The sequence below is a fragment of the Sphaerisporangium perillae genome (assembly GCF_023276435.1).
In the GTDB taxonomy this organism is placed as follows: domain Bacteria; phylum Actinomycetota; class Actinomycetes; order Streptosporangiales; family Streptosporangiaceae; genus Sphaerisporangium; species Sphaerisporangium perillae.
The window spans coordinates 214,200-271,331 of the sequence record NZ_JALLPO010000004.1 but is presented as its reverse complement, the minus strand read 5'-3'; the positions used below and the strand labels follow the sequence as shown (position 1 = coordinate 271,331).

The window sequence follows — 57,132 nt, the reverse complement described above, 5'->3', positions numbered from 1 at the left end:
AGCTTGTAGCGGGTGGCGGTGTTGGCGTCGCTCTGCCACACCCACGCCTCGCCCTTGCCGGTGGAGATGAGGTCGGTCTCGCTCATCGGGCCGGGCAGCGCGAGCCGCAGCCGGTCGTCGCCCCCGTACCAGACCTTCAGCGTGTGGGACCCCGACAGCAGGGACATCGGCGAGCTGCTGGACCCTCCGGGGATCGGCAGCGAGGGCAGGCCGAGGGACGCGGTCTCCACGACGGTGCCCGACATGGCGGGCGGCTGACTCTGGCGCGCGGTCTTGGCGACCTCCGCGAGCAGTTGCTCGGCGGTGCGGTCGGGCAGGGTGGGGTCACCCTGTACGGCGGCGATCACCGGTCCGGTGCCGACCGCGGCACCCACCACGGCGATGGCGGCCACCGGGACTCCCCACCTCACGGCGCGTGATCTTCTCGACTGGGACGGCATGTCACTCCTCAACGGTATGTCGTGCGATCCGATACCGGCAGACTGCCGCCCGGCCCCTGTGCCGAAGCTGAGACGAGCTGAGAGGGTTCTCAGCGGGCCTCCCTCTAGCAGGTGTCCTCGCAGCTCGCGGAGGCGTTGGCCCGGCCCCGGCCTCTCAGCGGGGTCTCAGCCGGGAAGGGCCAAGATGGGGGGACACATCGTTTGAAGGGGTTGACGTATGCGCGTGCTCGTCGTGGAGGACGAGAGGCGGATGGCCGCCGCGCTTCGGCGCGGCCTGCAGGCCGAGGGCTTCGCGGTCGACCTGGCCCATGACGGGGAGGAGGGCCTGCATCTGGCGCGCGAGGGCGACTACGACGTGGTCGTGCTCGACATCATGCTGCCCAGGCTCTCCGGCTACAACGTGTGCAAGCGGCTGCGCGCCGAGGAGAACTGGGTGCCGATCCTGATGCTGTCGGCCAAGGACGGCGAGTACGACCTGGCCGACGGCCTCGATCTGGGCGCCGACGACTACCTGACCAAGCCGTTCTCCTACGTGGTGCTGGTGGCCCGCCTGCGCGCCCTGATGCGGCGCGGCGCCCGGCGCCGCCCGGCGGTGCTGCGGTCGGGCGATCTCACCCTCGACCCGGCGGGGCGCGCGGTCGCGCGCGGCGGCACGCCGATCGACCTGACGCCGCGCGAGTTCGGGCTGCTGGAGTACCTGCTGCGCCGGCCCGGCGAGGTCGTGTCGAAGTCGGAGATCCTCGAGCATGTCTGGGACACCTACGACACCGACCCCAACGTGGTCGAGGTCTACGTCGGCTATCTGCGCAGGAAGATCGACGTCCCGTTCGGGCGCAACGCCCTGCAGACCGTGCGCGGGGCGGGCTACCGGCTGATGGGCGATGGCGGCTGACCCGCCCGGCGCCGCCCGCCCGCAGCACCAGGGGACGACCGGCGCGGGCCGCACGGACGAGCGCGAGACCATCGGCGCGGGCCACATGGGCGAGCGGGAGACCATCGGCGCGGCGGCGAGGGCGCCGGTGGCGTGGTGGCGGCGCAGGAGCCTGCGCTTCCGGCTGACCGCCTCCGCCTCGGCCGCCCTGGCCGTGGCGCTCGGAGCCGCGGCCTGGCTGCTGGTCGGCGTGCTCGGCCAGGCGCTCGTCGACTCCACCGACAAGATCGCCTACCAGCGGGCCAGGGACGTGGTCGCGCTCGCCGACGACGGCCGGCTGTACGATCCCGTCGCCGTCTCCGACGGCACCATCATCCAGGTGCTCGACGCGCGCGGGCGCATCACCCACGTGACCTTGGGCACCGACCGGCTGGTGCCGCTGGTGAGCGCCCGCGAGCGGGGCTCGGCCCCCAGCGACGGCCGGGGACGTTTCGTGGACGGCGACCCGTACGGGATCCCGGGCCCGCTGCGCGTGGTGATCCTGCGCGCCGACCACGGCAGGACGGTGATCGCCGCGCGGTCCTTCAAGGACGTCGCCGACAGCCTCACCACGACCGTTCACATGCTGGTCGTCGGCACGCCGATGCTGCTCGTGCTCCTCGGCGCCGCGAGCTGGGTGATCATCGGCCGGACGCTGCGGCCGATCACGGCGCTGCGCCGCGGGGCGGCCGAGATCAGCGGCACCGCCCGGGCCCACCGGCTTCCCGTGCCCGAGGCGCGCGACGAGGTGCAGGAGCTGGCGACCACGCTGAACGACATGCTCGCCCGGCTGGAGGCGGCCGAGGCCTCGCAGCGCGCCCTCGTCTCCGACGCGGCCCACGAGCTGCGCAGCCCGCTCGCCAGCATCCGCCTCCAGCTGGAGGTCGCGCTCGGCCACCCGGAGGGGCAGGAGTGGCGCGAGACCGCCGAGGACGTCCTGGAGGACACCCTGCGCCTGAGCAGGCTGGCCGAGGGGATGCTGACCCTGGCACGCCTGGACGAGCACCGCCGCCCGGTCCGGTGGCTGCCCGTGGACCTCGCAGAGCTGATCGGCGCGACGGCGGACCGCTACGACCAGGCCGTGGTGAAGGTCACCGGGGTCGAGCCGGCGGTCGTCGACGGTGACGCCCTGGATCTCGGGCGGGTGCTGGTCAACCTGCTGGACAACGCCGTACGGCACGCCGGCTCGCGGGTCGGCGTCGAGCTGCGGGCGGCGCGGGGGGAGGCGGTGGTCACGGTGACCGACGACGGCCCGGGCATCCCCGAGGCCGACAGGGAGCGGGTGTTCAACCGGTTCACCCGGCTCGACAGCGCCCGCAGCCGCGACGACGGCGGGGCCGGGCTGGGCCTGGCCATCGTCCGCGAGACCGTGCGGGCGCACGGCGGCTCGGTCCATCTGGAGGACGCCGATCCGGGCGTGCGGGCGGTCGTCCGGCTGCCCCTGAGCCGTTCCGTTCCATGACGCGCAACGATCGAGGCGGGCTACCTGGACCCGGAGGTGGACTGGAGCTCGGTATATGGACGATCATCTGGATGGTCCAGGGCATCACCACCGCCGGAACGGTGATGGGCCACATTCCCGGGCCTCCCGACACCGCCCTTCGCGAGCGCTTCGAAAGGCATCTCCATCTGGTGGTCGATCGCATGTTCCGCCTGCCCGGAACCTCGTGATAGCGTCCCTCGCCGATCACGCGCGATGCCGCACCATCTGGCGAGGGAGAACCACGTGCTTCCCGAGAACGGCCGATCCGCCGAGGAGCTCCTCGCGGAGATCTCCGTACTGAAGCGGCACGACCTGCAGGTCCGCGGCGGCAAGGTCACCGCCTACGTCTACGACACCGGCCGGCCCGAGGTGCACGACGCGGCGGCCCGCGCCTACTTCGAGATGCTGGAGGTCAACACCCTCGACCCCACGGCGTTCCCGAGCGCCGTCGCGATGGAGCGGCAGGTCGTCGGGGCGGTGGCGGAGCTGCTCGGCGGCGGGCCGGGCACCCCGGGCATCTTCACCAGCGGAGGCACCGAGTCGATCATGCTGGCGGTGAAGGCCGCCAGGGACGCCCGCCCCGTCGCCGGACGACCGCGCATCGTGGTGCCGGTCACCGCCCATCCGGCGTTCCACAAGGCGGCCCACTACCTCGGCGTCGAGGTCGCGCCCGTCCCTGTCGACCCGGTGACCTTCCGCGCCCTCCCCGCGGCCGTGGCCGGGGCGATCACGCCCGACACCGTGCTGGTGGTGGCCTCGGCGCCGTCCTACCCGCAGGGCGTCGTCGACCCCGTCACCGAGATCGCGGCGCTCGCCGCCGCGCGCGGGGTGCTGTGCCATGTGGACGCCTGCGTCGGCGGCTGGCTGCTGCCCTGGCTGGCCCGGGCGGGGGCGCCGGTGCCGCCGTTCGACCTGTCGGTGCCGGGCGTGACGTCGATCTCCTGCGATCTGCACAAGTTCGGCTACGCTCCGAAGGGCGCCTCGGTCGTGCTGTTCTCCGACCCCGCGCTGCGCCGCGCCGCGTACTTCGCCTCGGCCGCCTGGCCCGGCTACACGGTGATCAACGCCACCGTGCAGAGCTCGAAGTCGGCCGGCCCGCTCGGCGGCGCGTGGGCGACCCTCAACGCGCTGGGCGGCGAGGGCTACCTCGATCTCGCCCGCGACACGCTCACCGCCACGCGCAGGCTCATCGACGGCATCGGCGCGATCCCCGGGCTGCGGGTGCTCGGCGAGCCCGAGTCGTCGCTGGTGGCGTTCGCCGGTGACGACGTCGACGTGTTCGTGCTGTCGGACGAGGCGCGCAAGCTCGGCTGGTTCCTGCAGCCCCAGCTGTCCTACGCGGGAATCCCCGCCAACCTGCACGTCACGGTCACCGGGGTCACGCTCGCGGGCGTCGAGGCGATGCTCGAGGTGATCGCCGCCTCGGCGGCGGCCGCCAGGCTCAGGGGCCCGGCGCGGGTGCCCGAGGGGCTGGCCGAGCTACTGGCCACCCTCGACCTGGACGCGCTGGACGACGCGACGTTCACCGAGCTGGCCGCCTCGGTCGGCGTGGACCTCGGCGGGGAGGGCCAGCCGGAGATGGCCGTGGTCAACGCGGTGCTGGACGCCCTGCCCGCGAAGACCCGCGAGGCGATATTGATCAGGTTCCTGTCCGTCATCTACGGCTGACGGCGCAGGCGCTCCACGGTGGCGAGGGCGGCCCGGGCCGAGGCGGCGTCGTGCACGCGGAACACCCGCGCCCCCTGCCAGGCGGAGACGGCCAGCGTGGCGATCGTGCCCGCGTGGCGCTCCTCGACGGGAAGCCCGCCGAGCGCCTCCCCCACGAAGTCCTTGTTGGAGACGGCGACGAGCACCGGCCAGCCCGTGCCGACCAGCTCGGTGAGCCTGCGGCTGATCTCCAGGGAGTGCCAGGTGTTCTTGCCGAAGTCGTGGGCCGGGTCGATGAGGATGGCGTCCTCGCGCACGCCGGCCCGCACGGCGCGCTCGGCGAGGGCGACGGTGTGGGAGACGACGTCGGCCACCACGTCGTCGTAGGCGATGCGGTGGGGGCGGGTCCTCGGGGTGACGCCGCCGGCGTGGGCGCACACCAGCCCGATGCCGTACTTGGCGGCGACCTCGGCGAGGCCCGGATCGGGGCCGCCCCAGGTGTCGTTGAGCAGGTCGGCCCCGGACTGGGCGACCACCTCGCCGACCTCGGCGCGCCAGGTGTCCACGCTGATCACCAGGTCGGGATGGGCGCGGCGCACGGCCGCGACCAGGTCGGCGACCCTGCGGATCTCCTCGGCGGCGTCCACGTCGTCGCCCGGGCCCGCCTTCACCCCGCCGATGTCGACGATGTCGGCGCCCGCCTGGACCGCCGCGTCGACGGCGGCGAGGGCCGCGTCGAACCCGAAAGTCCTGCCCCGGTCGTAGAAGGAGTCGGGGGTGCGGTTCACGACGGCCATGACGGCGAATTCGCCCGGCCGGAACTCACGGTCGCGCAGGCGCAGAGTAGGCATCGCCGCAAGCGTACGCCAGGTCGCCACCGAGCGCGCTCGCGCCACGGGCAGGCGTCCCGGCCGCTCGGGAACGCTCCAAAACGGCTCAGATCGCTGACGCGCTCTCCGCGATGGTCAGGAAATCCTGCGCCATTCCCGGAAGGCGCCGGCGAGCGTGCACCAGCGCGATGATGCGCCGCAACGGCGGGTCGAGGGAGCGCACCACGAGCCCGGCCCGGACGGCCTGCTCGGCCATGCCGCGGTAGCCCAGCAGGGACGCCGAGGCGGAGCGGACGGTGGCGGGCCAGCCACCGCGCTCGTCGGTCTCGGCGGCCACGACCGGCCGTACGCCGTGGGCGGCGAACAGCTGCTCGAACTCCCTGCGCCGCCCGCTGCCCGGCGGCGGGAGGACGATCCTCATGCCGTTCAGGCGGCTCATCGCGACCGAGCCGGGCAGGTCCAGGCCGGGCGGGGAGATCAGCACGATCTCCTGCCGTTCCAGCGGGTGGCTCACCAGGTCGGCCGGCACGGGCAGGTCGGTGAGCCCGAGGTCGGCGCGCTGCTCCCTGACGGCGTTCACGACGCCGTCACGCCCGTCGCACCGGACGATCTGGACCCGTACCCGCGGATGCTCCGAGACGTAGCTCGGAAGCAGCCGCCCGGCCAGCGCGGGTTCCAGGGTCGGGGGCGTGGCGATGCGCAGCTCGCTCGTCCCCGAATGCGTGTGGGTGGCCAGCGCCTCGATCTCGTGCACGGCGTCGAGCGCCTCCTTCGCGAGCTTCACGACGCGGCGGCCCTGTGCCGTCACGACGACCCCTCGCCCGGAGCGCGCGAAAAGCGTCATGCCCAGTTCACGTTCCAAGTCGCGAATCGCGCGGGAAAGCGCGGGTTGCGCGATGTAAAGCGATCGGGCCGCGTCGGTCATGGTGCGGTGCTCCGCAGTGGCGACCACATAACGCAGCTGCTGCAGATTCATGGAATCGAAGCTAGGGCAGAGGGGTGCGGCGATTCCGGAACATCGCAGAGATCACCTTGGATGATTTCAGAATGTAACCAGATACCGCTACATGCGTGACTATTGGGAAATGAGTAGAGTTCTGTCCAAAATGGTCCAGAATGTGGATCTTGTGACAGGGGAGAACGCTCGGCCTAATGCGGCCGGGAAAGGGGGCGCGCGAAATGGCGGGTAACGGACAGCACCCACTTCCACCACCATCCGGCGGACGCCATCCCTATCCGCCGCCCCAGGACCCGGCATGGACCGGACGTCCCGGCGGGCCGGCGGCCCCTCCTTCCGGCCCGCCGCAGCCGCCACGCGACCCGCGGCAGCCACCGCCCGGGTACCCGCCGCAGGGCCGGCCGCCCCAGGGACAGCCGGGACCCGCCCAGCCGCCCCCGCCCCAGTCGCCCTACCGGCAGCCGTACCCGCCGCAGGGGCCGGGAGGGCCGCAGCCCCCGCAGGGGCCGCCGCACCAGGCTCCCCCGCCGGGAGGGGGGCGGCCCTACCCGCCGGGGACCGCGCCGTACCCGCCGGGCGGCGGGCAGCCGTATCCCCCCGGAGGCGGCCAGGCTCCGTACCCGCCCCCGGGCGGCCCTGGGCCGTACCCGCGCGGCGGCCAGGCGCCCTACCCGGCGCAGCTTCCCGCCCCGGGCTGGGCCCCTCCCCCTGGCCCGCCCGGCGGCCCGTACGGGCCGCGCGGCCCGATGCCGCCGCACTGGCGCCCGCCGCGGCGCAAGTCCAGCGCGGGGGGCGTCATCGGCGGCCTATTCGGCGTGATCGCCGCCGTGTTCGTGCTGCTGGTGATCGGCTCCGCGCTGTTCAAGAGCACCCGTCACCCCGACCCGACCTCTCCGGTGGCGATCCCGACCTTCGTGGCGCCGACCTTCAAGCCGTACACCCCGAAGCCGTTCCCGACGTCCTCCTCCAAGGCGACGCCCACCCGCGACACCTCCGACTCCACGTCGGAGACGAGCACCGCCAAGAGCCTGCCCAAGCTGAACACCAGCCTGACCGGGAACACGGTCTACCGGGTGGGCACCCTGCCGCGGACCAACTGCCGCGCCGCCCCGACCAATGTCTTCAACAACGCCCAGCTGAGGTCACTGATCCTGAAGACGGGGCAGTGCATGAACCGGACGTGGTCCGCCGCGCTGGGCCGCGTCGGCATCGCCTTCGCCCCGCCCCACTACGCCATCACCGCACGAGGGGGACGGGGCGCGTGCGGCGACTTCCCGCAGCGGGGAAGCATCGTCCCCTACTACTGCCCGCGCAACTCGACGATCTACGCCTCGACCTCGGCGATGGCACAGGGCAGGGGCAACCAGCGGGGGTACGGGTCGCTCTCCAGCTGGCACGGCGCGTTCACCGGCATGATGGCCCACGAGTACGGTCACCACGTGCAGCAGCTGTCCGGGCTGGCCAACTCCTGGTGGACCAAGACGCTGTCCTCGCGGACGCAGAGCGGCAGGCTCGCGCTGAGCCGCAGGTACGAGCTGCAGGCGAACTGCTTCAGCGGCATGTGGATGAGGTCTGTGGCGGCCGGCTACCCGATCCCGGCGACCCGCCGCAACAACCTGTACTACTTCTTCTCCAACGTCGGCGACTGGCCGGGGTACCCCCGCGACCACGGCAGCCCGCCGAACAGCGGCCGCTGGTTCAGGCAGGGCTACGAGCGGACCAAGGCCTTCCAGTGCAACACCTGGCTCGCCTCCGCCTCCTCGACCTCGTAGCGGACGACCGGCCGCCTGGGCACCCCCACCCGGGCGGCCGGTCTCCGGCGCCGTCCGGGCAGGCCGGGGCGTCCCGGAGGCTTGACATCGGGCCCCGGCGCGTTGACATCGCCTGTCAGGCCGCGAGAGCTCTTCACCTTCGCGTTACGGTCCGATACCCCAATATTGGCTTTGCGTCAGTGATGTCCAGGTATGGGGGTTAGAATCCTGGAAATCCGTGAACCGGCGGGGGGCCACTGATGGGTTTCTCCTGGTTGACGGCAGGATTCCGACCGTCATGAGGGAGCACTTGTGACCACGCCTCAGGGCCGAACAGCGGGGGAGGCGGCCGGAGACGGCCCCGGGGAACCCGCCCCGAGGCGGAACACCGCCACTCCCCGCTTCGCCAAGGCTCCCACCACCGCCTCGATCATCGGATGGACCGGCCTGTCCGCGATCGTCCCCGGCGCGGCCCACCTGCGGGCCGGCCGCCGGCGGACCGGGTTCATCCTGCTCGGGGCCTTCGGCCTGCTGCTCGTCGCCGGCGTCGTCTTCGCGGTCGTCCTCGGCACGAACGTCGGCCTCGCCGTCAAGGACAGCACGCTGCTGGGGATCGTCATCGCCGCGGCGCTCGGCGCGCTGGCGTGGTTCGCGCTCATCATCACCTCCTACATCGCCCTCGGCCCCGACCGGCTCCCGCAGACCGGCCAGATCATCTCGGGCATCGTGGTCGGCGTCCTGTGCGTGAGCGTCATGGCGCCCTTCGCCCTGACGGCGAGCAGCATGATGACCGTGCGCGAGACCGCGGACGCGATCTTCCAGCAGCAGCCGGGCACGACCGTGGCGCCGGTCAAGCAGGAGGACCCGTGGAACGGCCGCCGCCGGGTGAACTTCCTGCTCATCGGCGGGGACGCCGCCGGCAACAGGACCGGCGTGCGGACCGACAGCATGACCGTGGCCAGCGTCGATGTCAGAACCGGCAACGCGGTGATGTTCAGCCTGCCGCGCAACCTGCAGTTCGTCCGCTTCCCCAAGGGCGACCCGCTCGCCGCGCGGTTCCCCAACGGGTTCACCGGCGACTCCGGGCAGGGCCTGCTGAACGAGGTGTGGCAGTACGCCGAGGACCACCTCGGCAAGGGCAAGGGCCCCCAGGAGCTCAAGAGCGCCATCGGCCACACGCTCGGCATCAAGGTCGACTACTACGCGATCGTCGACATGTTCGGCTTCGCCGCCCTCATCGACGCCATCGGCGGCCTGGAGGTCCGCGTCGAGCAGGACACGCCGTGGGGCGGCCATTTCGGCACGGCCGGCACGATCAAGGCGGGCACCCACCTGCTCGACGGCGAGCACGTGCTCTGGTACGGCCGCTCCCGCGTCGGCAGCGACGACTTCTCCCGCATGGGCCGGCAGCGCTGCATCATGGGCGCTCTTCTCAACCAGGCCACGCCCAGCGTCGTGCTCGCGAACTTCAGCAAGATCGCCACGGCCACCCGGCACATGTTCCGCACCGACATCCCGCGCGACCTGCTGGAGCACCTGGTGCCGCTCGCCCTGAAGGTCAAGGACGGCAAGACCACGAGCCTGCAGTTCGTGCCGCCCACCATCTGGCCCGGCGCCGCCGACTGGCTGAAGATCCGCCGCCTCACCACCCAGGCGATCAAGGAGTCCGAGCGCGCCGGGACCAAGACCCTGGCCGCGGGCGTGACCGCGAGCCCCGGCGCGAGCTCCTCGCCGTCGGGATCGACCCCCACCCCGAGCGGCGGCGGCTCCGCGGCGACCCCCGCCCCCTCCCGCACCCCGACGGCCTCCACCCCGGTGAAGACCCCGACCCCCAACCAGCAGAGCAAGGCCGCCGCCAAGACCCTCCAGGAGGCCTGCGGCTTCTGACCGGTCCCGCACCGGTCCCCCGCCTGCCCTGTACCGGGCCGGCCCGCGGCTGCACGCCCGGGCCGGCCTTCGGTGTATCCGGGGCGGGTTAGAGGGCTCTGGCCGTGCGCGGAAGCAGGGCGAAGGCTCCCAGGTACAGCAGGCCGGCGACGACCAGGAGACCCTCGTAGCCGATGATGAGCGAGAGGTACTCAAGGCAGCCGCCGAGGATGGCGCCGAGGAGGTTGGCGCCGAAGGCCACGGTGGCGTCGGCGGTGTCGGCGAAGCGCTTGGCGAACACCACGTTGGCGGCGAAGATCGGCAGGAACGCGACGACCACCGCGCACACCGCCCGCAGCGGCAGCGGCAGGCCGAGCAGCCAGGAGTTGGGCACCAGCGCGGCGAGCACCAGCCCGCCGAGCAGGATGGCGTACATGACCGGCAACGGCGGCGTGCGGAAGCGCCGGGTCACCTCCACCGCGGCCAGCACCGCCACGAGCACTCCGGCGAACACGATGGCGTTGACGACCCAGGTGGTGCCGAACAGCAGCGCGAACCCGGTGACGTTCTTGGTCTCCAGCAACAGGAACGAGACGCCGAGCAGGAACAGGTCGGCGTAGGGCCGCATCCGGCGGAACGGCCCGGCGACCGCGCGGACCGCGACGATGCTGACCAGGAGGATCAATCCGAGCGCGATGAGGTAGATGGACGGGATGTCGCGCCCGTGGAGGTACAGGAAGGGACGGTCGTCCACGGCCGGAGGCGGCGTGTCGGCCTTCGCGCCGGTCCACTCGCCCTCGCAGCGCTGGTCGGCCACGGTGATCCCGGCGGTGATCACCGCCTGCCGTCCCGCGCCGACCTCGTCGACGCAGGGCTTGTGCCCGAAGGCGGCCTGCGCCGTGGAGGCGAGCCGGTCGACCAGCCACTCCTCCCGGTAGTAGTTGTACATCGAGAAGGCGCCGCCCGGCTTGAGGTGGTCGTGCGCGGCGCGCATGGCCTGCTGGGTGAACAGGTAGCTCTCCAGGCGGAGCGAGCTGGCTCCAGAGACCAGGGTGAGCGAGTCGGGCAGGGCGAACAGGATGAGGTCGTACTTCTTGCCGGTGCCTTCGAGGTAGGCGCGGCCGTCGGTGATGTGGGTCGTGACGCGCGGGTCGTCATAGGGCCGGTCGGGATGGTAGAGGCCGCCGAGCTCCCTGAGCTTGGGGTCGATCTCCACCGCGTCCACGTGCTTCGCGCCCTTGGACAGGGCGATGGCCACGTCGGTGCCGCTGCCCGCGCCGACGATGAGCACGTCGTCGAGGCCGGCCGCCGCCGCACGCTCGTAGGGCAGGGCGTACTGGCGCTCCCACTGCAGCCGGTTGACGGCCGGGATCGCCTGCTGGTGGGGGATGCCGTTGACCGCGATGTCCATGATCGGCACGTCGCCGAGGTAGTGGCGCTGGTAGGTGACCTTGTAGTACGGAGACCACAGCGCGCCCGCGGTGAGCGTCTCCACCCCGAGGGCGGCGACGATGACCAGCGAGGGCACGGTGACGAGCCCGAGGTAGCGCAGCAGGGAGCGCGGCTGGAGCAGCACGCCGTACGCGCACGCCGCGATCAGGCCCCACGCGACCGGCGGCGCGCTCGCGAACGACAGCAGCGAGAACATCGCGATGCCGGTGAGGCTGCCGATGAGGTCGAAGCGGTAGGCGTCCAGCCGCGGCAGCTCGGGGAAGCATCTGCCGACCATCTCGGCGGGCCCCATGAGCACCAGCGCCGCGGCGGCGAACACCACCGGGAGGATGGCCCAGGCGGGCGGCCCGCTGGTGGACAGGCTGGTGAAGTACAGGACGCCCTCGGTCTCGCGGTTCACGGTCACCGGGAAGAAGAAGACGACCAGGACCAGCAGCGCGAGGACGACCGGTGAGTAGTACGGCTGCCTGCCGCTGCGCCCGACGCGCAGGAAGCCCAGGCCGATGCCGAGGAACGAGCCAAGCAGCACGAAGTTCGTGAAGTAGCTGAGGTGGACGATGTTGGACCCGGTCCAGCGGATCAGCGCCAGCTCCAGGAACAACATGAAGGCGCTGGCCACCACCAACCTCGGGCGCACAGGTATCCAGTGCTCTCCTGTGGTGCCTGGCTCGGGACGGGACGGGGTTTCGACCTCGGCGATCACGGGTCTCAACGTAGTCACCCGCCGCGTTTCGCGAAAGCCTCACGCGCGACCGCGATGATCGTCGTCCACGCCGAAAATTTCTCCGGCGATTCGCAGGCGTTTACCGGATATGCCAGGCGGCGCGGCATTTCTGCTGGTGGACGCGGTCCTCACCCATGCAGGAACGTGGTGAGGTCCCCGTCTTAGCGATCTCAGGGTGGTGTCCTCATGCGGGTCCTGATCCAGCTCCGTCCCTCTCCCGACATCGTCGCCGCCGTGGCGGCGCCCGACCTCACCGCCACCACCGCGGACGTCACCGACGGCCTTCCCGGGGTCGCGCTCGACCACTCCTACACCCCCGTCGCCCTGCCGAGGGCCCGGCCGGCCACCGCCGGCGGCGATCCGCTGTCGCTCAACCAGCCGCTGCTGTTCTCCATGGCGCCGGAGGAGGCCTCGGTCCTGGTGCGCGGCGAGATCTCCGACGACGAGAGCTCCGCGCGCCTGGCGTTGCTGCCGGGCCGCGCCCGCGACGTGATCGGCGTCTACGCCGACCCGGTGATCGAGACCAGCCTCACCTGCGCGGGCACCCCTTCCGTCGGCACCTGGCAGGACGTCGCCCGCCTGATGCGGGTGACCGAGCTGCAGGCCGAGGGCTACGACGGCACGGGCGTGGCGCTCGCGGTCTGCGACACCGGCGTCAACGCCGCCCACGTGACCCGTCAGTTCGGCAGGGACGTGACCGTCGACCACGACCGGAGCTGGAACCCATCCGGCGTCTCCGGCCAGGCCGGAGGGTTCGCCGTCGACCACGGCACGATGTGCGCCTTCGACACGCTCATCGCCGCTCCGCGCGCCACGCTGATCGACGTGCCGGTCCTGCTCTCGCGGCGGCAGGGCGGCACGGCCATGGACGGCCTGCTCTCCGACGCGGTGGCCGCGTTCGCCCACCTGCGCTCGGTCCTCGACGCGCAGCCCGCCGCCACCCGGGCCCTGGTCGTCAGCAACAGCTGGGGGTCGTTCTCCCCGCTCTGGGACCTGCCTCCCGGGCAGCCGGGCAACTACTCCGACAACGCGGCCCACCCGTTCAACATCATCGTGGGCAGCCTGGAGCAGGCGGGCGCCGACATCCTGTTCGCGGCGGGCAACTGCGGTCTCGAGTGCAAGGACCGCCGGTGCGGCTTTCCCGGCCGTCCCATCGTCGGCGCCAACTCCCACCCGCAGGTCCTGTCGGTCGGCGGCGTCGACACGAGCGGCGAGCGGGTGGGCTACTCCTCGCAGGGGCCGGGGCGGCTGAGCGACCACAAGCCCGACATCTGCGCCTACACGCACTTCTCCGGTTCCAAGGCGTTCGGCGATGACACGCCCGACTCGGGCACCTCGGCCGCCTGCCCGGTGGCCGCCGGGCTCGTGGCCGCGATCCGCACCCGCTGGCCCGCCTCCCAGATCTCCCCGAGCCAGCTGCGCACCCTGCTGCACCGCACCGCCGAGGACCGCAGCGACGTGGGGTTCGACTACGACTACGGGTACGGCATCGCCGACACCGCGTCGCTGCTGTCGGCGCTGAAGCGGCGGACGGCGCGTCAGCGGCTGTGAGGGGGCCCTCGTGTACGGGCCCGGCGGGGACGCGTAGCGTGGGGGCCATGGTCCTGGTCACCGTGCAGCTCGCCCCCTCGGAGGCGACCCTCGAACAGGCCATGCGGCAGCTGGGTCTCACCGAGGACGAGGTCGACACCGACTACGGGCTGGTGCCTCTCATGCCCGAGCAGGGCCTGTACGCGGTGCGCGTCGAGGAGGAGGCCGGCCGCCGGGTCAGCCCGCCGGCGGGCGGCCCGTTCACCGACCCCCCCATCGAGCCCTACGGCCCGCCGCACTGAGCAAACCCCCGCGGCCGTCGAGGCGGTCAGATGGGGGCGGAGCCGGACAGACCTCTAGGATCTTGCGCATCCCGGTCTCCGACTCCTGGAGTGCTCGCCCCCATGCGTGATCGTGTCCGTCAGGCCCTCGAATCGACGTGGTTCCAGCGCGCGATCATCGCCGTCATCGTGGTGAACGCGGCGACCCTGGGCATCGAGACCTCCCCCTCGGCGACCGCGTCGTACGGCACCGTGCTGCACGTGGTGGACCACGCCGCCCTGTACGTGTTCGTCGCCGAGCTGCTGGCCAAGATGTACGTGTACCGGGCGCGGTTCCTGCTCGACCCGTGGAACGTCTTCGACACGGTGATCGTCGCCGTGTCGTTCATGCCGACCGCGGGCGGGCTGTCGGTGCTGCGGGCGCTGCGCATCCTGCGGGCGCTGCGGCTGATCTCGGTGGTGCCGAGCCTGCGCCGGGTGGTCGCGGCCCTGCTCACCGCGGTCCCCGGCATGACCTCGATCGCCGTGCTGCTGGCCCTGGTGCTCTACGTGGCGTCGGTGATGGGCACCAAGCTGTACGGCGCGACGACCCCCGAGTACTTCGGCGACCTGCCGACGTCGCTGTTCACGCTGTTCCAGACGATGACCGGCGACGGCTGGTCGGAGATCAACAGGGAGGTCATGGAGCGGCACCCGTCGGCGTGGGTGTTCTTCGTGATCTTCGTGCTCATCTGCACGTTCGTCGTGCTGAACCTCTTCATCGCCGTGGTCGTGAGCGCGATGGAGGAGGAGCACCAGCGCGAGCGCCAGCCCGGCGACGGGATGGCCGCAGAGCTGGCCGCGCTCCGCGCCGAGATCGCGGCCCTGCGCGAGGTCCTGCCGTCCCCCGAGGTCCCGCCGTCCCGCGAGGCGCCGTCCCGCGAGGCGCCGCCGTCCGGCGGGGCCCTGCCGCCGTCCCGCGCGGACGCCTCCTCCTTGCGCTGACTCCTGCCGCCTCGCGCCGGCCCTGGCTGCTCGCGCCGCCCCCTGCCGCCGGAGCGTCGCTCAGCGCGAGTAGTGCTCGACGACGAGCTGCTCGTCCACCAGGACGGGGATCTGCGCGCGCTCGGGCCGGGCGAGCAGTGTGAACCGCAGGTCCTCAAGGGCCACCTCCAGGTAGGGAGCGGTGACCTGGTCGGCGTAGGTGCCCTCGGCCGCCGCCACGAAGGGCTGCATGGACCGTGACCTCGGCCGTACGGCGACGGTCTGGCCGGGCCGCACGAGGTAGCTCGGGATGTTCACCTTGCGCCCGTCGACCGTGACGTGCCCGTGCGTGACGTACTGCCGGGCGGCGTAGATGGACGGGGCGAGGCCGGAGCGGAGCATCAGGGAGGCCAGGCGGGTCTCCAGCAGCGAGACCAGCTCGGCGCCCGAACGCCCGGGCCTGCGCAGGGCGAGGTTCCAGTACCTGCGCATCTGCTTCTCGGAGACGTCGTAGTACCAGCGCAGCTTCTGCTTCTCCATGCGCCGCAGGCTGTAGTCGCCGGCGGCGCGGCGGTTGGTCTTGCGTCCGTGCTCGCCCGGCGGGTAGGGCCGCTTCTCGAAGTACCGGACGGCCTTCCCGGTCAGCGGAAGGCCGGCCCGCCGGGACAGCCGCACTTTGGGTCCGGTGTAGCGCACGTTGACCTCTCTATGGTTAGGTAATCCTAAGTAAGGCAAGCCTAACCTTAAGCAGGCGCGTGACGCCACATCCGACCGAGGAGCCAGTCCATGCACGTGAAGGTCCCGCCGATCACCGAACGCGTCCGCGGCCTCGCCCGCGCCTCCGCGCCGACCCATGTCTCCCTCGACGGCTCGGCGCACGCCGCCAAGGGCGGCGTGGACGACGCCGGGCGGCCGTTGCTGCTGGTCAAGAGGGGTGAGCCCCTGCATGCCCTCCCGGTCGGGGACGACGTCGTGGTGACGGTGGACCTCGTGGCCACCCGCACGCTGGGCGGTATCGAGCATCCGCGCGGCCTGCTGAAGGTGCAGGGCTGGGCGCAGGCCGTGCCGGCCGCGGAGATGCGGGAGGCGGCCGTGGCCGTCGCCGGGAGGTGCCCGGACGAGGCGCTGTTCGCCGCCGTGGAGGGAAGCCTGACCGGTCCGCGCCTGTTCCGCGTCGACGTCGGCTACGTGATCTACCTGGCGGGGCAGGAGTCGGGGATGCTGGACGCCGAGGAGTACCTCGCCGCCGGGCCCGACCCGGTCCTCGACACGGCCGAGCGCATGCTCCGCCACGTGAACGAGGCGCACCGCGAGCAGCTCTGCCGCGCCGTGCGGTCACTGCTCGGCGAGCCCGTGCGCGAGCCGTGGCTGTGGGAGCTCGACCGCTACGGCGCGACCGTGCGCTCGGGGATCGAGGAGCCGGCGCTCATCAGAATCCCCTGGCCGTCACCGGTCGACGGCCCGCATGCGCTGGAGCGAGCCCTGAACCACCTGCTGTGCCTCCGCTGAGCGCGCCGATGGAGGCGTCGACCACCTCCGGCGCCAGGATGTGGTCGATCACCATGAGAGCGCAGCCGGTGATGCCCGCGCTCGGGCCGAGACGGCTGCGCTCGATGCGCAGGCTCCGGGTGGACAGCGCCGTCGAGCGCCGGTAGACGACCTCGCGCACCCCGGAGACCAGCGGCTGGAACTGCTCGGCGACGTCGCCCCCGAGCACCACCACGGCCGGGTTGAGCAGGTTGACCGCGCTCGCGACCACCTCCCCCAGCAGCCGGCCCGCCCTGCGCACGACGGTCATCGTCTCGGCGTCACCGGCCCGCACCAGGGTGACGACGTCCGCCAGCGACGAGACCTCGCGCCCGCGGGCCCGCAGGTCACGCAGGATCGCCGTGCCGCTCGCCACCGAGTCGACGCAGTCGATGTTGCCGCACCGGCACAGCACTCCCCCGCCGTCGCGGACCGGGATGTGACCGATCTCCCCCGCCGCGCCCAACGCCCCGCGCAGGATCTCGCCTCCGGCGATCACGCCGGCCCCGATGCGCGTCGACACCTTGACGAAGAGCAGGTCGCGGACCTCTCCCGCGTACGCCTCCTGGTACTCGCCCATCGCGATGACGTTGACGTCGTTGTCGACGAAGACCGGCACCGGGTAGCGCGCCGAGATGAGCGGCGGGATCATCACGCCGGTCCAGCTCGCCATGACCCGGGCGCTCTCGGTGCGGCCCGCCGCGAACTCGACGGTCGCGGGAACCCCGAGGCCGACGCCCCTGACCTGGGACATGGGCCGTTCCCCCAGCAGGTCGGCCCACACGTCCATCAGCAGCGGCAGCACCACGTCGGGGCCGCGCTCGACGTCGATCTCCAGGTCGGTACGGGCCAGCTCGCGGCCGGCCAGGTCGCACATGGCGATCTGGGTGCGGCTGGCGCCGAGCGAGGAGACCAGGACGACGCCCCCGGCGGCGTTGAAGGCCAGCCGGGCCGGCGGGCGGCCCCCGGTGGAGGGCCCGTCGGTGTGCTCCACGACCAGGCCGTGTTCGAGGAGCCCGGACACCCGCAGCGCCACGGCGGGGCGCGACAGCCCGGTCACCCTGCCGATGTCGGCCCGAGTCACGGCCTCGCCGGTGCGGATGAGGTGGAGCACCTCACCGCTGCTGGCGAGCGCGGCGGCTGATCGTCGACCCATCGGCCAAGTCAACCACACCTCTTTTGTAATCTGAAATTCCTAAGTTCCTCATCTCAAATAGCAAAACTGCGGTTGTGTGCGACCAAAGATCGGACTAGTGTCCGGTCTGTCCTCACTTGGTAGATCTACGGAGCTTTTCCCGTGCCTGAGCCATCGCCCACGACCGCGTCCGAGCGTGCCACCGCCCATGTGGCCGACCTCATCCTGTTCGGCGGCACCGGCGACCTCGCCATGCGCAAGCTGCTCCCCGCCCTCTATCACTGCGACCGCGACGGCCGCCTCGCCCCCGAGACCCGCATCATCGCGATGTCGCGCGGCGGGCTCACCGACGCCGACTTCCGCGGCAAGGTCGAGGCGGAGGTCCGGCCCGGCCTGCACGCCGGCGACGCCGAGGGCTGGCAGCGGTTCCTGCGGCGGCTGCACCACGTCTCGGTCGACGTGGGCGCCGGGGACCTGGACGGCTGGCGGCCGCTCACCCACCTGCTCGCCGGGCGGGAGGACATCGACCGCATCTTCTACCTGGCGAGCCCCCCGATGACGTTCGGCCCGTTCTGCCGCGGCATCCACGAGGCGGGCCTGGTGACCCCGCGCTCCCGGGTCGTCCTGGAGAAGCCCCTCGGCCGCGACCTGGCCGGCGCCCGGGCCATCAACGACGAGGTCGGCGCCATCTTCGAGGAGCGCCAGATCTTCCGCATCGACCACTACCTGGGCAAGGAGACCGTCCAGAACCTGCTCGTGCTGCGCTTCGCCAACGCCTTCCTCGAGCCGATCTGGAACTCCCTGTGGATCGACCACGTCCAGATCACCGCCGCCGAGTCCGTCGGCACGCCGGGGCGCCGCGGCTACTACGACCACGCGGGCGCGCTGCGCGACATGGTGCAGAACCACCTGCTCCAGCTTCTCTGCCTGGTCGCGATGGAGCCGCCTCCGCGCCATGACCGCGAGTCGATCCGCGACGAGAAGGTGAAGGTCCTGCAGGCCCTGCGGCCGATCAGCGGCGGCGAGGCCGACCGCTTCACCGTGCGCGGGCAGTACGTCGCCGGGGAGGTGGGCGGCCGGCCCGTCCCCGGCTACCTCGACGAGCCCGACCAGACCGCGCCGACCGAGGCCTCGCGCCACGTGGAGACCTTCACGGCGATCCGGGCCGAGGTGCGGAACTGGCGCTGGGCCGGCGTGCCCTTCTACCTGCGCACCGGCAAGCGGATGCCCTACCGCCGCTCGGAGATCGTCGTCCAGTTCAAGGACGTGCCGCACTCGATCTTCCCCGGCGGCGGCGGGCCCAACCGGCTGGTGCTGCGGCTGCAGCCCAGCGAGGGCATCCACCTGCACATCATGGCCAAGGAGCCGGGCGCGGGCGAGGTCGTCCCACGGCCCGTCCCGCTCAGCCTGAGCTTCGCCGACACCTTCCAGGCTCGCGTGCCCGAGGCGTACGAGCGCCTTCTCATGGACGTGCTCGGGGGCAACCCCACGCTGTTCATGCGGCGGGACGAGGTCGAGGCCGCCTGGAGCTGGATCGATCCGATCATCGCCACCTGGGAATCCGCGGGGGCATTCCCAGAGCCCTACGCCGCCGGGACGACCGGCCCGGCCGCGGCGCACGAACTGCTCGGCCGCAGCGGCCGCGCCTGGCACGAGGAGGACCTGCCGTGAACCGCACCGTCCAGGAGGTCACCGAACGCCTCGCCGAGCGCAGCGCGCGCAGCCGGGCCGCCTACCTGCGCCGCGTCGGCGCGGCCGCCGAGGAGGCCAGGGAACGCGGGCCCGCCCGCGCGAGCCTCGGCTGCGCCAACCTCGCCCACGGCTTCGCCGCCTGCTCGCCCGGCGACAAGCTCGCCCTGCGCGGGAACGAGCGGCCCGGCGTCGCGATCGTGTCGGCGTACAACGACATGCTGTCGGCGCACCAGCCGTACGAGACCTACCCCGCCGTGCTGAAGGACGCCGTGCGCGAGGCGGGCGGGGTCGCCCAGTTCGCCGGCGGGGTGCCCGCGATGTGCGACGGCATCACCCAGGGCCGCGCCGGCATGGAGCTGTCGCTCTACAGCCGTGAGGTCATCGCGATGGCCACGGCGGTCGCCCTGTCCCACGACATGTTCGACGGATCGCTGCTGCTCGGCGTGTGCGACAAGATCGTCCCCGGCCTGCTGATCGGCGCGCTGCACTTCGGGCACCTGCCGGCCATCTTCGTCCCCGCCGGTCCCATGCCCTCCGGGCTGCCCAACAAGGTCAAGGCGCGGGCCCGGCAGGCGTTCGCCGAAGGCAAGATCGGCCGCGGCGAGATGCTCGACGCGGAGGCCAAGTCCTACCACTCCCCCGGAACCTGCACCTTCTACGGCACCGCCAACTCCAACCAGGTGCTCATGGAGGTCATGGGCCTCCACCTGCCCGGCGCCACCTTCGTCAACCCCGGCACCGAGCTGCGCGACGGCCTCACCCGCGCCGCGGCGAGGCGGGTCGTCGAGATCACCGCACACGGGGAGGAGTACACCCCCGTCGCCGAGGTCGTCGACGAGAAGGCCCTGGTCAACGCGGCCGTGGCGCTGCTCGCCACCGGCGGTTCCACCAACCACACCATGCACCTGGTCGCCATCGCCGCCGCTGCGGGCGTCGAGCTGCTCTGGGACGACCTCGCCGCCCTGTCGCGGGTCGTCCCGCTGCTGACCCGCATGTACCCCAACGGCCAGGCCGACGTGAACCACTTCCAGGCGGCCGGCGGCATGCAGGCGCTGATCGGCGACCTGCTGGACAACGGGCTGCTCCACGGGGACGTGCTGACGGTCGCCGGGCGCGGCCTCGGCCTCTACCGCAGCGGGGCCGCGCTGAAGGAGGGCGAGATCATCTGGGAGGAGCGCCCGGCGGAGAGCGCCGACCTCGACGTGCTGCGCCCGGTCGCCGAACCGTTCTCCGCCGACGGCGGCATCCACATGCTCAGCGGTAACCTCGGCCGCGCGGTCAGCAAGGTGTCGGCGGTCAAGCCCGAGCACCTGGTGATCGAGGCCCCCGCGAAGGTGTTCGACGACCAGGCCGAGCTGCTCGCCGCCTTCCAGGCCGGCGAGCTGGACGGCCAGGACTTCGTCGCGGTGATCCGCTACCAGGGGCCGAGCGCCAACGGCATGCCCGAGCTGCACAAGCTGACCCCGCCCCTGGCCGTGCTGCTGGACCGGGGGCAGCGCGTCGCGCTCGTCACCGACGGCCGCATGTCCGGGGCGTCGGGCAAGGTGCCCGCCGCCATCCATCTCTCGCCGGAGGCGGCGGACGGCGGCCCGATCTCTCTGGTCCGCGACGGCGACCTGGTCCGGCTCGACTCCACCAGCGGCACGCTGGACCTGCTGGTCCCCGCGAGCGAGCTGGCCGCCCGTACGCCCGAGGGACGGCCGCTGCGCGACGACGAGTGGGTGGGCACCGGGCGCGAGCTGTTCGCCGCGTTCCGCCGCGCGGCGGGACCGGCGGAGCGCGGCGCCGGCATCTTCGCCATCAGCGGCGCGGAGGGCCGCGCGTGACCGCCGTGCCCTCTCCGGAGCGGCCCTGGCTGGTCGCCGACATCGGCGGGACGAACGCCCGCTTCGGCCTGGTCACCCGGCCCGGTGGCCGGCCCGAGTCGATCGCCGTGCTGCCGGGCGCCGAGTTCGGCGGCCTGCCCGACGCGGTGGGGTGCTACCTCGCCGACCACGCCGGCGGGGTGCGGGCGTCCGCCGCCTGCCTGGCGATCGCCGGGCCGGTCAACGCCGACCGCTACCGGCTGACCAACGCCGACTGGTCCGGGTCGGTCACCGAGCTGGGGATCCCGCACGTCGAGCTGCTGAACGACTTCGAGGCGCTGGCGCTCGCCCTGCCGCACCTGGCGGCCGGCGAGCTGGCGTCCCTGGGCCGTCCCGCCCCCGCGCCGGACATGGTGAAGGCCGTCCTCGGCCCCGGGACCGGGCTCGGCGTCGCCGCGCTGGTCCCCGCGCGCGGCGGCTGGGTCCCCGTGCCCGGCGAGGGCGGCCACGTCTCGGCGCCCGTCGTCACCGACCTGGAGTTCGAGGTCGTGCGGGCGCTGCGCGCCGACGGCATGTCGTTCGTGGACGCCGAGCACCTGCTGTCCGGTCCGGGCCTGGTACGGCTGCGCCACGGGCTCGCGCTCGTGGAGGGCGTCCCCGCGACCCCGCTTCCCGCCTCCGAGATCGTCACCCGGCTGGACGACTCGCTGTGCGCGCGTACGGTTGAGGTGTTCTGCGGGCTGCTGGGGAGCTTCGCGGCGAACGTCGCTCTCACGCTGGGCGCGCACGGCGGGGTGTATCTCGGGGGTGGAATCGTGCCGAGGATGGTCGACCGCATCCAGGGCAGTGACTTCCGCCGCCGTTTCGACGCCAACTTCGTGCTGTCCGGCTACCTGACCGGCATCGCGACCACGGTGATCGTCGCCGAGCAGCCGGCGCTGACCGGCGCGGCGGCCTGGCTCGCCCAGCGCGTGTCCGGCCAGGACGGCCGGCCCGCCGCCGCCGTGGCCTCCCCCGCCCGGCGGACGACTTCGATTCTTCCGGACGCCCATCCCGAGGCGTCCCCTGTGGCAAGGAGCACGGCCCAGTGAGCATCCTCGACCTCGCCCCCGTCGTCCCGGTCGTCGTGATCGACCGGGTGGAGACGGCGGTCCCCCTCGCGCGGGCGCTCGTCGCGGGCGGCCTGCCGGTCATCGAGGTGACACTGCGCACCTCCTGCGCCCTTGAGGCGATCGGCCGGATCGCCGCGGAGGTGCCGGACGCCGTCATCGGCGCGGGCACGGTACGCACCCCCGCCGACGTGCGGGCGTCCGCGGACGCGGGCGCGCGCTTCCTGGTCAGCCCGGGCAGCACGCCCACCCTCCTCGACGCCATGCTCGGCAGCGGCCTGCCGTTCCTGCCGGGCGCGGCCACCGCCTCGGAGGTGCTGGCGCTGGCCGAACGCGGCCTGACCGAGCTGAAGTTCTTCCCTGCGGTCCCGGCCGGCGGCATCGCCTACCTGAAGGCGCTGGCCGGGCCGCTGCCCGAGGTGCGCTTCTGCCCGACGGGCGGCATCCGGCCGGAGACGGCGCCGGAGTTCCTGGCCCTGCCGAACGTCGGCTGCGTCGGCGGCACCTGGCTCACCCCCGCCGACGCGCTCGCCTCCGGCGACTACGCCCGCATCGAGAAGCTCGCCGCCCAGGCCGCCGCCCTGCGCGGCTGAGCACCGTCTCGTCGAGCCGGCCGGCCGCCTGCCGAGCCGGCCTGGGCGGCGCCGCGTCGCCGGGAGATTCGCGTGACAAGCGAGTGATCATAGCCATACATTTGCGACGATCGTCCCGCTTCTAGGAGGAACCTCCGGTGACCACCCCCCGACGTCGTGCAACCGTCGCCTGCCTTGCCCTCGCCACCGCGACCGGAGTGCTCACTCCGGTCGCCGCTCAGGCCGCCACCGACCCCACGGCCGTCGTCTTCTACCCCAACCCGGTACAGAGCGGCGGCGACGAAACCCTCAGCGACGACAAGGACCGCGACAGCGCCGCCTTCGCCGCGGCCTACCGCACGGTGACGCTGACCGATCTGGACGGTTCGGGCACGCTCACCGGGCGCTATGTCCGGGTGAAGAGCGAGACGGGCAAGGCCGCCCAGGCCGCGGACGGGGCCTTCCCCGCCTGGCACCGCGACAGCGACCAGTTCGAGCAGGTCATGGGCTACTACTGGGTCACCACCGCACAGCGGTACATCCAGTCGCTCGGGTTCGGCTCCCGGCTGCGCCCGGTCAACCAGCGCCAGATCGAGCTGCGGATCAACCAGTACGGCGGCGACAACTCCTTCTTCCGGGAGGACAAGGCCAACATCACGCTCGGCAAGGGAGGGGTGGACGACGCCGAGGACGGCGAGGTGATCGTCCACGAATACGGGCACTCGGTCCAGGACGGCCAGGTCACCGGCTTCGGCACCACGCTGGAGTCCGGCGCGATCGGCGAGGCGTTCGGCGACTACCTCGCGGTCGCCGTGACCAGCTGGAAGACGGGCACGCCCGCGAAGACCCCCGAGGCGTGCGTCGCCGACTGGGACTCGGTCTCCTACACCTCCTCGGCGCCCCACTGCCTGCGCCGCCTCGACGGCACCAAGCACTACCCCGAGGACGTGGTCGGCGAGGTGCACGCCGACGGGGAGATCTGGTCCTCCGCGCTGTACGACATCCGGTCCAGGCTCGGCGACCGCGCAGCCGGAACGATCATCATCGACGCGCAGTTCGACTTCGCCAAGGACACCACCTTCCGCGCCGCCGCCGAAGCGACCGTGGCCGCCGCCCAGCGGCACGGCGGCGCCACCGCCGCCGACGCGGTCCGCGCCGCGTTCGCCTCTCGCGGCCTGCTCTGACACCGCCCGGCCGCCCGTCCCCGTGCCAGGGGGCGGGCGGCCGGATCGGGACGGCTCAGGTCAACGACAGGGGGCGGGCGATGTCCTCCAGCGATCTGCGTTCGGCGTTCACGGCGAGGAAGAGGGCGACCAGCCCGGCGAAGACCATCATGGCGGCGGCGAAGGCGTAGCCGTAGAAGAGCCGGGCCGGGTCCGGGTGGGCGCGGTCGCCGATGAGCGCGCCGAAGACGGTCGGGCCGAGGGCGCCGAAGCCCTGGGCGACCGAGAAGAACAGCGCGATCGCGAGCGCCCTGATCTCCAGCGGGAACAGCTCGCTGACCGTGAGATAGCCCGAGCTGGCCGCCGCCGAGGCGATGAAGAAGATCACCGACCAGAGAAGGGTCTGCGTCGTCGCGTTCAGCGCACCCTGCTTGAACAGCCACCCCGTCACGCCCAGCAGCACGCCGGAGACGATGTAGGTGCTGGAGATCATCACCCGGCGGCCGATCGTGTCGAACAGGCGGCCGAGCAGCACCGGCCCGGCCAGGTTGCCGAACGCGAACGCGAACAGGTACTTGGAGGCGTCGTGCGGGGAGACGCCGTAGAAGGTGCTCAGCACCAGCACGTAGGTGAAGAAGATCGCGTTGTACAGGAACGACTGGCTCATCATCAGCGTCGCGCCCAGGATGGTCCTCTTGGGGTACTCGCGGAGGAGCACCCTCAGGATCTCGCGGTAGGACGGCGCGCCGTGCGGGTGGAAGTCCATGGCCTTGCCGTGGTCCACCGGCGGCACCGGGCTCCCGCTCCGCCGGACGGCCTCCTCGATGCCCGCCGTGGCCCGCTCGGCCTCCTCCTGCCTGCCGTGCATGAGCAGCCACCGGGGACTCTCGGGCAGGCGGCGGCGCAGCACCCAGATCACCACGCCGAGCAGCGGCCCGAGCAGCAGGCCGAGCCGCCAGCCCACGTTGACGGGCAGGATGTCCGGGTTGAGCAGCACGTACGTGCCGGCCGTGCCGATCATCGCGCCGAACCAGTACGTCCCGCTCACCGCGAGGTCGACCCGGCCGCGATAGTAGGAGGGGATCAGCTCGTCGATGGCCGAGTGGATCGCCGAGTACTCCCCGCCGATGCCCGCCCCGGCGAAGAAGCGGAAGAACAGCAGGAAGGCCAGGTTGGGGGAGAACGCGGTGATCCCGTTGGCGATCAGGTAGAGCCCGAGGGTCAGGATGAACAGCCTGCGCCTGCCGAACCGGTCCGACATCCGCCCGAACACCAGGGCCCCGGTCACCTCGCCGATCAGGTAGACGGTGGCGGTGAGCCCGACCTCGACCGCCGACAGCCCGAGCGTCCGCCTGTCCTGCAGGACCGATCCGACGGCGCTGGCGATCGTGATCTCCATCCCGTCCAGCACCCACGCGACCCCGAGCGCCGCCACCAGCCGCGTGTGGAACCCCGACCACGGCAACCGGTCGAGCCGCGCGGGCACCAGACTCCGGACGACCCTTCCCATGGTCACCGATCGTAGCCATACATCACGCTACGCGAGCACAGTGCGCCCTCGCCGGCCCGGCGCGGCCTCCCGCCCGCCCTGGTTCTCCGGGAAATCGGCGGCCGGCTCCAATGCTCCGCCCGGACGGAGCCCTCGTCGCCGGCCGCCGGCAGGCGTCAGCGCCGTAGTTCCCGGATGGGTTCCACGTGCGGGTCGCCGACGTCCGCGAGGTAGTCGCCGGCCGAGTTGGTGAGCGTGCCGGAGAGCATTCCGGTGGCCCAGCCGGCGAGCAGCGCGCCGGGGTGGAACCAGCGGGTGTAAAGCCCGAAGACGACTGCCGGAAAGGTCTGCACAATCCAGACCCCGCCGAGAAGCTGGAATTCCGGGGCGAATCTTCTGTCCAGGAACAGGACGAAGGCGAGCGCCCCGAACTTGACCAGAAATGAGGTGACTCTGGAAACCCGGAGTTCCTGACGCGAATTCGCGTCCGGCTTGACGAACTCGCGGTAAATGTTACGGCTGACGAGATTGGCCGCGGCGATGGACATTATCGCGGCGGGCACGAGCGCGCTGATCGTGATGGCGGCCATGGCGACGCCGGTGAACCAGAGGATGGTGTAGGGCACGGCGAAGAAGCCGCTCACGGCGCCCGTCGCGTACAACGCCGCCGGGATCGCGATGAAGGTGTACGCCGTGTAGATGTCACCGTGCGCGGTGCCGGGCTGACGGTGAGTCTGCTGACGGTGAGGTGCTCAGCAGCACCTGGCGCCGGGGTTCCGGTCCAGCTGGTCGGTGCGCAGCCGTTCGTACTCCCGGCGGGAGAGCGGCGGACCGGGGGCGTGGGAGCGGTGCCGGGTCAGGTACCGCTCGTATCCGCTCGCGCCGGTGATCTCGCGGACGTACCAGCGGGCGAAGCGCAGTATCGATCGCGGGGTCATGTCCGGTCCCCGCCGCCTACCTGTGCCGGTTCCCGGCGTTCCGCCGCGGTGGCGAACAGGCCGGAGGGCGCGACGATGCTCGACTCGACCCGGGGCGCCTCGGCCAGCGGCAGCGGCTCGCGGGCGGACACGGCGCGCAGGCACACGACCGCCGCGTTGGCGATGACCACGATGACCAGCAGCGCGAACATGGCCGCGAGCACGCCGTCGACGGTGGAGTTGACGACCACCGCGTGCATCTGGTCGAGGTTCTTGGCCGGGGGGAGCACCTTGCCGGCCGCCAGCGCGTCGGCGTAGCGCTCCCGCTGGGCGAAGAACCCGATCCTGGGGTCTGCGTGGAAGACCTTCTGCCAGCTCGCGGTCAGGGTCACCGCGGCGTCCCAGGCAAGAGGTATGCCGGTGACCCAGGCCCACCTGAGCCTGCCGGATTTGACGAGGATGGTGGTGCAGAGCGTCAGCGCGATCGCGGCGAGCAGCTGATTGGCGATGCCGAACAGCGGGAACAGCTGGTTGATACCGCCCAGCGGGTCGTTGACGCCGGTGTAGAGGAAGTAGCCCCAGGCGAGCACGACCAGCGCGCTGGTCCCCCACAGGCCGGGCTTCCAGCTGACCCGGCCGATCGGCTTCCAGACGTTGCCGAGGGTGTCCTGCAGCATGAATCGCCCGACGCGGGTGCCGGCGTCCACGGTGGTCAGGATGAACAACGCCTCGAACATGATCGCGAAGTGGTACCAGAAGGCCTTGAGGGCCGCGCCGCCGAAGACCCCGGACAGGATGTGCGCGATGCCGACGGCCAGGGTGGGCGCCCCGCCGGTACGGGCGATCACGGTCTGTTCCTGGACCTCCCGCGCCGCGGCACGCAGGTCGTCGGGGGTGATGGAGAAGCCCAGGTGCGCCACGGCGGTGGCCGCGCTCTCGGCGGTGGTGCCGAGCAGCGCCGCCGGCGCGTTCATCGCGTAGTACAGGCCCGGCTCGAGCATGGACGCGGCGATCAGCGCCATGATGGCGACGAACGACTCCATGAGCATCGCGCCGTAGCCGATCAGGCGGACCTGCGACTCCTTCTGGATCATCTTCGGGGTGGTGCCGGAGGCGATGAGCGCGTGGAAGCCCGACAGCGCGCCGCACGCGATGGTGATGAACACGAACGGGAACAGCGACCCGGCGAAGACCGGTCCGGTGCCGCTGATGGCGAACTCGGTCACCGCCTCGTTGCTCAGCTGCGGCATCACGAAGACCACGCCGAGCGCGAGCAGCCCGATCGTGCCGACCTTCATGAACGTCGACAGATAGTCGCGCGGGGCCAGCAGCATCCACACCGGGAGCACGGAGGCGAGGAATCCGTAGGCCACCAGGCAGATGACGAGTGCCTGCGGGCTCAGTGTGAAGACGCCGGCCCAGGCGGACTGCTCGATCCAGCCGCCGCCCGCGATGGCCGCCAGCAGCAGCACGATCCCGATCATCGTCGTCTCCATGACGCGCCCGGGTCGCAGCACGCGCAGGTAGAAGCCCATGAACAGGGCGATGGGGATGGTCATCGCGATGGAGAAGGTGCCCCACGGGGACGCCGCGAGCGCATTCACCACCACCAGGGCGAGGACCGCCAGCAGGATGATCATGATGGAGAACACCGCGATCAGCGCGGCGGCGCCGCCGATCGGGCCCATCTCCTCCCGCACCATCTGGCCGAGGCTCTTGCCGTCGCGGCGCATCGAGAAGAACAGGGTGACCATGTCCTGGACCGCCCCGGCCAGGATGACCCCGACGATGATCCAGATCGTGCCGGGCAGGTAGCCCATCTGCGCGGCGAGGACCGGGCCGACCAGGGGGCCGGCGCCGGCGATGGCGGCGAAGTGGTGGCCGAGCAGCACCCGCCGGTCGGTCGGGTGGTAGTCGACCCCGTTGTCCAGCCGTTCGGCGGGGGTGGCCCGCCGGTCGTCGACGCCGAGCACCCGCCGGGCGATGAAGCGCGAGTAGAACCGGTAGGCGATCGCGTACGAGCCGAGGGCGGCGGCCACCAGCCAGATCGCGGAGACCTTCTCACCGCGCGACAGGGCGAGCACGCCCCAGGCGGCCGCGGACACCGCCGCGATCACCGTCCATACGAGTATCGATTTGGGGGTGACCTTGGAGCCACCGGTGCAGGTTATGGACACGGACGATCCTCCTGAGCTCAGGGCAGGACGAAACCGACACGGAGCGTGCCGGGAAACGATCAGCTCGAGATCCGGGTGCCGGACCGAGCCGTACTACTCGAGATCCGGGTGCCGGACCGAGCCGTACTAGAGGTGACGCTCGTCGCGTTCCGGATCCGCCCGGTGCGCGCGCTCCCGCCGGAGCGCGTAGGCGGCGGCCATGAATACCACGCTGCCCGGCACCCAGACGAGCTGATACCAGAAGAAGAACCGCATTCCGCCCCACGATGGCGCGGAATGCGGATACCACGGCACCCACAGGAGCGCCAGAACGGGAATGGCCAGACAGACACCCGCAGCCACCCGCCGCGCCCTGCGAATCGCCATGGCAACCCTCCGGAAATTTCCTTGGTCTGATGCAGGGTTGCCGAGCGGCACCATCCGGTTTACCCGAATTTCACGGATATTTCGGGTAAACCATCTGCGGGGCCAACGCAACATGAAGGTAATACAGGCGTCCTGGATGGTGGCCGATGATCGAGCCGATGAGTGCGACAACGTTCTTCGCCGTGCTCGGCGGCACCTCACTGCTCGCGGTCACCGCGCGCAGGTTCCGGCCGCCCCCCGAACTGCCGACCCTGGAGAGCTGGGCGCTGGCCGACCGGCGGCTCGGCACGCCGACGACCTGGTTCCTGCTCGGCGGCACGATCTACACGGCCTACACGTTCGCCGCCGTACCCGGCCTGGTGTACGGCACCGGCGCGATCGGGTTCTTCGCGCTGCCCTACACCGTGATCGTGTATCCGATCGCCTTCGTCCTGCTCCCCAGGCTCTGGGCCGAGGCGCGCCGGCACGGATACATCACCATCGCCGACCTCGTACGCGGCCGGCACGGCTCCCCGGCCCTCGCCCTGGTCGTCGCGGTAACCGGGGTGCTGGCCACGATGCCCTACATCGCGCTGCAACTGGTGGGCATCCGCGCGGTGCTGTCCGCGGGCGGGCTCTACCCGCGCGGGGCCCTCGGCGACCTCGCGCTGGTCGGCGTGTTCGCGGTGCTCGCCGTGGCGACCTACCGGCACGGCCTGCGCGCCCCGGCGGTCATCTCGCTGATGAAAGGCGCCGCGATCTTCTGCTCCGCCCTCGCGGTGGCCTCCCTCGTCCTGGCCAGGCTCGGCGGGCCCGGCCCCATGTTCGCCGCCGCGGAACGCACGCTGTCGGCCGGGCCGGCGTACCAGGCCTCGCTGACCCTCGACCCGGGCCTGTTCCCCGTCTACGTCACCCTCGCTCTCGGGTCGGCCCTCGCCCTGCTGCTCTACCCCCATGTGCTGACCGCCACGTTCGCCGCGTCCAGCCCGGACACGCTGCGCCGCGCCTTGATCGCCATGCCCGCGTGGACGGGAGTGCTCGCGCTGTTCGCCCTGCTCGGCGTCGCGGCGCTCGCGGCGGGCATCCAGGCGCCCCCCGGCAGCGCCGAGGCCGCGGTGCCCCTGCTCGTCAGGGAGCTGATGCCGGCGGCGCTGACCGGCCTGGTCTTCGGCGCCCTCACCGTGGGCGCACTGGTGCCTGCGGCGGTCATGTCGATCGCGGTGGCGACCTCGTTCGTCCGCGACATCTACGTCGAGCTCTTCCACCCGACGGCCACGCCCAAGCACCAGACACGGATCGCGCAGCTGGTCTCGCTCAGTGCCAAGATCGGCGCGGTGGTCTTCGTCTTCGGGCTGCGCGACCAGGACGCCATCAACTTGCAACTGCTGGGCGGCGTCTGGATCTTGCAGACCTTCCCCGCCGTCGTCATCGGAGTGTTCACCCGCCGGCTGCACCACCAGGCACTGCTGGTCGGCTGGGGCGCCGGAATGGTAGGCGGCACGCTCATGGTGGTCTACAGCGGCTTCTCCTCGCTGGTGCCGGTGAGCCTGGGCGGCCAGGGGGTGCAGGCGTACGCCGCGGTCGTCGCCCTGGCGTTGAACCTCGCCGTCGTCATCGCGCTCACCCCGCTGTGCAACCGAATGAGCCGGATCAGCAGGTCCCCCTTCCCCTCCCCCGACATGAACGGACCGGTCCCCATGCCACCCGAAGCGGGAACCGTCAGATGACGGGGCCCCTGCCGGGCACCCGGCTCCAGGCGCTCGTCGAACCGGCTCCGGCACCGCCGGTCGAGACCTCGCCAGCCTCGACGCAGCAGACCTCCGTCCCTGCCCCGCCGGCGGAGCAGTCGTCCGGCCTGGGCCCGCCGATGCCCGGCCCGCCGGCGCCCGGCCTGCCGGAGGTGGACCGCGAGACCGCGCTGACCCGGCTGTTCGGCACGCACTACACCGGCCTGCTCCGGCTGGCGGTGCTGCTCGGCGCGGACGACGCCGAGGACATCGTCGCCGAGGCGTTCTGCCAGCTGCACCACCGCTGGAACCGCCTGCGCACGGTGGACGCCGCCCTGCCGTACCTGCGGTCGGTGGTCTGCAACCTCACCCGCATGCGACTGCGTCACCTGCAGGTCGTCCGCAAACACGCGGACTGGAGCACCCACCTGGAACGGTCGGCGGAGAGCATCGCACTGCTCCGCGACGACCAGCGAGCACTGATCGACGCGCTGCGGCAGCTCTCGGTCCGGCAGCGCGAAGCGCTGGTCCTGCGCTACTGGCTGGGGTTGCGGGAGACCGACATCGCCGCGGCGATGAACATCTCCTGCGGTGCGGTCAAGGCGCACACCAACCGCGGCATGACCACGCTGACCAAGATCATGCAGGAGCGACGATGACCACCGGCCCGGGCGGCACCGCAGACCAGCTACGCGATGTCTTCGAAACGCTCGCCAGCGGTGTGCACGCGGATCCGGACGCCTACCGGCGGGTCCAGGCGGAATGGCGACGCCGGGAACGCCGGCGGCGGCTCGTCCTGGCCGTCCTGGTGGCGCTCGTCTTCACCCTCGCCGACGTGGCGGGCCTGTGGGCGCTCAACCAGGCCCGCAACCAGCCGCACATCGTCTTCAACGACCCGGCCCCCACCCGCTCGTACACCTCACCCGCTGGCCGGTGAGCGTCGGGGACGGAGATCGGCCGAGCGCTCGCGCCCTGGCCGAGAGGGCGGCAGGCCTCCTGGATCCTGGCGCCTGACCGCTACTCCGATTCGGGCAGCACGATGATCGGTAGGTCGAGAATGGCCATGTCTCCGCCGTCGGCGACTCCGTTCGGGATGAGATCACTCCAGTCGCCCAGGTCGATGTCGTCGAGCAGGAACGAGTCCTGCGAGGTCCTCGAGCGCAGTAGCTCGCGGAATGGCAGTGGCCGGTCGTGCAGTTCCTGTGTGCGGGGTGGCAGCACCACGTGCAGAGTGTCGGAGGTGTTGTCGTAGAACTTCAGTGTCACGCCTTCCGGCAGATCATCCAGCAGTCGCATCTCGCTGAGGACGGCCTGGGTGTCGCCGACCAGCCGCGCCCGGTACTCCTCGCTGGTCATCGCCAGCGCGGCCAGCCTGAGCAGCGCCTTGGCCCGATAGCGGGTGTCTTGCATGACCAGGCTCTCCTTCCACAGTCGCAGAAGGAGCTTGGCCTCGAGGAGTTCGTCGTCCTGCCTGTCACTGTCCATCACGGTCACTCCGGCGGCGGTAGGAATTCGGGCTCGTCCGGCCCGAGGAAGATGGGCGGGTCGGCGCTCTCGGGGTCCAGGGGGCCGCCCCCGGAGTGTGTGTTGAAGTAGAAGTCGAAGTCGTCCGACAGGAACGCGTCGGATTCGGTCGTGCGAGAGCGCAGGATCTCGCGCAGCGCATGCGTCCGGTTGCGGACGTCTCCGGCCCGCGGGGGAAGCACCAGGTTCAAGCTGTCGTGGGTGTTGTCGAAGAAGTTCAGCTTGACACCGGCAGGCAGCCGGAGCCGCTCGCGCAGGCCGTGCAGGGCACCGTCGGGGTCGTCGACCAGGCGGGCTCTGAACTCCTCATCGGCCATCGCCATCCGGGCGAGCACGGCCAGGCCCTTGTTCAGATAGCGCTTGTCCTGGAGCACAAGGCTTTCGAACCACAGCCGGAACAGGCGTTCGTCCTCGTCGCCGAATGCCGGAGCGGGCTCGGGAGGTTCCTTGTTCCCATCGCTGGTGGCCATCACGGCTTCTCCCCTACGTAGTCGAGTAACCCTTCACTGATCAGGCGAGTCACCAGATCGACCTTCTGATCGGCCGACAGACCACCGGGAAGGTCTCCGACGACGAATCGCTCATGTGCCGCGACGAACTCCAGGGCAGGCTTGATCATTACCGGGCCGCTGACGTAGTTGGCCGGGAATTCGATCGTCGCCTCCTCGCCAGTGGCGTGCACCCGGCACAGCAGCTCGCGTGGCCGCGACACGACCGAGTGTTCGGTGATGGCCGCGATCGCGTCGATCGATCGGAAATGACTTCTGAGCGCCGCCTTGCGCGTTCGGAGCAACTGGCCGCCGAGCCGGCTCTTGGCGCGTTCGGCCAGCGGCGTGTGCGTCAACGCCCGCGCCAGTTCCTCGGCCACGGCCGCCAGGCGAGTGGAGTCCAGCGGCAGATCCAGGAACCCGGGCGCCAGCGCCCTTCTGAACTCGACCTGCTCGTCGGCGAGCGCGTTGAGCGCCTCGTGCAGCAGATCCACCCACCGGTAGGCGTGGATGCCGACGGTCAGGTGCAACGATGATCGTCCGCTCGTCACCGCCTCATGGGGAAACCCTCGGGGCAGGTACAGCGCGTCGCCCGTCTCCAGATGAAAGGTGCGGTGGTCCCGCATCGACGGCGGACGTCTCTGCTTGGACGCCGCCAACGGCAGGTCGACCGACGGCTCGCCGATGTGCCACTGCTTTTCCCCGTGCAGTTGCAGGATCACGACATCGTGCGTGTCCGCGTGCGGCAGGAATCCCTGACCGTGGCGCGGCGTCAGGTAGAGGTTGGCCCCGGCCCGGTGATGCAGCTCGGTCTCCAGTGCCAGGCACAGCCGGGCGACCGCCGGGGACTTGCGGTGGATCTGGTTGACGACAAGGGAATAGCCTTGGTGATAGGAGCTGTAGATCTCTTCGATGTCCATCATGCCGTCGGCGCCCACGCGCAACTTCTTTTCCGATATGCCGCCGTTGCCGTCGGATTTGACCAGGAGTCCATCGCCCATCGCGCCCATCCTGCCCGATGCGGCGGAGATCAACTCGTCGACTTTCTCCAGGCCCGGCAGATCCTGGAAGTAGGACGGATCCCCTCTTTTTATAAGCAGGGGCTCCAACTCCCAGTGCGTCCGCAGGAATTCCTCGACAGGCAGGGGACCGAGAATCCATTCGAGCCCGAAGGCGGGTGGTGATCCACCAGACGCGGCCGACATGTCACCCACGATGTCAGGCGAACCGGCCGATTACCAGCCCCATGGGCGTCGGCCCGTATCGCCGGGTGACCGAAGGTGGCCACAGGCCTCCTGGGAGACAGGGAGACGAGGACCATGGCCGTGAAACCAAGTATTGACTTGGTCATAGCGCGGGACGGCCGGGCTCGTGCGGGGTGGGCCGCTAATCTCGCTGTTCGTGATATCGGCCGTGCGCGGAATGAAGGGGGCGCCCCGGCCGGAATTCACCGGCCTTCACCACGGGGCTCTTCGCGAGCCATGGACGCCACGAACGGCGGAAAGGTGAAATGGACGGAAAGCGGTGGCGGCGATTGCGGACCGGGGCCGGGATGGTGGGGGCGCTGGCGGGGCTCGCGATGGTAACGGCGCGCTCACGCTTGTGAGACGGCCGGTTCAAATCGTCCCTGAGGCGTCGAGCAGGGTCTTCTCGTCGATGGGGTTCTCGTGGGTGCCCTCGGTCGTGCAGGCGTGGGCGCCCGCGATGGCGCCCAGACGCGCGCACTTCTCCGGCGGCAGGCCGCGCAGGCGCCCGTAGAGGAAACCCGACACGAAGGCGTCGCCGGCGCCGTTGCTGTCGACCACCGGGCCGGCCAGGGGCGCGGCCGGGACGTGCGTCACCTCGCCGGAGGCGTCGCCGAGCAGGTACGCCCCCGACGCGCCGGCCGTGCAGACGACCAGGGACGCGCGGCCGCCGGAGAGGATGGCGCGCATCACCGGGACGGGGTCGGCGAGTTCGGCGGCCGACAGGAAGACCAGGTCGGAGGAGCGGGCGAACTCCTCGTGGTAGGTGTTCTCGCCGTCCCAGTCGTGCAGGTCGGTCGAGGTCGGGACGCCGAGTTCGCGCAGCTCGGGATACAGGTGGCGGGAGAAGTCGGTGATCGACACGTGGACGTGCCGGGCCGTTCGGATCGCGGGGCCGTACAGTTCCCGGGGCAGGCGCCGCCCGGCCGCGTCGCGCGGGTCGTACAACGAGGTGCGCCGCCCGTCGGGGCCGACGAGCAGGACGCTGCGCCGGGTGCCCTCGGGCACCACCGCCCAGGCGAACTCCGCGCCGCGCTCGCCGAGATGGGCGCGGATCAGCGCGCCCTGCGGGTCGTCGCCGATCAGGTCGATCAGCACCGACCGCAGGCCGAGCGTGTGGCAGCCGAGCACGACCCCGCTGCCGGTGTTGCCGATGCGGTCGACCACGGGCGGCACGTGGTAGGTGTCGGCGTAGGGCAGCGGCAGCTCTGGCACGTAGACCGTCGTGTCGACCCCCGCTCCCCCGATCACCACGACGTCGTACGGCGCCACGTCCGCCGTGATCATCGCTTCTCCTGATGCGTTCAAGCCGATCCCCTTCTCTGGTTCTGGACCCACGCATGGCCCAGTCTCATAAATCGTCTCACAGAGGTCTCATTAATGGTCGGTGTCTGTGAGATGGCGGTAGACCGTGGCACGGGAGACGCCGAGCGCGGCGGCGATCTCGGTGGCCGTGCTCCCCGCCGCGTACATGCGCCGGGCGGTGTCCGCCATGGACGGGCTCATGACCCCCGGCCGCCCTCGCCGGCCTCGCCCGGGACGCACGCGCGCCGCCGGGGCGGCGGGCTCGGTGGGCTCGGCGGGCTCGGTGTCCGGGCCGGTGGCCGTGCGAGATCGGGGCCCGGCGTCGCCGAGGAGCCGGTGGACGCCGCGCAGCACGGCGGCGCGCAGGGCCTCGACCGGGGCGTCGGCGAACAACACCACCGGGTCGGACAGCATCGCGATCGCCTGGGCGGCCCGCACCCGGCCGTCGAAATCCGGATCAGGGCCCGCGACCAGGGTGTTCGCGCGCATCATGCCGTCACGGAAGCGCCGGAAGACCGTACCCGTGGCGGCCAGCGCCAGGTCGTAGAGGTTCATGCGCAGCAGGTAGCGGTGGGCCAGCCAAACATCGAGCAGGCCTTCGATGGCGGCCCACCGCGCGCCGGCGGGATCGGGCAGGCCGGCCGCGGCCATCGCCGCGTCCAGGTCGGCGAGCATCGGCTCGGCCAGCGCGCCGACGATGTCGGCCTTGCCGGGGAAGTGGTACAGCACGGCCGTCTTGGTCACGCCCACGCGCTCGGCGATCTCGCGGACCGACGTCGCGTGGTAGCCGCGCGCGGCGAACTCGTCCATCGCGACCTGGAGGATGCGCGCCCGGGTGTCCGGTGGTGTCTCTGCCACGTGAATGAGCCTATCGATTGACTGACCGGAGGACAGGGCTGTAGCGTCCGTACTGACCGGCGGTCAGCAGACTCGCCGGTGACTCCAGGAGGAGAGCATGCGGGCACGGACAGTGTTGATCTCGGGGGCCGGCATCGCCGGGCCGACGCTGGCGTACTGGCTGGCACGGCACGGCTTCCGTCCCACCATCGTCGAACGCGCGGCGGCGTTCCGGTCCAGCGGGAGCCCGGTGGACGTCAGGGGTCCCGCCGTGGAGGTGGCCGAGCGGATGGGCCTGATGCCGCGCCTGCGCGAGGCCGCCCTGAACATGACGGGCATGAGCTTCGTCAACGCCTCGGGGCGGCGCGTCGGCCGGGTCAACATGCGGGCCGTGCAACGGGCCGCCGGCAGCCGCGAGGTGGAGGTGCCGCGCGGCGAGCTCGCCTCGATCCTGTTCGAGGCGGGCCAGGACCGTGCCGAGCTGCTGTTCGACGACACCATCGTCACCCTGGACCAGGACGAGGACGGGGTGGACGTCACCTTCGAGCGTGCCGCCCCGCGCCGTTTCGACCTGGTGATCGGGGCCGACGGGCTGCACTCGGCGGTGCGCCGGCTGGCTTTCGGGCCGGAGTCCGGCTTCGTGCGCCATATGGGGGTCTATGTCGCGACCATGCCGGTCGACGGCCCGGCCATGCGCGGGCGCGAGATGGTCATGTACAACACGCCCGGCAGGGCGGTCGCCCTTCACCCGGTGCGCGGCCACGCCCTGGCGGCCTTCATGTTCCGCGGCCCGGAGGTGCCGGGCTTCGACCACCGCGACACCGGCCTGCACAAGCGGCTGCTGACCGCCGCGTACGCGGACGACCACTGGCGGGTGCCCGAGCTGCTGGACCAGGTGCGGGCCACCGATGACCTGTACTTCGACTCCGTCAGCCAAGTGCGTCTCCCTCAATGGTCGAACGGCCGGGTCGCGCTGCTCGGGGACGCGGCGTCCTGTGTGTCGCTGTTCGGGGACGGTTCGACCCTCGCCATGGCGGGCGCCTCCGTCCTCGCCGACGAGCTGGCCGCCGATCCCGCCGGCCACCGGTCGGCCTTCCGCCGGTACGAGACCAGGCACCGGGTGCTGGTCGAGCCCAGGCAGCAGGGAGTCGCGCAGGCCGCGTCGCTGCTCATCCCGGCGACCAGGGGCGGCATCGTCGCCCGCAACCTCGCCACCCGCCTGTGGCCGGCCGCGGCGGCCGGTGCGTGGGTACGACGCCGTCTCGCCGCGGACCGGGAGCCCGGGAGGACGGGGCCGGCCCAGTCGCCGGCCGAGTCGATGGAGGTCAGCGGTTGACGAGGGGGCCGGAGCCGGTGGAGCCGCGGACGACGAGCTCGGGCTGGAAGACCAGCTCGATGTTCTTGGGCGAGGCTCCGCTGATCTCCTCGAGCAGCGTCTGGACCGCCGCCGAGGCCATCGCGCCGATCGGCTTGCGGACGGTGGTGAGCGGCGGGTCGGTGAAGGCGATCAGCGGTGAGTCGTCGAAACCGACGACCGAGACGTCCCCCGGCACCGACAGGCCGCGCTCGCGGGCGGCGCGGATCGCGCCGAGCGCCATCAGGTCGCTGGCGCAGACGATGCCGGTGCAGCCGCGCTCGATGAGCGCCGACGCGGCGGCCTGCCCGCCCTCGACGGAGAACAGCGAGTGCTGGATCAGCTCCTCGCAGTCGGAGACGCCGAGCAGCTGCGACATCGCCTGCGTGAAGCCCTCGATCTTGCGGATGACCGGGACGAAGCGCCGCTGGCCGAGCGCCAGGCCGATGCGCTCGTGGCCGAGGTCGACCAGGTGCTGCACGGCCAGGCGCGCCGCCATGCGGTCGTCGGGAGAGATGAACGGCGCCTCGATGTGCTCGCTGTAGCCGTCGACCAGGACGATCGGCAGCCCGCGGTCGGTCAGCCTGGTGTAGCGGTCCATACGCGCGGTGGTGTCGGCGTGCAGCCCGGAGACGAAGACGATGCCGCTGACGTCGCGCTCCAGCAGCAGCTCGGTGAACTCGTCCTCGGGGGCTCCGCCCGGGCTCTGCGTGCAGAGCACGGGCGTGTAGCCGTGCTGGGTCAGCGACTTCTCGATCGCCTGGGCGAACGCCGGGAAGATCGGGTTGTCCAGCTCGGGCGTGACCAGGCCGATCAGGCCGTGGCTGCGCTGGCGCAGCCGCTGCGGGCGCTCGTACCCCATGAGGTCGAGCGCCGTCAGCACGAGTTGCCGGGTGCTCGCCGACACGCCGGACTTGCCGTTCAGGACACGGCTGACCGTGGCCTCGCTGACACCCGCCTGGGCCGCGATGTCGGCGAGCCGCGCGTTGCCGTTCATCGAATCTCCTTGAGCAAGGGGGAGGAGGTCAAGGGGTTACTTTACGCATCGCCGAGCGCCCACCACGCTGCGGAATCGGGCGCCAGCCGGACGGTCTCCCCCTCGACCGCCACGGGGGCGCTCGCGAGGAGCAGGTTTCCGGGGCGAGGCAGCTCGACGGGCTCGCCCGTGGTGTTCACGGTGCAGGCGAACGCCTCGTCCCGGGTGAACACCAGGGTTCCGGAGGGGGACTCCCGCCAGGTGAGGGTGCCGTCGCCGAGGGCTGGGTGCTCGCGCCGCAGCCGCAGCGCCGCGCGGTACAGCGAGAGCGTCGAGCCGGGGTCGCCGAGCTGGGACTCCACGCTGAGCGGGCCCCACTCCTCCGGGACCGGCAGCCAGGTCTCCTCGATGCCCGGCGGGCTGAACCCGAAGGGCGGTTCGGAGTGCGCCCACGGGATGGGGACCCGGCACCCGTCGCGGCCGTCGTCGGGGTCGCGCAGCCGCTGCGGGTCCTGGCAGACCTCGTCGGGCAGGTCGAGCACCTCAGGGAGGCCGAGCTCCTCACCCTGGTAGACGTAGGTGGAGCCGGGCAGGGCGAACATCATCAGCGCCGCCGCCCGGGCGCGGCGCAGGCCGAGGTCGCCGTGGCCGTACCGGGTCACGTGCCGCTTGACGTCGTGGTTGGACAGGACCCACGTGGTGGGCGCGCCGACCGGGCCGACGGTGGCGAGCGACTCGTCGATCACCGCGCGGAGCATCTCCCCGTCCCACGGCGTCTTCAGGAAGTGGAAGTTGAAGGCCTGATGCAGCTCGTCGGGCCGGACGTACCGGGCGAGGCGCTCCTGTGACGGCGCCCAGGCCTCGGCGACGCCGATGCGCTCGCCGTCGTAGGAGTCGAGCACGCGGCGCCAGGTCCGGTGGATCTCGTGCACACCGTCCTGGTCGAAGTACGGCAGGACGGCGGTGCCGAGCATCTCGACCTGCCCCGCGGAGCCGATGTCGGGCAGCCCCGGCGCCTTGACCATGCCGTGGGCGACGTCGATGCGGAAGCCGTCGACGCCGAGGTCGAGCCAGAAGCGCAGGATCGCCTCGAACTCGGCGTGGACCTCGGGGTGCTCCCAGTTGAGGTCGGGCTGCTCGGCGGCGAACAGGTGCAGGTACCACTCGCCGTCGGGCAGCCGCGTCCACGCCGGGCCGCCGAAGATCGATTCCCAGTCGTTGGGGGGCAGTTCCCCCACCTCGCCCTTGCCCTCGCGGAAGAGGTACCGCTCACGCTCGGGGCTGCCGGGCCCGGCCTGGACGGCCGCCTCGAACCAGGCGTGCCGGTCGGAGGTGTGGTTCGGCACCACGTCGATGATGACCCGCATCCCGTACCGGTGGGCGTCCTCGATGAGCGCCTTGGCGTCGGCGAGGGTCCCGAAGATCGGATCGACCTGCCGGTAGTCGGCGACGTCGTAGCCGAAGTCGGCCATCGGGGAGGTGTAGAAGGGCGTCAGCCAGATGGCGTCCACGCCCAGTTCGGCCAGGTAGTCGAGCCGGCTGCGGACGCCGAGCAGGTCGCCGACGCCGTCGCCGTTGCCGTCGGCGAAGCTGCGCACGTAGACCTGGTAGATGACCGCGTCCCGCCACCAGCGGGTGCCCGCCTGGACGGGACGGGCTTCGCGGACCACGTCGGTCATTGGGATCCCCCGATTCTCCGAAATATCAGAATCTGATACCACGGTGGTGTTACGACTTCGTGGCACCGGCGGTAAGGCCGGTGACGAGGTGGCGCTGGACGAGCAGGAAGACCACCGCCGCCGGCACCGCGATCAGCACCGAGGAGGCGGTCAGCAGACCCCACTCCGCCTTGTGCTGGCCGACGAACTGCCCCAGGCCCACGGCGAGGGTGTACTTGTCGTCCCCGGTCATGAACGCGGTCGCGTACGCGACCTCCGCCCAGGCGGTGATGAAGGAGTAGAACGCCGCGACGGCCAGTCCGGGCTTGGACAGCGGCAGGATGAGCCGCCAGAACGTGCCGAAGGGAGTGAGCCCGTCGACCCGTCCCGCCTCGTCGATCTCCACCGGAACGGTGTCGAAGTAGCCCTTCATCATCCAGGCGCAGAACGGGACGGTCGTGGTCAGGTAGGCGATCACGAGGCCGGGGAACTGGTTGATCAGCCCCAGGCCGGCCAGCAGGTTGTAGATCGGCACGATCAGGGTCGCCACCGGGAACATCTGCGTGATCAGCAGCATCCACATGATCGACCGGAAGCCCGGGAACCGGAAGCGGCTGACCGCGTAGCCGGTGGTCGCCGAGAGCACCACGCCCAGCGCGGTGGTCAGGAGGGCGACGAACAGCGAGTTGAACAACCAGCGCGGGAAGGCGGTCTGGCCGAGCACCTGGATGTAGTTGTCCAGGCTGGGGTTGTTGAAGAGCTGAACCGTGGTCGACTGCCAGGCGTTCCTCGGCTTGATCGAGGTGAGGATCAGCCAGGCGACCGGGAAGACCGCGACCAGGCTCGTCACGACGAGCGTGGCGTGCAGGGCCAGCGACGCGCCCGGTCGTCGCGAGTAGCGTCCCCCGGCCCGCGAGGTACGCGCGTGACTCACCGTGCTCACCATGCCTCCCCCTGCTTGCGTAGCGCCCGGCGGTAGCCGACGGCCATGACGACGAGCAGCGCGAGGATGAGCAGTCCCCACGCGGCCGAGCCGGAGTAGTTCCTGATGCCTTCGAACGCCTGCCGGTAGGCATAGGTCACGAGGATCTCGCTGGACCCGCCGGGCCCACCCTTGGTGACCAGGTAGATGACCGGGAACTGGTTGAAGGTCCAGATGGTGCCGAGCAGGACCACCGTGCTGGACACCGGGCGCAGCCCGGGCAGGGTGATGTGCCTGAAGCGCTGCCACGGCGTGGCGCCGTCGACCTCGGCCGCCTCGTACAGCTCGCGCGGGATGGCCTGCAGGCCGCCGAGCAGCGCGAGCATCATGAACGGCACTCCGAGCCAGACGTTCACCGCGATGACCGACGCCTTGGCCCAGAACGGTTCGTCCAGCCAGCTGATGCCGCCGAAGCCGGCGGCGCGCAGCATGGCGTTGACGACGCCGAACTCGCCGTTCAGCAGGTAGCGCCAGATGAACGCCGACACGAAGGCGGGCACCGCCCACGGGAGGACGAGGAGCATGCGGTAGAGGGAGCGGAAACGCAGCGGCCGGTTGAGCAGGAGCGCGAGGCCGAGGCCTATCCCGTAGTGCAGCGCGACGCAGACGACGGTCCAGATGATCGTCCAGGTGAGCCGGGAGAGGAACTCGCTGGAGGTCACGATGTCGATGTAGTTGGCCAGCCCGACGAACTCGTACGTCGAGGGGATGTGGTTCATCCCGATCGTGCGGCCCATGTTGGCCTCGGTCGCGTCGGTGAGCGACAGATAGACGCCGCGCACCAGCGGGTAGCCGATCAGCACGAGCGTGACGACGACGACCGGCGCGCACATCGCCCAGGCGTACCAGTGCCGGGAGAGGAACCGGCCCGCCCTCCCTTGTGGCTTGGGGCGGCGGGCACGGCCGCGGGCGGTCGCGCCCGCGGCCGTGCCGTCAACGACCTGCGTCGTCATCGGTCAGAGGCTCCAGCCCTTGAGGATGCCCTGGTAGGTTTTGGCCACGTCCTGGAGCATCGGCTCGGTGGCCGTGCCGCCGGTGGCCAGCTTCTGGTAGCCCTGAACGAGCGGCTCGTACAGCGAAGCGGCCTCGGGGATCCAGGGACGCTCGACCGCGGCCTCCATCGGCTTCTGCCACTGGGCGATCTTCGGGTTGGCGGTGGCCTCCGCCGCGCTGTACGCGGGCGTGCGGGTGGGCAGCAGGCCCAGCTTGCCGGCGATCTTGGCCTGGCTCTCGGTGGAGGCCATGAACCGGGTGAACAGGTAGGACGCGTCGAGGTTCTTCGAGCCGGCGTAGACGGTGTAGTCGTGGCCGCCGACCGGGGCGCCGGACTTCACCGAACCGGCCGGAACCGGGGCGACACCGAAGTTGTCGGGATTGTCCTTGAAGACCTTGCCGCCGAGGTTGTCGGTGTTGGACCACGGGCCGTTGAAGATCATCGCGACCTTGCCTTCCTTGAAGGCGGTCTCGGCGTTGGTGTAGCTGTCCTGCACGGCCGGCTTGACGGTCGCACCGGACTTGATCAGGTCTTCCACGATCTTGACGCCCGCCACCGTCTGCGGCGACGAGATGGTGATCTTCTTGCCGGCCACGTCGACGAAGTCGCCGCCCTCGCCGTAGATGAACGGCAGCAGGAAGTAGGCGTCGACGTTCAGCGCGATGCCGTCGGCACCGGTCTTGGACTTGACGTCGAGGGCGACCTTCTTGAGGTCGGCCATGGTCGCCGGCGGCGCGTCGTACCCGGCCTTCTTCAGCAGTTCCTTGTTGTACAGCAGGCCGAGCGTGTCGGTGACCTGCGGGATGCCGTACGTCTTGCCGTTGTACTTGCCGCTCGCGGCCGGGGAGGCGAGGAACTCCTCGGGCTTGTCGACGGCGGCGGTGCCGTCGAGCGGGGCCAGGTAGCCGAGGGAGGCGAACTCCGCGACCCAGCCGACATCGGTGCGGAGGACGTCAGGCGCGCCCGAGCCGCTCTGCGCCGCCGTCTTGAACTTGTCACGCGCGTCGGCGAACGGCACGTTGACGTAGTTGACCTTGATCTTCGGGTACTTCGCCTGGAAGTCCTTGATCAGCTCCTGGAAGACGGGACCCTCGTTGGTGGCGTCGGAGGTGTCCCACCACGTCACCTCGCCGGAGACGGCCGCGGCGTCGACGCTCTTGGCCGGGGCGGCCGACTGGTTGGTGGTGTCCTCGCCGCCGCAGGCGGATACCGCCAGCGCGAGCGCCGCGGCTGTCGCCGCGACCGAGATGCCTCGCCGCATTGTGTGCACTCCTTGCTCAGCTCCATTGCCCAGAGGTTCGGCGTCGCCGCCGCCTCCCCGAGGGCAGGCGGCATCACCGGGGTACGCGGAACGTAACAGCCATGTGAACTGACGTGAAAGACCTTTCGGAAACTTTCTGCAAATTGTGACACGTCCGTCATTACACGGGCATTACCCGGACCGACCAGGCGAGCGGTACTCATCGGCACCAGAGGGATCACACGGTATGTAACCTCCCAAGGGCCTCACCGGTCGGCACCTTTCCTGACCTCAACGAACAGACAACGGTCAAGTAACCGGTAGATGAGCGTTTTCTCACGCCACGTATGGACACGACGGCCCGGCACGCGATGTACTACCTCATCAATCACAATGACGGCTGGATCCGGGCTTCCACGCCCGGGAGGAACGAGTGACGATGAGTACCGTCGTTCTCGACAGCGTGACGAAGGTGTACCCCGGGGGGCATCTCGCGGTCGATCGCATGAACCTGCGCGCGGAGGAGGGCGAGCTCCTCGTCCTGCTCGGACCATCGGGATGCGGCAAGTCCACCTTGCTCCGCATGATCGCCGGCCTTGAGGAGATCACCTCCGGAGACCTCTACCTCGACGGGCGGATCGCCAACGACCTCGCTCCCCGCGACCGCGATGTGGCGATGGTCTTCCAGAACGGCGCCCTCTACCCGCACCGCAGCGTCCGCGGCAACCTCTCCTTCCCGCTGGAGATCGCCAAGGCCGACCCGAACATGATCAGAGAACGGGTCATCGAGCTGTCCCGCGCCTTACATATCGACGAGACGCTGGACCGCCGCCCTGGAACGCTCTCCGGTGGGCAGCGCCAGCGCGTCGCCATGGGCAGGGCCATCGTCAGGCAGCCGTCGTTGTTCCTCATGGACGAGCCGCTGTCCAACCTGGACGCGGGCATGCGCACCGAGCTGCGCATGGAGATCTCCTCGCTGGTCCGCGCGCTCGGCGTGACGACGATCTACGTGACGCACGACCAGGTCGAGGCCCTCACGCTGGCCGACCGCATCGCCATCATGAACCGCGGCATTCTGCAGGACGTGGGCACCCCGGGGCAGATCTACAACGACCCGGCCACCGCGTTCGTGGCGGCGTTCCTCAGCTCGCAGCAGCTCAACCTGCTGTCGGCGATGGTACGGACCCCGCAGAACCAATACATCTCCCTGGACTTCGGGCTGCACCAGATCACGATGCCCTGGACCGATCCCCGGGCCTACGCGGTCTCCCAGCACACCGGCAGCCAGATCATCGTCGGCATCCGGCCGGACGGGCTGACGCCCATCCCCGAAGGCGTCGACGGCCCGCACTTCACCGGCAGGGTCAGGGCGCTTGAGTACCACGGCCACGAATGGCTCGCCTACCTGGAGGTGGGCATCCCCGCGGTGCCCGCCCCGGAGCCGGGTCCGGCGACGGTCAACGGGTACGCCAACGGCAACGGGCACGCCGCCGGCGGCCCGGCGAGCAAGGTGCGCGCGGTGATGCGGCGCCTGATGTCCGGCGCCGAGGAGCAGGTCGCCGAGGAGGCGCCTCCCGTCGGCAGCGGCCACCACCGCCGCGCCGACCTGGTGGTGCGGCTCGGCTCCCGTCCGGTGTGGCGCGCCGGGGAGCACGGCCGCGTCGCGGTGGACCTCAGCAGGCTCATGCTGTTCACGCAGCAGGGCAACCGGATCGACCCGCCCCGCCGCTGAGCGGCGCCCTCCGCGCCGCCGGCTCCCGCCGCCGGCGCGGCTTCGCCTTTCCGTCCCGGGTCCCGGCCGCGTCATGCCACCGTACGGTCCACGGTCGAGGTCGCGAGCAGCGCGACGATCTCCACCACCCGCACGATCTTGTCCAGCTCCACCTGGTGGAAGGCCGGCCCCTGCGAGCGGGCCACGACCAGGTGCAGACCGGCGGCCCGTACCGGCAGGCTGAGCAGGTGCAGCGGCCCCTCGCTGAACGCCGACGGCCGCAGCGGCGTGAGGTCGGGCATCTCCTCCACGCCCGGCGCCTGCCAGCTCCCGTGCACGACGGCGCCGGTGTCGGAGTCCACGGCGACGGCCCACTCGGCGCTGACCAGGTCGGGCACCGCGTCCACCAGCGTGACGAAGGCCCTGCCCGCGTCGGAGGCGACGTGGCCGAGCAGGTCGTAGTCGGGGCTGGCGCCCGGGATCTCCCTGGTGGGCCACACTCCCTCGATACGCACACCCGGCACGACCGACAGGCGTTCGCGCAGCTCGTCGGGGACGAATCCGCCCGGCCACGACAGGGTGAAGTCGTCCACCGCCCGGCCGCCCTCCCGCTCCAGGACCGTGACCTGGAGGATGTCCGCGCCGAGAACCCCGAACGCCCGGGCCACCTGGCCGAGCACGCCGGGACGGTCAGGAAGCGACACCCGTACTCTCAGCACCTTCACCACCGCCTCTGTATGTCAAGCCGCGCCACGCGTACGGGCCGACCTCCTGTTTCTTTCATCCACTGCACCACGCCACACAGGGTTGCCGATGGAGGTTTCACGAATGTTCCGGAGATATGTACGAAATAAGTCCAAGTCAGTATTGATATGCACCTGCATCCGGATTTTTCGAGCGGCGGATGGCCCGTCCCGCCACGTCGTGGGCCATCGACGCCCCGCCGTACCAGGATGCCCCGAGCGGCACGCCCTGCCCGATAGCGGGTGACCCCTCGCGTAGCCGCAGGTCACGGCGGCTCACGAAGCGCGGGTCGGCGCGGATCGACCGGTGACCCGGCTTGAACTCCCCGAGCTTGCCGTCGTACACCCCGCCCGCGTCGTCGATCCCCGAGCCGTCCTCGAACCCCACCGTTCCACCGATCTTGACGATGTTGTTGCGCAGTCTGAGGACCTTCGTGGAGCAGCCGTCCGCGCAGGAGAAGCCGATGGTCTCGCGTGCCGGCAGGTACACCGAGTTGTGCACCGCCACCGTGCCCCTGACCGGGCCCACGATGTGCCCGGCGCCGCGCGTGATGAGGAACGAGCCTCGCTTGCGCGAGGAGGTCACCACGTTGTTGGCGAACAGGTTCCCGTCGGAGGTCGCGCCGGGCCGATGGCCGAGTTCGGTGAAGGTCTCGTTGTCGCGAGCGACGTTGTGCGCGACGATGTTGCGGTCGCCGTCGTAGATCTCCACGGCCGCGCCGTCGGTGACGTAGTCCTGGCTCGCGGCGTAGCTGCCGACGATCAGGTTGCCGACGACCCGGTTGTCGTCGCCGTTCAACAGCACCCCGAACGCGCCGGAGTCGTTGTCGGGCTCGGGGTCGTCGACGCTCATCCGGTCGTTGCCGACCATCTGGCTGTTGCGCAGGACGTTGCGCCCGCCGCGCTCGCTGATCCACACGCCCGTGACGTTGCGGTCGGCGTACAGGTCCCACAGGTCGTTGTGGCGCCCGTCGACGCGGAAGCCCGCCCACCCGCAGTCGCTCGCCCGCAACTCCGAGACGCGCCAGTACGATCCGGTGACGACCACGCAGTCGTCCTCCCTGCCGCTGATCTTCGGCCGCGCGCCCTTGCCGTAGGCGCCCACCGTGATGGGCCGCGCGCTGGTGCCCTTGCCCTTGAGCGTCAGCGTGCCCTTCCACTTGCCGCCCCGCTTCAGCAGCAGCGTGTCCCCCGGGCGCAGGCGGGCCGAGCTCGCCCGCTCGAGCGACCGCCACGCCTTGCCGGGAGACGTCCCCGGCGCCTCGTCGTCGCCCTCGCGGGGATCGACGTAGAACACCTTTCCCGCGGCTCCGGACCGTTCCAGATCCGGCGCGGCACGGCCGGTTCCGGCTTGTGGTCCGGCCACCGCCCCCGCGGGTTCCTCTGGTAGGGCTCGCGCCGCCGCCGGAACGGCGAGCAGCAGAGAAGTCAACGGTAAAGACAGACCGGCTCGCCAAGCTTTCGGCGCCATAACCCCACACTTTGGTTCAAAAGGATCGCTGCCGCACACGGTAGCGGTCAGCGCCCCCCACCGGGAGACCCCAACCTGCGGCAACCGGATCCGATGATCCGGCACGCCGGACGCTAAGCGGCGGAGCCCCGCGATCCGGGCGCTCGCCGGGGGAGTTTGCCATCCCTTGGAAACGTCTTTCCCGGCTCGCGGATCTTGAAAGAGATCGGCGCGAGTAGCCTTTGCCAATGCCCCTCCCATGGGCCGCCATCTGGCCTCGGTCGATCAGAGGGCGGGTGACCCTCCTTGCCCTCGTACTGGCGGGCCTGTTCCTGATACCCCTCGGCGTCGCGGCCGACATCGTCATCAGAGGCACGGTCGCCAACGCCATCTGGCGTGAGACCAGGGAGGCCGCCTCGCGGGTCGCCGTGGCCTACCGGGACGCGGAACTGCGCAACCCCATCGCCCCCGGCCCCGACGACGTCACCGTCATCCAGGTGGTCGGCCCCGGGCACCACATCCTGGCCTCGACGGCCGAGGGCCAGAAGCTGCCGCCGCTCAGCGACCTGCGGCCCGTCATGCCGCACGACTTCGTGGACTTCACGACCTGCCAGAACTTCTCCACCGACTGCTTCCACGTGACGGCCACCCTCGCCGGCGCCGCGCCCGGCTCCCCCGTCGTGTACGCCGCCGCGCACACCCCGGCCGTGCTGTCCACCCGCGTCCTGGACGTGGCCGTCGGCCTGCAGATCGCCGCCCTCGCCTGCCTGGTCGGCTGGACCACCTGGAAGTCCGCCGACCGCAACCTGCGCATCATCGACCACATCCAGGCACAGCTCGCCCACATCACCGCCAGCGACCTGTCCCGGCGCGTCCGGGAGCCACCGGGAGACGACGAGATCGCCACCCTGGCGAGGACCGTCAACAGCACCCTCGCCCGCCTGGAGCACTCGGTCGAGCAGCAGCGCCGGTTCGCCGCCGACGCCTCCCACGAGCTGCGCACGCCCATCGCCGGACTCCGCGCCCAGCTCGAGGAGGCGATGTTGCACCCCGAGGAGACCGACGTCGGCACGCTGGTGCCCGGCGCCCTGCGCGACACCGACCGGCTGGAGACCATCGTCACCGACCTGTTGTTCATGGCCAGGCTCGGCTCGGGCGGGCCCGCCGCGCAGGAGAGCGTCGATCTCGGGCAGCTGGCCGCCGAGGAGATCGCGCGCCGGCCCGCCCGGACACCGATCATCGCGGACCTCCAGGAGGACGTGACCGTGCTCGGCGTGCGGACCCACCTGTTCCGGGTCATCGGCAACCTGCTGGACAACGCCCAGCGGCACGCCGCGAGCACGGTGAGGGTCGAGGTGTACGCCTCGCGCGGCTCCGCCGCGCTCACCGTCACCAACGACGGCGACCGCATCGCCGAGCAGGACCGCGAGCGGGTCTTCCACCGCTTCACCCGGCTGGACACCTCCCGCAGCAGGGACAAGGGCGGCACCGGCCTCGGGCTCGCCATCGCGCGCGACGTGGCCATCGCACACGGGGGAACGCTGCACGTCGAGGACGTCCCCGAGGGCACCCGCTTCGTGCTGCGGCTGTCGCTCATCGAGTGAGGGGCGGCTCCCTCCCCCGGCGGCCGGTGCTCCAAGAGTTAACAGGAGTGACGCTGGGCGTTCAGCTCGCACTCCCCTTCCTGGACGGTGCCGCTGGTTAGCGTGCATGACACCTTACGAGCGCGAGGCCGCCGAGGCCGGCGCGCTCGCACGCCGCATATCAGGGAGTCACCTTGCGAGTCCTGGCCGTCGTCCCCGCCCGTGGAGGTTCTGCGGGCGTCCCGCTCAAGAACCTGGCCAAGGTGGGCGGCACGCCCCTGGTCACCCGCGCGGTGGCCTCCTGCACGGGGGCCGAGCTCATCGACGAGGTGGTCGTCAGCACCGACCACGACGGCATCGCCGCCGCGGCGGCCGCCGCCGGCGCCCGGGTGATCGAGCGCCCCGCCGAGCTGAGCGGCGCGACGGCCTCCAGCGAGTCGGCGCTGCTCCACGCGCTCGACCAGCTCGACGCCGACCCCGAGATCGTCGTCCTCGTCCAGTGCACCAGCGCCTTCATCGACCCGGCCGACCTGGACGCCGCCATCGCCAAGGTGCTCGACGGCACCGCCGACGTGGTGTTCTCCGGCCTGCCGACCCACGAGTTCGTGTGGAGCGCCGGCGACGGCGGTGTGAGCGGGGTCAACCACGACCCGGCCCACCGGCCGCGCCGCCAGGACCGCGAGCCCGACTACCGCGAGACCGGCGCCTTCTACGCCATCCGCACCGCGGGACTGCGCGAGCACGGGCACCGGTTCTTCGGCACCGTCGCGGTCCAGCCCGTGCCCTCCCGCCACGCCGTCGAGATCGACACCCCCGAGGACCTGGAGATCGTACGGGCGCTGGCGCCGTTCGTGGACCGGCCGGGGCCGCTCGACGTGGACGCGGTCGTCACCGACTTCGACGGCGTGCACACCGACGACCTGGTCTACGTCGACCAGGAGGGCCGCGAGATGGTGGCCGTCAGCCGCTCCGACGGCCTCGGGATCGCCCTGCTCAAGCGGTCCGGCGTCAAGCTGCTCGTCCTGTCGACCGAGCGCAACCCGGTGGTGGCCGCCCGCGCCCGCAAGCTCGGCGTGCCCGTCCTGCAGGGGCTGGCCTCCAAGCAGACCGCCCTGCGCGACTGGCTCAGCATCGAGGGGCTGGACCCGGCCCGCGTGGCCTACGTCGGAAACGACCTCAACGACCTCGGCTGCATGGAGCTCGTCGGCTGGCCGGTCTCCGTGCCCGACGCCCACCCCCGGGTGCGGGCCGCCGCCCGCATCGTCCTCGACCACCAGGGCGGCGCGGGCGCCGTGCGGGAGCTGTGCGACCGCGTCCTCGCCGCCCGGCCGGTCGACGCCGAGCCCACGGCCGCGGGCCCGCGCGCCACGATCCGCGTCAAGGGCACCCCTGTCCAGATCGGCGAGTCGCTGGTCGGGCCGGGGCAGCCGGTGTACGTCATCGGCGAGATCGGCATCAACCACAACGGCGACCTGGACATCGCGCGCCGCCTCATCGACGTCGCGGCCGAGGCCGGCTGCCAGGCGGTGAAGTTCCAGAAGCGCACGCCGGAGATCGCCGTGCCGATGCACCAGCGCGACCAGATCCGCCAGACGCCGTGGGGCGAGATGACCTACCTGGAGTACAAGTACCGGGTGGAGTTCGAGGCCGACGAGTACACCCAGATCGCCAAGTACTGCGCCGAGCGCGGCCTGGACTGGTTCGCCTCCCCCTGGGACGTCCCCTCGGTGGACTTCCTGGAGGCGATGGACGTCGTCGCGCACAAGGTCGCCTCGGCCAGCGTGACCGACCACGAGTTGCTGCGCCGGCTCGCCGCCACCGGCAAGCCGCTCATCCTGTCGACCGGCATGTCGACGCTCGAGGAGATCGACCAGGCCGTGGAGATCCTCGGCACCTCCAAGCTGGTGATCATGCACTCCACCTCCACCTACCCGCTGCCGCCGGAGGAGGCCAACCTGCGCACGATCATCACGCTGCAGGACCGGTACGGCGTCCCGGTGGGCTACTCCGGGCACGAGCGGGGGCTGCAGATCTCCCTCGCCGCCGTCACGCTCGGCGCGGTGACCGTGGAGCGCCACATCACCCTGGACCGCACGATGTGGGGGTCCGACCACGCCGCCTCGCTGGAGCCGAGCGGCCTGGAGCACCTGGTCCGCGACATCCGGATCATCGAGTCCGCGCTCGGCGACGGCGTCAAGCGGGTGTTCCCCGGCGAGGAGGCGCCGAAGGCCCGCCTGCGACGCGTCACCGTCTGACCGGGGCGACGCCGGTGATAACGCTGTCGGTCGTGGTGCCGGTGCGAGATGGCGCGCCGTTCATCGCCGACGCGCTGGCCTCGCTGCGGCGCAACGCGCGGCCGGACTTCGAGTTCATCGTCGTGGACGACGGGTCGGTGGACGCGACCCCGCAGATCATCGACGACTTCCGAGACGAGCTGCCCGGCCTGACCGTGCTGCGCAACGCCTCCCCCGCCGGGCTGGCCGACGCCCGCAACCACGGCCTGTCCCTCGCGTCCGGCCGGTACGTCACCTTCCTGGACGGTGACGACTGGCTGGCGCGGGGGTACCTCGCCGAGCTGGTGGCCGCGATCGACGGGCTCGGCTGCGACTTCGTCCGGGTGGACCACGTCCAGGTCGAGGGGCGCAAGCGGGTCGTCCACCGCGCGCCGGAGGCAAGGCGCGGCGTGGTGCTCGACCCCCGCGACCGCATCCTGCCCGCCGGCGCCAAGACCATGGTGGACTACCCCTACGCCTGGGCGGGCGTCTACCGGCGCGCGCTCGGGGATCTGCTGGCCTTCCCCGGCCACCTGCACACCGCCGAGGACCGCCCCTGGATCTGGCGGCTGCACCGCGAGGCGCGCTCGTTCGCGGTGGCCTCCATCGCCGGGGTCTTCTACCGCCGGCTCGTGCCCTCCTCACTGACCCAGGTCGGCGACGAGCGGCAGCTCCACTTCTTCGACGCGTTCGAGCTGGTGTTCAAGCAGATCGAAGGCGAGCCGCACCTGCTGCCCAAGGCGGTGCGCACCTTCTGCGCCCTGCTGGCGCACCACCTGGAGCTCGGCGACCGGTTCTCCCCCGCCCTGCGGGCCCGCTTCGAGGCCAGGGCGCAGGACGTCCTCGCCGGCCTCCCCGCGGCCATGCTGGAGGAGACCGGGCTGGACGCCGAGCGCCTGGCCCTGCTCGGCCCGCTGCTCCCCCGACGTCGCACAGAGCCCGAGGAGCGCCTCTCATGACCCAGGTCTTCTACAGCTCCACACTGTTCGGGACGATGACGCTGGCCGCCGCGATGGACGCGGGCAGGTTCGGCCCGCACGACGGGCGCAGGATCCTGCTGGTGTCCAACAACGCCGCGATCCCGGAGATCACCCCGTCGCTGGACGAGGCCCCCGGCTTCGCCGCGCTGCGGCCGCGCTTCGACGAGGTCCGGTCCTGGAACGAGATCCTGGCACCGCTGCACCCTTCCGACTGGAAGGCCCGCGTCATCGAGGTGCCCATGCTCGAACGCCTGGTGCGCTCCTACCTGTCGCTGGACGACGGCCCGGCCGAACTGATCCTCGAGTCGGTGGCCGTGCCGCCGGCCAGGACGGTGGCGGCGCTGATCCGCGACTGCCCGATCACCGTGTACTCCGACGGGCTGATGAGCTACGGGCCGACGCGCGACCCGCTGCCGCAGGAGATCTCCGGGCGGATCACCCGGCTCCTCCACCTCGACCTGGTGCCCGGCCTCACCCCGCTCCTGCTGCGGGAGGTGGGCGTCGCACCCGACCCGCTGCCCGACGCGGCGTTCCGCAAGGTGCTGGAGGAGATGCCGCCGGCCAGCGGCCTGTCCGGCGACGCGGTCATCCTCGGCCAGTACCTCTCGGCCCTGGAGATCGTCACCGCCGAGGAGGAGGCCGAGCTGCACGCGGCCATGCTGCGCGCCCTCGCCGCGCGCGGGCACCGCAGCGTGCTGTTCAAGCCGCACCCGGCGGCCGGAGGCCACCACGCCCGCCTGATGCGGGCGGTGGCGCGCGAGCTGGGCGTCGAGCTGAGCGTGGCCGGCGAGACCGTGCCGGCGGAGGCCTGCTTCCTGGCGCTGCGCCCGAAGCTGGTCGTCGGCTGCTTCTCCACCGCGTTGACGACCGCGCACCGGCTGTTCGGCATCCCGATCGCCACCATGGGCTGCGACACGGTGCTCGAACGGCTCGCGCCCTACGAGAACAGCAACCGCATCCCGGTGACCATCGTCGACGCCACCGTGCCGCGCCTTTCGGAGGACGGGTCGATCACCGAGCCCCCGGCCGCCGACCTGCCCTCGCTGGTCGAGGCCGTCGGCTTCTGCATGCAGAGCGAGGCCTACCCGGCGCTTCGCGACGCCGCCGCCCGCCACATCGAGACCCACGGCCCCGACCCGCGCTACTTCAAGAACCGCCGCCTGACCTCCGTCGGGCTGCTGCCGGCCTCCGAGCCCGCCAGGCCCCGCCCCCTCAGCCGCCTGCGCCGCGCCCTCTCCCGCTAACCGTATCGACCCGCGGGATCGCCGACGCGGATCGATACGGCGGGCCGCCGCGAGATGCCGGGCTAGCCGAGCGCCTTCAGGTAGCGGCGCATGCGGCGGGCCGTGCGGTAGCCGGCGCGGAGCACGTTCGGAGGGACCTCCACCCGCAGGCGGGCGCGGCGGCGGGCGGCGGCGTGCTCGGGGCCCGCGAGCAGCGGCCGCACCGGGCCCAGCCTGCCCGCGCGCGCGTCCTCCACCAGCGTGCCGAGCCGGGTCACCCAGTCGCTCGCGGCCGGATCGTGGAAGTAGTTGGCGTCGCACCAGGCGGCGGCAGGCTGCCGGAAGTCGCCGCGGGCCAGGTCCTCCAAGGTGCCGAGGCACTCGCTGTCCTCGAAGACCAGGTTGATCATCTCCGCGCTGACCCCGAAGTCGGACAGGATCAGCAGGGGGACCTCGCCGGCGATCGCCTCCAGAGCGGCCGTCGAGCTGACCGTCACGAACGCCGCCGCCTCGGCGAGGTGCTCGTGCATGGCGCCCGCGGCGAACCGCACGGCGCCGGGGCGCACCGCGCCGGTCTCCGCCAGCGACCGCCACAGCCGCTCGTAGTGGTGCCGCTCGTTGTGGGTCTGGCGCTCGTGCTCCAGAGCGCGCAGCTTGACCACGACGTCCAGGTCGGGACGGTCATCGGCCAGCCGTGCCAGGGACAGCAGGATGCTCTCGCGCTCCTCCCGCCGCTTCGGCACCTTGGCCTGGGTGGCGAACACCACCCGGCGCTTCACGGGCGGGACCTGGGCGGCCCCGGGCGTGGCCGGGGCCGGGGCGGCGAGGGCGGGCGGGAAGACCAGGCGGTCGCCGGTGTTCCCGGCCCGGCCGCCGTGGTCGAGGTAGGGAAGGCGGGCCAGGGCCATCGAGCCGGCGGCGCCCAGCTCCTTGCCGATCCGCCCGAACTCCTCGACCTCCCTGCCGCTGTGCACGACGAACAGGTCACAGCCGCCCCGGTACAGCCAGGCCTTCTCGGTGGCGGGGATCGAGATGCCCGGAAGGCCGGACACGAGCGCCGGACGAGGGCTCAGCCCGTCGAACACGTCGCTCACGAGCACGTCCACCACGGGGCCCGTGCAGGCGAGGAGGATGGCGTCGGGCCTGACCCGCTCGGCGAGCCGGCGCAGTGCCCGCGCCGACACGACGGCGGGCGGGTCCGCCTCGGCGGACCGCGTCCCGCTGACCGCGGCGGCGATCTGCCCGAGAGAGGGCACGATGGGCGTGCGGACCACGGCCAGCGTCGAGGTCCAACCGGCCGGGAGCTGGTCGAGCAGGCCCGCCGCCCACTTCAGATAGGAGTCCGAATCGGCCACAGCGAGAACCCGGCTCAAGGAGAAGCCCTTTCGTGCGCGAACATCTGGAGATGCGATCGGAGGGAGACGGAGGCGGAGGGGGTCCACCAGTCGTCGGGGACGTCCACGGTCTCGACGGGCACGCCGCGCGTGGACAGCAGGACGCGCAGCGAGGTGACGGCCGTGGAGGGCAGGCTCAGCACGCGCTGGCCCGGGCGCAGGTCGCGCAGGGTCATCTCGACCGGGACCCCGCCGTCGTACACGGTGACGCCGGGGTGGTCGCGGACCGCCGCGAGGTCGCCCGGGTCCTCCCGCCGGTGCGGGTAGTAGGCCAGCGGCCCTTCGAGCGCGAAGAGCCAGCCGAGGTAGCGGTCACGGTGGATCAGCCCGTTGCGCACCAGCGAGGTGCCGAGGACCACCGTGTTCTCGCGCGGACGGGGATGGGCGACGGCGGGCTGGGAGCGCAGCCAGGCGAAGTCGTGGGTGATCAGCTCGGCCCCGAGCTCCCGCACGGCGTTCGCGAGCTTCGCGGGGACGGGCAGGGCCGTGAACACCGTGAGCCTCCCCGCCCTGGCCGCGGCCCGCAGGCGGATCCCGGCCGCGAGGCCGAGGGCGCGCCGGGACGTCCGGGCCTCGGCGCGGGCGCGCAGCAGCGGGGTGGCGGGCCCGGCGGTGAGCAGCTCGAGGAGGCGGATCGTGGCCAGGCCGTCGTCCACGACGACCATGCGCGCGGGGGCGGCGGTCAGCGACGTGAGCTGCATCCTGCCGGAGAAGGCGTCCCCGAGCACCCAGGCGGCATGGCGCCCGGGGCGCGGCATGGCCTGCTCGGCGGTCTCGATGCGCAGCCCGGCGGGCAGGTCGAGCGCGTCCAGCTCGGCGCGGGTCACGCGGAGGCCGGGCAGCCTGCCGCGGATCACCACACGGGTGCCGGGCCCGACCACTCCGGCGTGCCGTGCCTCGACCGCGCACAGCAGCTGGAGGGGGGACTCCACCCAGGCGACGGCCGACCCCTGCTCCCGCACGCGGCTTCGACCGTTCCTCTCCACGCCGGGCATTGACACGTTCACGACGCATGCAACGTAGCCGCGCGATCCGACGCGGGGGGGAACGGCCGATGAACAGCGGACAACGGCGGCCGGGCCGTTCCCAGATGGGGAAATGCCGGTCACGCCCGATAACGGCGATCGGACCGGACAAGAACGGTCAAGACGGGCCTATCCGCGGATCATGGACGGCGTAATCCGCTTTCCCGGCCGGGCGCGCCATTCCTTTCCCACGTGGATTTCCCGCCTCCCGACACCCGGCCGCCGGCGCCGGGCACGCCTCCCGGATCACTCCGGGCCGCGCCCCGGAGGGTGTCCGGTCGCGGGTCACAGCGGCCCCGTCAGATCACTCCTGTCGCGAGGGTGACGTTTGACAACAGGGGTGCCACTCGTCTCGAGTATCACTTTCACCCACGGCTGGGAGATCGTCCCTGACCTCCCAGAAAAGATCTCCCTTCTCTACCCCCGACTGAGGTCTTTACTCAGGCCGACGCAGATCAGCCGCGTGGTAAGCGGTTTCCGAGCCGACCGTCGATCAAGCGGAGGCGGCCCGCTTTGCCGTGGCGTCCCCAGAAGCAGCCAAGACGTTTGTCCTGTTTGCGGCTGTTTGTCCGATGTATTACTCTCATGGGAATCCCGGCACGGGAACCGCCCATCTGGGCGACTCGCCCATGCCGCCGGGATTGCCAAAGCGCGGCCGGTCCATCGCGGAGATCCATCTCCCGCCGTGACGTGCTACCGCCGAATCCGTATCACGCGGAGCCGGGGACCCACATCCCTTGGGGTGAATCGAGCGCGCCCGCGGACGCGCCCGTAGGACGAACCTTCACGCCCGAACCCGTCAGCTAACCCGGTAGGCGGCTTGGAAGAAGGAGTTTCCCACTTGTCCATGTTCATACATCGGCTTCTGGATACCCCGAAGAACCAACTGAAGGCTTTCGCGTTCGGCGGACTCGTGATCGCTCAGGCCGTGACCGGAACCGCTCTCGCGGCGCACGCCGACTCCGCCCCGAAGGACGGGATCGTCAAGGTCGCGGGCGGCGCGATGGCCAAGCACGCCAGGACCCCGGCGCGGGTGTCCGCGCAGCAGCTCCTCAGCCTCGCCGAGAAGCAGGTCGGCATCTCCGAGGACAGCGCCGGCGGGGGCACGAAGTTCCACAGCTGGTACATGAACTCCCCCCGGGCCAAGGAAACCGTGGCGAGAGACGGGGGCTCGATCGCCGGGTTCGCGAACGCCTCGTGGTGCGACATGTTCGTCTCCTGGGTCGGCACTCAGCTCGGCATGCAGGACACCGTCGGCAGCGACGCCTACACCGTCGAGCACGCCAAGTGGTTCGCCGCGCACGACCGCTGGGGCGACACGCCGAAGCCCGGCGCGGTCGTGTTCTTCGCCTGGAGCGGCCAGAAGGACTTCGACGACATCGACCACGTCGGCTTCGTCATCAAGGACAACGGCGACGGCACCATCAAGACCGTCGAGGGCAACACCGGCAACGGCGCCGTCGAGATCCGCACCCGCCCGACCTCGCAGGTCGCGGGGTACGGCTACCCGAGCTACGCCGCCTGAGGTCCCTCGCACCAGAACCTCACCCCAAAGGGCGCCCTTCCTGCCTCCTCAGAGGGGCGCCCCCCGTGGCGGGAGGGCGGGCGGCCCCCAACCCCCCCCCGCCCGCCCCCTCCGCGTCACACCCCCACCC

Annotated in this window: 50 protein-coding genes and 1 riboswitch (1 of these 51 cut by a window edge); of the genes, 25 read left to right on the top strand and 25 right to left on the bottom strand. The window is 71.4% G+C overall.

Features of this window, described 5'->3' with window-relative positions; genetic code table 11:
* A protein-coding gene (locus MYF83_RS06065; RefSeq protein ID WP_248959172.1) for a LolA family protein crosses the window boundary here: on the bottom strand, positions 1-392 show its 5' portion. The gene continues 736 nt to the left of window position 1, outside the view; only the first 392 of its 1,128 coding nucleotides appear in the window; the start codon lies at positions 390-392; its stop codon lies beyond the left edge, outside the window.
* Between the two features lie 265 nt (positions 393-657).
* On the opposite strand from MYF83_RS06065, the gene MYF83_RS06060 reads away from it, so the two are divergent.
* The 4 genes from MYF83_RS06060 (at position 658) to MYF83_RS06045 (ending at position 4,501) form a co-directional block, all read left to right on the top strand.
* Entirely contained in the window at positions 658-1,332 is a 675-nt protein-coding gene (locus MYF83_RS06060; RefSeq protein WP_248959171.1) for a response regulator transcription factor, read from the top strand.
* A complete protein-coding gene (locus MYF83_RS06055) occupies positions 1,322-2,812 on the top strand; it encodes a sensor histidine kinase (RefSeq protein WP_248959170.1) in 1,491 nt (496 codons plus the stop codon). Before MYF83_RS06060 ends, MYF83_RS06055 begins: the two co-directional genes overlap by 11 nt.
* 71 nt (positions 2,813-2,883) lie before the next feature.
* On the top strand, positions 2,884-3,021 hold the full coding sequence (locus MYF83_RS06050) for a hypothetical protein (protein WP_248959169.1): 138 nt from the start codon (positions 2,884-2,886) through the stop codon (positions 3,019-3,021).
* Between the two features lie 25 nt (positions 3,022-3,046).
* Positions 3,047-4,501 carry a pyridoxal phosphate-dependent decarboxylase family protein gene (locus MYF83_RS06045; RefSeq protein WP_372500094.1) on the top strand — a complete coding sequence of 485 codons (1,455 nt, stop codon included), beginning with the start codon at positions 3,047-3,049 and terminating at the stop codon, positions 4,499-4,501.
* Here the strand turns inward: MYF83_RS06045 and folP are convergent.
* Both folP and MYF83_RS06035 read right to left on the bottom strand, forming a co-directional pair.
* On the bottom strand, positions 4,492-5,331 hold the full coding sequence (gene folP, locus MYF83_RS06040) for a dihydropteroate synthase (RefSeq protein WP_248959167.1): 840 nt from the start codon (positions 5,329-5,331) through the stop codon (positions 4,492-4,494). The two genes, MYF83_RS06045 and folP, sit on opposite strands and share 10 nt — an antisense overlap.
* 85 nt (positions 5,332-5,416) lie before the next feature.
* The gene (locus MYF83_RS06035; protein ID WP_248959166.1) at positions 5,417-6,286 is read right to left on the bottom strand and encodes a LysR family transcriptional regulator; all 870 of its coding nucleotides are present in this window, start codon (positions 6,284-6,286) and stop codon (positions 5,417-5,419) included.
* 728 nt (positions 6,287-7,014) lie between these two features.
* On the opposite strand from MYF83_RS06035, the gene MYF83_RS06030 reads away from it, so the two are divergent.
* Both MYF83_RS06030 and MYF83_RS43620 read left to right on the top strand, forming a co-directional pair.
* Positions 7,015-8,040 carry a neutral zinc metallopeptidase gene (locus tag MYF83_RS06030; RefSeq protein WP_248959165.1) on the top strand — a complete coding sequence of 342 codons (1,026 nt, stop codon included), beginning with the start codon at positions 7,015-7,017 and terminating at the stop codon, positions 8,038-8,040.
* 291 nt (positions 8,041-8,331) lie between these two features.
* Positions 8,332-9,906: an LCP family protein gene (locus MYF83_RS43620; RefSeq protein WP_248959164.1), complete on the top strand. Its 1,575-nt coding sequence runs from the start codon at positions 8,332-8,334 to the stop codon at positions 9,904-9,906.
* 88 nt (positions 9,907-9,994) lie between these two features.
* Here MYF83_RS43620 and MYF83_RS06020 read toward each other — a convergent pair whose 3' ends face one another.
* The gene (locus tag MYF83_RS06020; protein WP_248959163.1) at positions 9,995-11,956 is read right to left on the bottom strand and encodes a spermine/spermidine synthase domain-containing protein; all 1,962 of its coding nucleotides are present in this window, start codon (positions 11,954-11,956) and stop codon (positions 9,995-9,997) included.
* A 291-nt stretch (positions 11,957-12,247) separates the two neighbouring features.
* Here MYF83_RS06020 and MYF83_RS06015 point away from each other — a divergent pair, with 291 nt between their 5' ends.
* From MYF83_RS06015 to MYF83_RS06005, 3 genes are all read left to right on the top strand, one after another.
* Positions 12,248-13,612, top strand: a complete 1,365-nt coding sequence (locus MYF83_RS06015; protein WP_248959162.1) for a S8 family peptidase — start codon at positions 12,248-12,250, stop codon at positions 13,610-13,612.
* Between the two features lie 47 nt (positions 13,613-13,659).
* Entirely contained in the window at positions 13,660-13,893 is a 234-nt protein-coding gene (locus MYF83_RS06010; RefSeq protein ID WP_248959187.1) for a hypothetical protein, read from the top strand.
* Between the two features lie 102 nt (positions 13,894-13,995).
* Positions 13,996-14,856: an ion transporter gene (locus tag MYF83_RS06005; protein WP_248959161.1), complete on the top strand. Its 861-nt coding sequence runs from the start codon at positions 13,996-13,998 to the stop codon at positions 14,854-14,856.
* Positions 14,857-14,916: 60 nt separating this feature from the next.
* Here the strand turns inward: MYF83_RS06005 and rpsD are convergent, their stop codons facing one another.
* Complete coding sequence (gene rpsD, locus MYF83_RS06000; RefSeq protein ID WP_248959160.1) at positions 14,917-15,531, bottom strand: 30S ribosomal protein S4; 615 nt, start codon at positions 15,529-15,531, stop codon at positions 14,917-14,919.
* A 90-nt stretch (positions 15,532-15,621) separates the two neighbouring features.
* Between rpsD and MYF83_RS05995 the strand changes: the two genes are divergently transcribed.
* A complete protein-coding gene (locus MYF83_RS05995; protein WP_248959159.1) occupies positions 15,622-16,344 on the top strand; it encodes a DUF2470 domain-containing protein in 723 nt (240 codons plus the stop codon).
* Here the strand turns inward: MYF83_RS05995 and MYF83_RS05990 are convergent.
* The gene (locus tag MYF83_RS05990; protein WP_248959158.1) at positions 16,265-17,518 is read right to left on the bottom strand and encodes an ROK family transcriptional regulator; all 1,254 of its coding nucleotides are present in this window, start codon (positions 17,516-17,518) and stop codon (positions 16,265-16,267) included. The two genes, MYF83_RS05995 and MYF83_RS05990, sit on opposite strands and share 80 nt — an antisense overlap.
* Positions 17,519-17,659: 141 nt before the next feature.
* Between MYF83_RS05990 and zwf the strand changes: the two genes are divergently transcribed.
* The 5 genes from zwf to MYF83_RS05965 all read left to right on the top strand — a co-directional run bounded on the left by zwf (position 17,660) and on the right by MYF83_RS05965 (position 23,859).
* Positions 17,660-19,168: a glucose-6-phosphate dehydrogenase gene (zwf, locus tag MYF83_RS05985; protein WP_308201404.1), complete on the top strand. Its 1,509-nt coding sequence runs from the start codon at positions 17,660-17,662 to the stop codon at positions 19,166-19,168.
* Positions 19,165-21,015 (top strand): phosphogluconate dehydratase, encoded by a 1,851-nt coding sequence (gene edd / locus MYF83_RS05980; protein ID WP_248959157.1) that lies wholly within the window; start codon positions 19,165-19,167, stop codon positions 21,013-21,015. Before zwf ends, edd begins: the two co-directional genes overlap by 4 nt.
* Positions 21,012-22,085 carry a glucokinase gene (glk, locus tag MYF83_RS05975; RefSeq protein WP_248959156.1) on the top strand — a complete coding sequence of 358 codons (1,074 nt, stop codon included), beginning with the start codon at positions 21,012-21,014 and terminating at the stop codon, positions 22,083-22,085. The genes edd and glk overlap by 4 nt, the downstream gene beginning before the upstream one ends.
* Complete coding sequence (gene eda / locus MYF83_RS05970) at positions 22,082-22,696, top strand: bifunctional 4-hydroxy-2-oxoglutarate aldolase/2-dehydro-3-deoxy-phosphogluconate aldolase (RefSeq protein ID WP_248959155.1); 615 nt, start codon at positions 22,082-22,084, stop codon at positions 22,694-22,696. Before glk ends, eda begins: the two co-directional genes overlap by 4 nt.
* A 137-nt stretch (positions 22,697-22,833) precedes the next feature.
* A complete protein-coding gene (locus MYF83_RS05965) occupies positions 22,834-23,859 on the top strand; it encodes a M36 family metallopeptidase (RefSeq protein WP_248959154.1) in 1,026 nt (341 codons plus the stop codon).
* 55 nt (positions 23,860-23,914) lie between these two features.
* On the opposite strand, the gene MYF83_RS05960 is transcribed toward MYF83_RS05965, so the two are convergent.
* The 5 genes from MYF83_RS05960 to MYF83_RS05940 all read right to left on the bottom strand — a co-directional run bounded on the left by MYF83_RS05960 (position 23,915) and on the right by MYF83_RS05940 (position 28,787).
* The gene (locus tag MYF83_RS05960; RefSeq protein ID WP_248959153.1) at positions 23,915-25,348 is read right to left on the bottom strand and encodes an MFS transporter; all 1,434 of its coding nucleotides are present in this window, start codon (positions 25,346-25,348) and stop codon (positions 23,915-23,917) included.
* Positions 25,349-25,503: 155 nt separating this feature from the next.
* A complete protein-coding gene (locus MYF83_RS05955; RefSeq protein ID WP_248959152.1) occupies positions 25,504-25,971 on the bottom strand; it encodes a hypothetical protein in 468 nt (155 codons plus the stop codon).
* 108 nt (positions 25,972-26,079) lie between these two features.
* Positions 26,080-26,265: a CstA-like transporter-associated (seleno)protein gene (locus MYF83_RS05950; RefSeq protein WP_248959151.1), complete on the bottom strand. Its 186-nt coding sequence runs from the start codon at positions 26,263-26,265 to the stop codon at positions 26,080-26,082.
* Positions 26,262-28,421, bottom strand: coding sequence for a carbon starvation CstA family protein (locus MYF83_RS05945; RefSeq protein WP_248959150.1), 2,160 nt, complete (start codon positions 28,419-28,421; stop codon positions 26,262-26,264). Before MYF83_RS05945 ends, MYF83_RS05950 begins: the two co-directional genes overlap by 4 nt.
* A 126-nt stretch (positions 28,422-28,547) precedes the next feature.
* Complete coding sequence (locus MYF83_RS05940; RefSeq protein WP_248959149.1) at positions 28,548-28,787, bottom strand: DUF3311 domain-containing protein; 240 nt, start codon at positions 28,785-28,787, stop codon at positions 28,548-28,550.
* Between the two features lie 158 nt (positions 28,788-28,945).
* Here MYF83_RS05940 and MYF83_RS05935 point away from each other — a divergent pair, with 158 nt between their 5' ends.
* Genes MYF83_RS05935 through MYF83_RS05925 form a run of 3 tightly spaced genes read left to right on the top strand, consistent with a single transcriptional unit; the run spans position 28,946 to position 31,430 of the window.
* Complete coding sequence (locus MYF83_RS05935) at positions 28,946-30,493, top strand: sodium:solute symporter family protein (RefSeq protein WP_248959148.1); 1,548 nt, start codon at positions 28,946-28,948, stop codon at positions 30,491-30,493.
* On the top strand, positions 30,490-31,152 hold the full coding sequence (locus MYF83_RS05930) for an RNA polymerase sigma factor (protein WP_248959147.1): 663 nt from the start codon (positions 30,490-30,492) through the stop codon (positions 31,150-31,152). The genes MYF83_RS05935 and MYF83_RS05930 overlap by 4 nt, the downstream gene beginning before the upstream one ends.
* A complete protein-coding gene (locus MYF83_RS05925) occupies positions 31,149-31,430 on the top strand; it encodes a hypothetical protein (RefSeq protein ID WP_248959146.1) in 282 nt (93 codons plus the stop codon). The genes MYF83_RS05930 and MYF83_RS05925 overlap by 4 nt, the downstream gene beginning before the upstream one ends.
* Before the next feature lie 80 nt (positions 31,431-31,510).
* On the opposite strand, the gene MYF83_RS05920 is transcribed toward MYF83_RS05925, so the two are convergent.
* The 5 genes from MYF83_RS05920 to MYF83_RS05900 all read right to left on the bottom strand — a co-directional run bounded on the left by MYF83_RS05920 (position 31,511) and on the right by MYF83_RS05900 (position 35,912).
* Positions 31,511-31,981: a nitrile hydratase subunit alpha gene (locus tag MYF83_RS05920; protein ID WP_248959145.1), complete on the bottom strand. Its 471-nt coding sequence runs from the start codon at positions 31,979-31,981 to the stop codon at positions 31,511-31,513.
* Between the two features lie 2 nt (positions 31,982-31,983).
* Complete coding sequence (locus tag MYF83_RS05915) at positions 31,984-32,487, bottom strand: hypothetical protein (RefSeq protein WP_248959144.1); 504 nt, start codon at positions 32,485-32,487, stop codon at positions 31,984-31,986.
* A complete protein-coding gene (locus tag MYF83_RS05910; protein ID WP_248959143.1) occupies positions 32,487-33,710 on the bottom strand; it encodes a cupin domain-containing protein in 1,224 nt (407 codons plus the stop codon). Before MYF83_RS05910 ends, MYF83_RS05915 begins: the two co-directional genes overlap by 1 nt.
* 411 nt (positions 33,711-34,121) lie before the next feature.
* On the bottom strand, positions 34,122-35,036 hold the full coding sequence (locus MYF83_RS05905) for a carbohydrate kinase family protein (RefSeq protein ID WP_248959142.1): 915 nt from the start codon (positions 35,034-35,036) through the stop codon (positions 34,122-34,124).
* Positions 35,037-35,126: 90 nt separating this feature from the next.
* Positions 35,127-35,912, bottom strand: a complete 786-nt coding sequence (locus MYF83_RS05900; RefSeq protein WP_248959141.1) for a TetR family transcriptional regulator — start codon at positions 35,910-35,912, stop codon at positions 35,127-35,129.
* A gap of 97 nt (positions 35,913-36,009) precedes the next feature.
* Here MYF83_RS05900 and MYF83_RS05895 point away from each other — a divergent pair, with 97 nt between their 5' ends.
* The gene (locus tag MYF83_RS05895; RefSeq protein WP_248959140.1) at positions 36,010-37,227 is read left to right on the top strand and encodes an FAD-dependent monooxygenase; all 1,218 of its coding nucleotides are present in this window, start codon (positions 36,010-36,012) and stop codon (positions 37,225-37,227) included.
* Here MYF83_RS05895 and MYF83_RS05890 read toward each other — a convergent pair.
* From MYF83_RS05890 to MYF83_RS05870, 5 genes are read right to left on the bottom strand one after another with little or no spacing between them, the layout of a single operon-like run.
* On the bottom strand, positions 37,217-38,242 hold the full coding sequence (locus MYF83_RS05890) for a LacI family DNA-binding transcriptional regulator (protein WP_248959139.1): 1,026 nt from the start codon (positions 38,240-38,242) through the stop codon (positions 37,217-37,219). The two genes, MYF83_RS05895 and MYF83_RS05890, sit on opposite strands and share 11 nt — an antisense overlap.
* 41 nt (positions 38,243-38,283) lie before the next feature.
* Positions 38,284-39,900 (bottom strand): glycoside hydrolase family 13 protein, encoded by a 1,617-nt coding sequence (locus tag MYF83_RS05885; protein ID WP_248959138.1) that lies wholly within the window; start codon positions 39,898-39,900, stop codon positions 38,284-38,286.
* 49 nt (positions 39,901-39,949) lie between these two features.
* Positions 39,950-40,813 carry a sugar ABC transporter permease gene (locus tag MYF83_RS05880; protein ID WP_248959137.1) on the bottom strand — a complete coding sequence of 288 codons (864 nt, stop codon included), beginning with the start codon at positions 40,811-40,813 and terminating at the stop codon, positions 39,950-39,952.
* 5 nt (positions 40,814-40,818) lie between these two features.
* Positions 40,819-41,814, bottom strand: a complete 996-nt coding sequence (locus tag MYF83_RS05875) for a carbohydrate ABC transporter permease (RefSeq protein WP_248959136.1) — start codon at positions 41,812-41,814, stop codon at positions 40,819-40,821.
* 3 nt (positions 41,815-41,817) lie between these two features.
* Positions 41,818-43,116, bottom strand: coding sequence for an extracellular solute-binding protein (locus MYF83_RS05870; RefSeq protein ID WP_248959135.1), 1,299 nt, complete (start codon positions 43,114-43,116; stop codon positions 41,818-41,820).
* A gap of 418 nt (positions 43,117-43,534) precedes the next feature.
* Here MYF83_RS05870 and MYF83_RS05865 point away from each other — a divergent pair, with 418 nt between their 5' ends.
* Positions 43,535-44,827 carry an ABC transporter ATP-binding protein gene (locus tag MYF83_RS05865; protein WP_248959134.1) on the top strand — a complete coding sequence of 431 codons (1,293 nt, stop codon included), beginning with the start codon at positions 43,535-43,537 and terminating at the stop codon, positions 44,825-44,827.
* A 71-nt stretch (positions 44,828-44,898) separates the two neighbouring features.
* On the opposite strand, the gene MYF83_RS05860 is transcribed toward MYF83_RS05865, so the two are convergent.
* Both MYF83_RS05860 and MYF83_RS05855 read right to left on the bottom strand, forming a co-directional pair.
* Positions 44,899-45,531, bottom strand: a complete 633-nt coding sequence (locus MYF83_RS05860; protein ID WP_248959133.1) for an ACT domain-containing protein — start codon at positions 45,529-45,531, stop codon at positions 44,899-44,901.
* Between the two features lie 136 nt (positions 45,532-45,667).
* A complete protein-coding gene (locus MYF83_RS05855; RefSeq protein WP_248959132.1) occupies positions 45,668-46,915 on the bottom strand; it encodes a right-handed parallel beta-helix repeat-containing protein in 1,248 nt (415 codons plus the stop codon).
* 380 nt (positions 46,916-47,295) lie between these two features.
* Between MYF83_RS05855 and MYF83_RS05850 the strand changes: the two genes are divergently transcribed.
* The 4 genes from MYF83_RS05850 to MYF83_RS05835 all read left to right on the top strand — a co-directional run bounded on the left by MYF83_RS05850 (position 47,296) and on the right by MYF83_RS05835 (position 53,079).
* Entirely contained in the window at positions 47,296-48,603 is a 1,308-nt protein-coding gene (locus tag MYF83_RS05850; protein WP_248959131.1) for a sensor histidine kinase, read from the top strand.
* 173 nt (positions 48,604-48,776) lie between these two features.
* The gene (locus tag MYF83_RS05845) at positions 48,777-50,837 is read left to right on the top strand and encodes an N-acetylneuraminate synthase family protein (RefSeq protein ID WP_248959130.1); all 2,061 of its coding nucleotides are present in this window, start codon (positions 48,777-48,779) and stop codon (positions 50,835-50,837) included.
* Positions 50,838-50,851: 14 nt separating this feature from the next.
* Entirely contained in the window at positions 50,852-51,814 is a 963-nt protein-coding gene (locus MYF83_RS05840) for a glycosyltransferase family 2 protein (RefSeq protein WP_248959129.1), read from the top strand.
* Entirely contained in the window at positions 51,811-53,079 is a 1,269-nt protein-coding gene (locus MYF83_RS05835; RefSeq protein WP_248959128.1) for a polysialyltransferase family glycosyltransferase, read from the top strand. Before MYF83_RS05840 ends, MYF83_RS05835 begins: the two co-directional genes overlap by 4 nt.
* Positions 53,080-53,141: 62 nt before the next feature.
* Here MYF83_RS05835 and MYF83_RS05830 read toward each other — a convergent pair whose 3' ends face one another.
* Both MYF83_RS05830 and MYF83_RS05825 read right to left on the bottom strand, forming a co-directional pair.
* A complete protein-coding gene (locus MYF83_RS05830; protein WP_248959127.1) occupies positions 53,142-54,413 on the bottom strand; it encodes a DUF6716 putative glycosyltransferase in 1,272 nt (423 codons plus the stop codon).
* A gap of 14 nt (positions 54,414-54,427) precedes the next feature.
* Positions 54,428-55,414, bottom strand: a complete 987-nt coding sequence (locus tag MYF83_RS05825; protein ID WP_248959126.1) for a hypothetical protein — start codon at positions 55,412-55,414, stop codon at positions 54,428-54,430.
* A gap of 750 nt (positions 55,415-56,164) precedes the next feature.
* Positions 56,165-56,309: riboswitch (cyclic di-AMP (ydaO/yuaA leader) on the top strand.
* A 15-nt stretch (positions 56,310-56,324) separates the two neighbouring features.
* On the opposite strand from MYF83_RS05825, the gene MYF83_RS05820 reads away from it, so the two are divergent.
* Positions 56,325-57,002, top strand: a complete 678-nt coding sequence (locus tag MYF83_RS05820) for a CHAP domain-containing protein (RefSeq protein WP_248959185.1) — start codon at positions 56,325-56,327, stop codon at positions 57,000-57,002.
* The last annotated feature ends 130 nt before the right edge of the window (positions 57,003-57,132 follow it).

Excerpts from the sequence above, each read along its gene's own strand:
- MYF83_RS06060 (WP_248959171.1), top strand. The coding sequence starts at position 658 with ATGCGCGTGCTCGTCGTGGAGGACGAGAGGCGGATGGCCGCCGCGCTT.
- MYF83_RS06055 (WP_248959170.1), top strand. The coding sequence starts at position 1,322 with ATGGCGGCTGACCCGCCCGGCGCCGCCCGCCCGCAGCACCAGGGGACG.
- MYF83_RS06050 (WP_248959169.1), top strand. The coding sequence starts at position 2,884 with ATGGTCCAGGGCATCACCACCGCCGGAACGGTGATGGGCCACATTCCC.
- MYF83_RS06045 (WP_372500094.1), top strand. The coding sequence starts at position 3,047 with ATGCCGCACCATCTGGCGAGGGAGAACCACGTGCTTCCCGAGAACGGC.
- folP (WP_248959167.1), bottom strand. The coding sequence starts at position 5,331 with ATGCCTACTCTGCGCCTGCGCGACCGTGAGTTCCGGCCGGGCGAATTC.
- MYF83_RS06035 (WP_248959166.1), bottom strand. The coding sequence starts at position 6,286 with ATGAATCTGCAGCAGCTGCGTTATGTGGTCGCCACTGCGGAGCACCGC.
- MYF83_RS06030 (WP_248959165.1), top strand. The coding sequence starts at position 7,015 with ATGCCGCCGCACTGGCGCCCGCCGCGGCGCAAGTCCAGCGCGGGGGGC.
- MYF83_RS06015 (WP_248959162.1), top strand. The coding sequence starts at position 12,248 with ATGCGGGTCCTGATCCAGCTCCGTCCCTCTCCCGACATCGTCGCCGCC.
- MYF83_RS06010 (WP_248959187.1), top strand. The coding sequence starts at position 13,660 with ATGGTCCTGGTCACCGTGCAGCTCGCCCCCTCGGAGGCGACCCTCGAA.
- MYF83_RS06005 (WP_248959161.1), top strand. The coding sequence starts at position 13,996 with ATGCGTGATCGTGTCCGTCAGGCCCTCGAATCGACGTGGTTCCAGCGC.
- MYF83_RS05995 (WP_248959159.1), top strand. The coding sequence starts at position 15,622 with ATGCACGTGAAGGTCCCGCCGATCACCGAACGCGTCCGCGGCCTCGCC.
- MYF83_RS05990 (WP_248959158.1), bottom strand. The coding sequence starts at position 17,518 with ATGGGTCGACGATCAGCCGCCGCGCTCGCCAGCAGCGGTGAGGTGCTC.
- MYF83_RS05960 (WP_248959153.1), bottom strand. The coding sequence starts at position 25,348 with ATGGGAAGGGTCGTCCGGAGTCTGGTGCCCGCGCGGCTCGACCGGTTG.
- MYF83_RS05950 (WP_248959151.1), bottom strand. The coding sequence starts at position 26,265 with ATGACCCCGCGATCGATACTGCGCTTCGCCCGCTGGTACGTCCGCGAG.
- MYF83_RS05940 (WP_248959149.1), bottom strand. The coding sequence starts at position 28,787 with ATGGCGATTCGCAGGGCGCGGCGGGTGGCTGCGGGTGTCTGTCTGGCC.
- MYF83_RS05935 (WP_248959148.1), top strand. The coding sequence starts at position 28,946 with ATGAGTGCGACAACGTTCTTCGCCGTGCTCGGCGGCACCTCACTGCTC.
- MYF83_RS05930 (WP_248959147.1), top strand. The coding sequence starts at position 30,490 with ATGACGGGGCCCCTGCCGGGCACCCGGCTCCAGGCGCTCGTCGAACCG.
- MYF83_RS05925 (WP_248959146.1), top strand. The coding sequence starts at position 31,149 with ATGACCACCGGCCCGGGCGGCACCGCAGACCAGCTACGCGATGTCTTC.
- MYF83_RS05915 (WP_248959144.1), bottom strand. The coding sequence starts at position 32,487 with ATGGCCACCAGCGATGGGAACAAGGAACCTCCCGAGCCCGCTCCGGCA.
- MYF83_RS05910 (WP_248959143.1), bottom strand. The coding sequence starts at position 33,710 with ATGTCGGCCGCGTCTGGTGGATCACCACCCGCCTTCGGGCTCGAATGG.
- MYF83_RS05905 (WP_248959142.1), bottom strand. The coding sequence starts at position 35,036 with ATGATCACGGCGGACGTGGCGCCGTACGACGTCGTGGTGATCGGGGGA.
- MYF83_RS05895 (WP_248959140.1), top strand. The coding sequence starts at position 36,010 with ATGCGGGCACGGACAGTGTTGATCTCGGGGGCCGGCATCGCCGGGCCG.
- MYF83_RS05890 (WP_248959139.1), bottom strand. The coding sequence starts at position 38,242 with ATGAACGGCAACGCGCGGCTCGCCGACATCGCGGCCCAGGCGGGTGTC.
- MYF83_RS05885 (WP_248959138.1), bottom strand. The coding sequence starts at position 39,900 with ATGACCGACGTGGTCCGCGAAGCCCGTCCCGTCCAGGCGGGCACCCGC.
- MYF83_RS05875 (WP_248959136.1), bottom strand. The coding sequence starts at position 41,814 with ATGACGACGCAGGTCGTTGACGGCACGGCCGCGGGCGCGACCGCCCGC.
- MYF83_RS05870 (WP_248959135.1), bottom strand. The coding sequence starts at position 43,116 with ATGCGGCGAGGCATCTCGGTCGCGGCGACAGCCGCGGCGCTCGCGCTG.
- MYF83_RS05865 (WP_248959134.1), top strand. The coding sequence starts at position 43,535 with ATGAGTACCGTCGTTCTCGACAGCGTGACGAAGGTGTACCCCGGGGGG.
- MYF83_RS05835 (WP_248959128.1), top strand. The coding sequence starts at position 51,811 with ATGACCCAGGTCTTCTACAGCTCCACACTGTTCGGGACGATGACGCTG.
- MYF83_RS05820 (WP_248959185.1), top strand. The coding sequence starts at position 56,325 with ATGTTCATACATCGGCTTCTGGATACCCCGAAGAACCAACTGAAGGCT.